We start from the raw sequence: 57,671 nt of genomic DNA, 5'->3' as shown, positions 1-57,671 counted from the left end.
AATCTGTATTATCAGCTCTGGAAATAAAGCCCATTACCGTTGGCTCACCACCGATAGAAAATTCAGCTACGTTACCGTGAGCATCATCATCTAATTCAACCGTTGGCATAGAACCACCACAACAGTCCCACATTGGCCAGCTTGGGTTTTCGTCATCAGTAAAGACCACTAATTCAGGCGCTCCAGCAACGTCACCTTCAATTGTAATATTAGTAATTAAATATTCAGCGCCTTCGCCTGTTTGCCAAGCTGGAAATATCATCACCACATCAATGGCACTAAGATCTAGACCTGCGTCTTGTAAGACTGATAATGGAAATGTATAAGTTTGCCATTGACCCACAACAGGATCTGCACCTTCATTACTGGTGTTAAGCGCAACATCGCCAGTATTAGGTCCGCCGTCACCGGCTTCCACTTTTAATAACCAAGTCGTCGCAGAAGATGGTGGGGTAACCACTTTCATTTCAAATGACAAAGTACCATTTAAATCAACCAATGGTGATGCATCAAATGGGCTAGACTCACCAGAAAAATCATCACCAAAATGTTCGCCTCGCGTTGAAAAACCTAATACGGTGCCATTGTTATCATTAATATTAAATTGAACAGCATCGCCTTTATCGGCATCAGCGATAATTGCAGGTGAAGTACCACCACAACAATCCCAAGCAATCCAGTTAGCATTTAACGTACCGTTAAAAATATCTAGGTTTTTAGCAACACCATCACTTGGCGGTAATGGAACTGGTGCTTTACCTTCAATAAGACCATCTTCTAAGCTATCGTAACCGGGTCTTACTGTTTCACAGCCTTTACCGGTATCAATATTTTGCTGACACTGGAAAACACGTACATAGTCAATTTCAAATTTGTTATCTGCACCAAAAACTGTGGCATCAACACCTAAGTCATTAACATTTTCAGGCCAACTGCCACCAACAGCAAAGTTAAGTATTAAATAAAATTCTTTGTCATAAGGAGCTTTGCTCCAATAGGTTTTTAATTCACCCGATAACTGGTCGTAGTATTCAGTAAACCAACCTCGATGTGATAGGCCTACCGCTTCATCTTTAGAGTTGTAGCGAATTTTGGATTGTCGCTGTGTTGCATATAAATGGTCATCCATGTACCAGCGAATTTCACCTTCTTGCCACTCAATGGCGTAAGTGTGAAAATCATCAGCGGGGTTAGCACCACTCGCTAGGCTATAAGCTTGTCCTGATTGAGAATTGTTAGGCCAACTTTTACCATAGTGAAGTGTTCCGTAAACATGGTTTTCTGCGCTACCGTCTTCTCTGGCTACACCTAAGTTAACTGATTCAAAGATATCAATTTCACCCGAACGTGGCCATTCGCCATACTCTTCATCAGTAGGCATCATCCAAAATGCTGGCCAGCTACCTTGTCCTGAAGGCGCTTTAGCGCGCATTTCCATGCGTCCATATTTAAAATCAGCTTTATAACGCGTCATCATGCGAGCCGATGTATAAGGTAACGCGGCGCCCTCAGCTGCGGGTAAGGCTACAATGTTTAACATACCATCTTGGATATATGAGTTTTCAGCGCTGTCGGTGTAACACTGTTTTTCTTGGTTACCACCCCCGTCACAGTTAACTTCATGCGTCCAGTTTTGAGTGTTTATTGTGCTTGTATCAAACTCATCATTCCACACCATTTTCCAATCAGAGACAGGCTGTTGTGGATCGATAACATCTGGTTTAGTTTCGGTGGCTGCACCACCACAGCCAGCAAGTCCTAACGTGACCGTTAGCCCTATTAACGCGGCCAAGCCTTGTGTTTTAAATTTAACACTGCTTTTAATTTTCATGTCTTCTCCCCTAGAGATATCCAAATCAAATATTTATAATCATTTTTATAATCATTTTTATAATATCTATACGCTTCTTTTATCTACAAAGCTCACGTGAATACAAATACAATCGTAAACAAAATACTGTTATTAACTGCATATCTTTTAGCACAACGATTTACTAATTAGCATTTAAATACGGTCAGATGGGATAGTGCAAAGTTGAAATGGACAAAATAGGGTCGAACGACTTTTTTTGATGAACTTTTTGGCTTTTGTAATTACCGCTTTACTTGGGTTTTGTATTAAGAATCGAATATAACTTTAAAGCAAGTTGAGTCATCATCTATATAATATGATGAAGACTAAGCTTAGTGCTCTCTTTACCTATTAGCTTTTTAATAGTTAACACCAACAAACACCCAGTTAATAAGTGTGAAACCTTAGTATCTTGACATCACACTAATAAATACTCTGCATTATCTTAAGGGGTAATTGCCCGATAAGATCGCCCGTCACCTGTAAAACACCGCTAACAATTAGCGGATAAAAGCTATTATTTATCTCCTTACACTAACAATCAGTACACTTTAAACCCAAAGTGTTCAATAAAGACCCAACTTTAGTGCAAATTTAATAAAAACCCACTTGACCATGATATTAGGGACGACTCACCGTTTCCTGATTGTTTGTATCACTTTTTACTGTAGTTTATTTTTGGCTTTTCTACGATTAATCTCAGTTAAATTTAACTAGAAATGCATCATAAAATAATAAAAGAAGAACAAGTTTGGCAATTTAATTAGCCAAGTGAGTACCTTCAACTAAGCAGCACGGCACTATATACAAACCAAAGTATAACGACACAAGCTTGGTTTTATATTGCCAATGCTGCAAATAATTAAATGACAATTGAACAGTTTATAGGGGATATAAATGACTAATATAAAAAATAAAAAAAGCTTCAACAAAAACATAATCGTCCTAAGCCTAGGTTTAGCTTTATCTGCATGTGGGGGAAGTTCAAGCGATACCAAAGTTGTTGACGTTATAGAAGTGAGCAACTCCGCACCGACTATTAGCAGCACAGCTGTTACAACCATTGAGTCAGGTTCAACTTATAGCTACTCATTAGTCGCTGGCGATGCCGATGGTGACACTTTAACAATGTCAGCCACAAATTTACCCGCTTGGCTAACTTTTGATAGTGCAACCGGAAGCTTAACGGGTACGCCAGCAGATAGTGATGCCGGAGATACGGCAATTACCTTAACCGTAAGTGATGGTACTGATGAAATTACTCAATCATTTACTGTTTCTGTAACTGTTCCAGTTCCAGCGAATAATGCAGCGGTAATAACCAGTGCAGGTATTACCGGTGCGACTGTTGGTCAGGCATACTCTTACACTTTAATGGCGACCGATGCAGACAACGATACACTTGCTATGTCAGCAACTATTCCTGGAGCACTTTCTTGGTTAACTTTCGATGATGCTACCGGTATATTATCAGGTACGCCAGCATCGGGCGATGTTGCCGCTACAGAAATTACGCTGACAGTTAATGACGGCAGTGTTGATACTATGCAAAAATTTACCATTACTGTTGTTGCCGAAGAAGTGGTCGTTACCCGCAATATGATTGCTTTTGAAGGTGCTGCAGAGACCTATGCTTTCAATAATTTTGATGGTGGTATGTCAACTGTGATGGCTAATCCACAAGCTACTGGCATTAATACCAGTAGCCAAGTAGTAGAAATGCAAAAATTGGCTGGACAACATTGGGGGGGAAGTACATTAACACTGCCTACCGCACTTACCTTGGCTGCAGAAGATAACACCTTCACGATGAAAGTTTGGTCGGCTCGAGCTGTACCGGTATTATTTAAACTTGAAGGCATCAATAAAGAAATATCGGTTGATCATGCAGGAACGGGTTGGGAAGATCTTAGCTACGACTTTGCTGATGATGTAACAGGCGCCGTAGACAGCGTTACTGTGATATTTGATTTAGGCACTATGGGCGACGCTGAAGGAAACGCCGCAGATTGGACCTTCTATTATGACGAAATAACAACACCTGCTGCGGCTGAAAAAGAAGTCGTTGGTGATGGCTCTACAAGTATTACTGATTTTGAAGCTGCTCCTGAAAACTATACGTTTAGTGACTTTGATGGTGGCGCAGCCGTTGTGCTTGCCAACCCAGATGCAACGGGTATTAATACCAGCGCTCAAGTGGGTCAAATGACAAAATCTGCGGGTCAAACTTGGGGTGGTTCAACAATGACATTGGCTACACCAGCTGCAATCCCGGCTAATAGTATGGTTATCATGAAAGTTTGGGCTTCGCGTGCTGTACCCGTTTTAGTTAAATTTGACGATATGGATGCAGAAAGAACAGCAAACCATACTGGTTCAGGATGGGAAGAGTTGAGCTTTGATTTTACTGGCGCTACTAGTACAAGTGAAACCAGACTTACACTAATTTTTGATAATGGCGTGATGGGCGATGCCGCGAGTGATGCCGCTAATTGGACTTTCTACTTTGATGATTTTACCACCCCTACTGCTGAAGAAGTCTCTGAAGGTAACTTTGTTGCCGTTGGAACGCCATATGACTTTGAAGCCACAGGTTTAGGCAGTGATTTTGTTTGGGCGGTCTTTGAAAATGATGATAACCCTGCCTTAGAGTTTGTTGGCAACCCAGCTTCATCAACAGTCAATGACTCAGCAACAGTTGCTATGTTTACCGCTAGAATGGCAGGTCAGCCATGGGCAGGTACGGAAACAACGGCGGCCAATACAACACCCTTTACGATGGACGCAACCAATAGCATTGTTAAAGTAATGGTTTATAAGTCCGTTATCAGTGATGTGGCATTAAAATTCTCTGTAGGCGCTGCGGCACAAGCAGAAATCAAGGTACCTAATACTAAAATCAATGAATGGGAAGAGCTTACTTTTGACTTTTCTAGCCGTATTGGTATGGCTGAAACCATTAATATTGACTCGGTGATAGTTTTCCCTGAATTTACTGACGGCAGAGCTGCCGATACCGTAAGCTACTTTGATAATATTACTTTTGGTCATAATGAATAATGCTGGTGACAAAAAATTTAGCTTGTATTTTTATTAGCTAAGTTTTACATTAATTACGAGTAAAATAAAAAGGGTTTACAGTATTTGTTGTTATGCCCTTTTATCTCGTTTAAATAGACTTATTTCAATAAGCGGAGAGGTTTTATGAAAATATCAAAAATGTTACTCAAAAGTGAACTGGTGTTGAATATAGGATTTGGCTTAACAGTATTGTTACTTGGCAAAGTAACCCTATATTTTATCGCCTAACAAAAGCACTAAAGGTCGTACATAATGGACAAAACCTTTAGTAACTTTTAAATATCCCTTTTAATCCCCACAAAAAAAAGAATCTAGCGATATAAAAATCTTTCAGCGATGATGACTCTTCCCAAAATAGACAGTAAACCCAATATTTTTACCGTCAGCTAAGATATAAAATTCATTACCTTATTAACAGATAACAGCTTAAATATTATTGACTGGTATTAATAGCCCAATGAATATTAAGTGAAATTATAGCATTTATCAGCAAGTAGTCAGTGTTAAGCATTTTAAAACTGATTTAATCAGTTTTAAATTATCTCATCATTTAGTTTAATTAAAAGTAAACCATCACCCGACACATCTCGTATTACTCAATAATACCGCCTCGACACTATTTATATTAATAAAATTAATTTTGACGAGATAATAAAGTTAATCGAATGAGTGGAGAAATTTTATGAAAACATTAAAAATATTACTCAACAGTGAACTGGTGTTGAATATAGGATTTGGCTTAACTGTATTGTTACTTGGTAAAGTAACCCTATATTTTATCGCCTAAGAAAAGCACTAAAGGTCGTACATAATGGACAAACCTTTAGTAACTTTAATTAAATAGCTTAAACAGACTATCTCTATTATTGTTTTATCTGATAACCACTTTTAAATATCCAAGTAACCGCTAATAAACAAAAGGCTAAAAAGCCACTCATCACACAAAAGCTTGTGAGTAAACTTACGTCAGCCACTTCATAAAAACTCCATCGAAAGCCACTAATCAAATAAAAGACCGGGTTAAATTGCGTTACTGTTTGCCAAAACGGCGGCAACATACTGACGGAATAAAAAGTGCCCCCTAAAAAAACGAGTGGGGTAATAACAATAAGTGGGATCACTTGTAGTTTCTCAAAATTATCTGCCCAGATGCCAATAATAAACCCAAATAAACTAAAGGTGATAGCGGTCATCACTAAGAAAAACAACATCCAAAATGGATGAGCTATTTCCAGCGGCACAAAGAAATGCGCTGTTGCGAGAATAATCAAGGCTAGCAAAATTGATTTTGTTGCTGCCGCACCGACATAACCAAGCAGCACCTCAAATGAAGATACTGGAGCAGAAAGTAGTTCATAAATAGTGCCGGTAAATTTAGGGAAATAAATACCAAATGAGGCGTTAGAAATGCTTTGTGTTAACAACGAAAGCATAATTAACCCAGGTACAATAAAAGCACCGTAGCTAACACCGTCTATTTCAGTAATTCGAGAGCCAATGGCAGAGCCGAAAACAACAAAATAAAGTGACGTCGAAATCACGGGAGAAATAATACTTTGAAAAATAGTACGTTTAGTCCTGGCCATTTCAAACTTGTAAATAGCCGCAACAGCATAACGATTCATGTTTTTTCCCTTACTAATGAAACAAATATATCTTCTAACGAACTTTGATCTGTTTTGATATCTTTAAAGGCAATAGCCGCTACTGACAATTGCTGAAGTAAAGCAGAGATCCCTGTGTGCTCATCGGTTGTGTCATAACTATAAATTAATTGCATCCCTTCATTTTGTAGCTGCAAATTAAAGTCAGTCAATTGCGCCGGTATTTCAATTAACGGTTCTTTTAAATCGAGGATCAATTGCTTTTTACCCAATTGATTCATTAACGCTATTTTATCTTCAACTAAAATGAGCTGGCCATTTTTAATGACACCAATACGGTCTGCTATTTCCTCAGCCTCTTCAATATAATGTGTTGTTAAAATAATAGTGACACCGTCGTTGCGTAACTCTCTGACCAGTTGCCACATATCTTTGCGCAGCTCTACATCAACACCTGCGGTTGGTTCATCTAAAAACAAAATAGCAGGTTCATGAGAAAGCGCTTTTGCTATCATCACTCGTCGTTTCATACCACCAGATAACTCAATCATCTTGTTATCTTTTTTATCCCAGAGTGATAATGATTTTAGCGTTTTTTCTATAAAAGCAGGATTCGGTTTTTTGCCAAATAACCCCCGACTAAATGAAACTGTTGTCCATACCGTTTCAAAGGCGTCAGTAGTTAACTCTTGTGGTACTAAGCCAATAAGACTTCGTGTATGTCGGTAACCGGTGACGATATCTTTACCGTCAACCGTGATTTGCCCAGAAGTTGCATCAACAATGCCGCAAATAGCACTGATCAGTGTGGTTTTACCCGCACCGTTTGGCCCCAACAAGGCAAAGATTTCAGCAGGTTTTATTGATAAGTTAATATTATTAAGTGCTTGAAAACCACCCGCATATACTTTGTTAACATCTGTGATTTGAATAATGGGTTGCAAGGTTATTTTCCATCAGTGTTTGAATACTACTACGGTATACGACATCCCCTATTGATGGCTAGGGAAATCAATAAATTAGTTACTGAGTTTTTGTATCAAGTGTATTTTATGCCTCGTTTGGTGTCGCTTATAGCAATTTATGTTTATCTACTTTGTCATTATTGAGAACGTATCAGTAATCTCTATTTTATGCACTATACTGGTATAGAACAAAAAACAAGCAACTGACTTAGTTTCTTGATCATCGTAACAAAAGGATTTCACCCATGATAAAGTTTCCGCTATTGATAACAACAATTTGCACAGCTCTATTACTCTTTGCCTGTTCTAAACCCGCAGAAGAAGTAGTTAAACAAGCCGTTATCGAAGAAAAAACACCTGTCTTTGAGACCTATAGCGCCGAAGAGTTCTTTAAAACAACCTCAGTCTCTGGCTCATCAATTAATGCCGATGCCAGTGCGGTTTTGATCAGTAATGATAAAACAGGTATTTTTAATGCCTATAAAATGCCACTTGATGGCTCAGCACCAATACAGTTAACTCAGTCAACCCTTGATTCTGTTTTTGGGGTCAGTTGGTTTCCTAAAGACGACAGAATTCTTTATACCGCAGACAAGGGCGGTGACGAATTAGATCATTTATATGTAAGAGAATTATCAGGCAGCATAACTGACCTTACCCCAGGTAAAGATTTAAAAGCTTATTTTCTTAGTTGGCATGAAGATAATAAACAGTTTTTTGTTGCCTCTAATGAAAGGGACCCTAAGTTTTTTGATGTATATCGTTATCAAAATGATGATTATTCAAGAGAACTTATTTATCGAAATGGCGCTAGCTATTCAGTCGAAAGTATTAGCCCTAATGGTCAATATATTGCTTTGAGTAAAACGAATAGCAATGCAGACTCCAACTTATACTTAGCCGACTTAACCAAAGCAGACGAATTAACGGTACTTATCACTGATCATCAGGGTGATGTTGAACACAGTGCCTACACTTTTACTGGTGATAGTAAGCAGTTGATATATTCAACAGACGAATTTGGCGAATATAAACAGGCTTGGGCTTATGATATAAAAGCAAAAACAAAAACACTAAATTACGCTGCAGATTGGGACGTTAGTTTCACTTACTTCTCTAAAGATGGCCGCTACCAAGTCACTGGTGTTAATGCCGATGCGCAAACTAAAATAGAAATTATTGACCTAAAGACAAAGCACCCCTTAGCACTTCCTAAATTGCCCAGTGGTGATTTACGTGGCGTAAACTTTTCAGCTGATGCCAGCCTAGTTATTTTTTATATCAATTCGGATACCTCGCCATCTAACCTCTATGTTCATCAACTAGGTTCAAATAGTATCAAGCGCTTAACTAACACGGGTAATCCTAATATTATTGAAGAGAACTTGGTTGTTGGCGAAATTGTCCGTTTTAAGAGTTTTGATGGCTTAGAAATCCCTGGCATTTTATATAAACCCAAACAAGCCGCCACACAAAAAGTCCCGGCTTTAGTATGGATACATGGAGGTCCAGGAGGTCAAAGTCGTAAAGGGTATTCCGCTACCATTCAGCATTTGGTTAATAACGGCTACGCTATTTTTAGAATAAATAACCGTGGTTCAAGTGGCTATGGTAAAACCTTCTTTCATTTAGATGATAAGAAGCACGGTGACCATGATTTAAAAGATGTTGTCTATAATAAATATTATTTACAGACATTAGATTGGGTCGACAAAGATAGAATAGGGGTTATTGGCGGAAGTTACGGCGGGTATTTAACCATGGCTGCCATGGCATTTACCGATGAGTTTACTGTCGGTGTTAATATTTTTGGTGTCACTAATTGGGTCAGGACGCTAGAAAGTATTCCGCCCTACTGGGAGGCATTTAGACAGTCTCTTTATGATGAGTTAGGAGATCCCAGTACAGATAGAGAACGTTTACGCAGTATTTCTCCAGTATTTTTTGGTGATAAAGTCAAAAGTCCGGTACTTGTTGTGCAAGGTAAAAATGACCCTAGAGTATTAAAGATTGAAAGTGATGAAATGGTTGAGTCTATTCGAAGCGGTGGAACTTTCGTTGACTATTTGGTCTTTGACGATGAAGGTCACGGCTTTAGTAAAAAAGCTAATCGCATTGAAGCATCTAATAAGTACTTAAGTTTTTTCAAAACCTACTTATAGTCTGTTAATCTAAAACTCGTATGTAAAGGTAAAGTGTGTTGTAGACTTTACCTTTTTTATGAGATGTTATTGCTAAAAAAAGCTAATACAACCTTAGCTGTATTAGCTATATCGTTTAAAAATCAAACTTATTTTAAATCAAAGCGGTCTAATTACATCACTTTAACCCAAGCTTTCAATGAGATATTATTACCAAAAAAAAGCTAATACACCTTGGCGTGTATTAGCGATAGAGTTCAAAAAAACAATCAAACTTACTTTAAATCAAAGCGGTCTAATTGCATCACTTTAACCCAGGCTTTAATAAAGTCATTAATAAACTTTTTGTCAGCATCATCTGAGGCATACACTTCAGCAATGGCTCTTAATTCAGAACTCGAGCCAAAGATAAGATCAACCGGTGTCGCTTGCCACTTTACCTTGCCTGAAGCGCGATCAACGCCGATATAAACGCCAGCTGTAGATTCATCTTTAGTCCACACGGTAGACATATCTAATAAATTTACAAAGAAATCATTTGTTAAGACACCAGGAGTATTTGTGAATACCCCAAAAGATGAGCCATCATAGTTTGCATCAAGCGCGCGCATACCGCCAACCAACACTGTCATTTCAGGGACATTTAAACCAAGAGAGTTGGCTTTATCAACTAACATCTCTGTTGGCGACAGGTAACTTTCATCCGTATAGAAGTTACGAAAGCCATCCGCTTTTGGTGCTAAATAATTAAATGATTTAACATCAGTTTGTGCTTGTGTCGCATCAGCACGGCCAGGCACAAAGGGCACAGCTACTGTGGTGCCTGCTAGTTTGGCTGCGTTTTCAATTGCGGTTGCACCACCTAATACGATTAAGTCAGCTAACGATACTTGCTTTTTAGCCGATTGCTTATTGTATTTAGTTTGAATAACTTCAAGTGTTGTTAACACTTTATTAAGCTCGGCTGGGTTATTAACTGCCCAACTATTTTGTGGCTCTAGTTTAATGCGAGCACCATTAGCACCGCCGCGCATATCTGTAACACGATGACTCGACGCTGAAGCCCAAGCGGTTCTCACTAACTCAGCCGTGGTTAAGCCAGACTGTGTTATTTGCTTTTTCAACTCACCAATATCTTGCTTGGTAACCATAGGGTAGTTGACCGCAGGAATAGGGTCTTGCCATGTTAGCACTTCACTGGGCACTTCACTGCCCACGTATCTTGCACGAGGTCCCATATCACGATGTGTTAATTTAAACCAAGCTCTAGCAAAAGCTTTTTCAAATTCTGCCGGCTCTGCTCTAAAACGTTCAACAATTTTACGAAATTCAGGGTCTTCTTTTAGAGCAATATCGGTGGTAAACATAATGGGTGCATTACGTTTATTAGGGATATGGGCATCTGGTACTAAGTTGGCCGCCGCTTTGTTTTCAGGTGTCCACTGTTTAGCGCCAGCCGGGCTTTTCGTTAGAACCCAGGTGAAGTTCATTAGATTGTCTAAGTAATTTGTTGACCATTGTGTTGGTGTTGTTGTCCAAGCACCTTCTAAGCCACTGGTTATAGTATCTGCGCCAACACCGCTGTCACATTTGTTTTTCCAGCCTAAACCCTGTGCTTCAATATCAGCTGCTGCGGGCTCTGCCCCAACACAATCACTGGGTTTTTTCGCTCCATGCGCCTTACCAAAAGTATGACCACCCGCGCTTAAAGCAACAATTTCTTCGTCGTTCATCGCCATACGACCAAAGGACATTCTAATATCCTGCGCCGCTAAAAGTGGATCAGGTTTACCATGAGGTCCTTCAGGATTAACATAAATCAAGCCCATTTCTACAGCAGCGAGAGGGCCTTTTAATTTACCCTTTTTATCGCGACGGTTATCAGTAAGCATAGTTGTTTCGGCTCCCCAATAAACTAAATCAGGCTCCCAATCATCCGTTCTACCGCCAGCAAAACCAAAGGTTTTAAAGCCCATAGACTCTAACGCTACGTTACCTGAAAGCACCATCAAATCTGCCCAAGAAATTTTACGACCATATTTTTGCTTAACCGGCCATAATAATCGACGCGCTTTATCTAAATTAGCATTATCTGGCCAACTGTTAAGGGGTTCAAAACGTTGTTGACCACCAGACGAACCGCCACGCCCGTCATGTACACGGTAGACACCAGCACTGTGCCAAGCCATGCGGATCATTAATGGTCCGTAATGTCCCCAATCTGCAGGCCACCAGGTTTTTGAGTCGGTCAGTGTGGTTTGAATATCTTTTTTGAGTTGAGTCAAATCAAGGCTGGCAAATTCATTGGCATAATTAAATTGCTCACCATAAGGGTTAGACTCAGCGCTATGCTGGCGTAATGGGCTAAGACTTAACTTTTCAGGCCACCAAAACTCATTGGTTTTTGCTTGATTAGCCGCTAATGCGGTTGCAGGTATTGCCATTGCATATAAAGCAACGGAGATTGCCGCAGCAATCGGGATTGTTCTCTTAAACATTGTATAATCCTTGTTTTATAAAAATTGGTAATAAAGGTCATATAAAGCATAAGAAAAATCAGACGATTTTAATAGTCGATTAAATTGAAGATAATGTTCTATTTTACGTAATGACTAATTTAACACGTTCAATTAACATCTATTTTATCTTCAATAATATTTATCATTGATAAGCTGATGTTGTTCAAAAATGAGCAGTTTTTGGTACATTTGGTACTAGGCTCGTGGTTCAAATGGCGGTAGACCCATTAAGCTAAAATAAAGCAGAGCTTAGGGCTATTCATCTAAGTAAATACAGACCACAGCGAACTATCGCTATTAGCCTGAATTATGTCCAAAGCAATGCAGAACCCTACTTAACGATATTTTTACCAAACAATTAACGAAAAAGTATCATTAAGGCTAAATGCTGTTTAGTTTCCTTAAATTAACAATAATTAGCTTCTGCTGATAACACCAATATCTTATACTAGGCAGTCATCATTATTGAGACTAAAATGACAAATAAACAACTTTTACCGCTACTGATTTTAATGGTGATTTTTAGCCCATTAGCCATAGATATATTTTTACCCGCTTTACCCGTTATGGCTGAAGAGCTTATTGTTTCTATGAAGCAAATTCAGTGGAGCATAATGATATTTATTTTAAGCATGGGCTTTGGTCAACTGATAAGTGGCCCACTCGCTGATAGGTATGGTCGTCGCCCAATAGCAATGGCCGGTATAGTAATTTATGGCTTAGCTTCTCTTCTTTGTGCTTATGCAGATAATTTAACGTTTTTTTTGCTCAGTCGTTTAATACAAGGCTTTGGTGCTTGCGCCATAGTTGTAGCTGCCTTTGCCAGTGTCCGTGATAAATACAACGCAATAGAAAGCGGTGTTATGTACTCTTATTTAAACAGCGCGATATGTTGTATTCCTGCGCTTGCACCTTTACTCGGTAATGTTTTAACCGAGTATTTTGGCTGGCGAAGTAACTTTCAATTTATGACAGGCTATGCTGTTTTTGCAGGTTTAATTTTATTTTTTACGCTTAAAGAAACCCGACCAGCGCAGACAATACAACCTAAAAATCTTATTAGTATGGCGCATTTTATGCCGGTGTTGAAACATCCTATCTTCATTTTTAATGCTTTGGTAGTGATGTTATCGATGGCCATTATTATTGCTTATGTAAGTAGCTCTCCCGCTTGGTTAATGGTGAAACTAGGTTTAGATCAGCAGAGCTTTGTTTATTGGTTTAGTCTTAATGCTGTCATTAATATTGTCGCTTGTTTTTTAGCTCCTCAGGTTTTAGTTAAATTTGGTGCTCGAGTAACAATAGGTTTTGGTATGGTTTTGCTGATTGTGGCGGGATTATTAATGTTAGCTTTATTAACTTGGCAAACGCCTGTCGCCTTTATGTTACCAATAATGATCAGTTCACTTGGTTTTTCATTACTGATGGGAGCTTGTGCAGGACAAGCTCTAGCACCTTTTGGTGAAAAAGCAGGTTCAGCTTCTGCGCTGTTAGGCTTTGTGCAAATGAGTGGTTCAGCAGTTATTGTTTATTTATTACAACTATTACCACTCAATGAAGCTGAGCAATTAGTGTTATTAATGTTGTCAATAATTCCAGTGTATATCATCTGGAAGTTGCCTCAAGTAAAAGCCCGAATCATGCTAGATGGTTAGCAAGCAGTGGCGATTATTTATTGATTACAACTTTATTAAAATAACTGCCACTGTATTTACATAATTACGAGACACGTGCCTTGAGTTCCTTACACAAGGAAGTGTACTCGCTCTCGGCTATTGTATTTAAGGTCAATTTTAACATTACAAAGGTTAGATTCGATAAAATATAAACTAACTTTTTGTGTCTTTGTCATCTACTTGCATAATGCTAGCTTTATACTCGGGTAACCAGCGTTTTAATGCCTCTTGTAACATGTTGGGGTTGACTGGCTTAGCAATAAAATCGTCCATTCCTGCCGCTAAACACTTTTCTCGGTCACCCTGCATTGAATTGGCGGTCATGGCAATTATCGGTATATTGCGATTAAGTACCTTAGATTGTGGAAGACGAATTTTTTTAGTCGCTTCATAGCCATCCATTACCGGCATTTGACAGTCCATGAAGACTAAATCAAAAGGTAAGTTATTTAACGAACTTAGGGCTTCTTCGCCATTAGCCGCTAGGTCGACTTGTACTCCAAACTTTCTCAACAGACCTTGTGCAACTTTTTGATTGATGGCGTTATCTTCGACAACAAGTACCCTTGCTTTGAACTGTGGAAGCTCACGCGCACTGAACGCCGTGATCAAAGGTTGCTCTTGGGCATTAACGCCAGCTATCGTCATTAGGGTATTGTAGAGAATAGACTGATCAATAGGTTTATTAAGATATCCGTTAAAACCGGCAGCCTTTAACCTTTCAGCATCGCCACGTTGTCCTTGTGAGGTCAACATTAATAAACGAGTCTCTGAAAAAATATGGCTATCCGCTTTAATCTTAGTTGCTAGTTGAAAGCCATCCATTTCAGGCATTTGCATATCCAAAATAGCGATATGGTAAGGAGTTCCTTTTAGCGCTGCTGCAGTGAGTTCTACTAATGCTTTATCTCCACTATCTACCAAACTGTGTTCAACTTGCCACTTTGTCAGCAATAGACCTAACAAAGTCCGATTAGTTAAATTATCATCGACCACCAGTATTTTTTGATCATGCAAATTATCATAGCGTTTCTTGGAAAGCACTTTATCGGCATTAGCAATATTTATGCTAAACCAAAATGTAGAGCCCATACCAGCGATACTTTTCACCCCTATTTCCCCGCCCATCAATTCGACTAATTGTTTACTTATCGATAGCCCCAATCCAGTGCCGCCATATTTACGGGTAGTTGAACCGTCGGCCTGGCTGAAACGTTCAAATAACTTGATTTTATCCTCTGACGTGAGACCAATTCCGGTATCAGATATCTCAAAAAGTAGTCGAGTGTGCTGCTTAGTCTGCTCTTGCACTTTACAAGATACTGAAACCTCGCCTTGTTCGGTAAACTTTATCGCATTACCGATAAGATTATTGAGTATCTGTCGGATACGCCCAGGGTCAGCAATAAATGACTGTACTGGCAGAATGTTAGCCGGACAAATGAGCTCTAACCCCTTCTTGTGCGCTTGAAAAGCGAGGCTACTGCCTAGGTCATGTAATAATACTTCTAAATCAAATTCAAGCGGTTCAAGCGCTAACATACCCGCTTCAACCTTTGAGTAATCTAAGATGTCGTTAATAACACCCAATAACGATTCTGCACTATTTTTTACTGTTTTTGCAAAATTGTGTTGTTCTTGGTTTAATGCCGTATCAAGTAAAAGGTTAGTCATGCCTATCACACCATTCATCGGGGTACGAATTTCATGACTCATATTCGCTAAAAAAGCGGTTTTAGATTCATTAGCAACCTCTGCTTGTTTCTTGGCTTCAGCTAAGCGAGTGATCGTCTCTTTCTGATGAGTAATATCGGTACTAATATAAGTATAACCACTCAGTAATGTATTATTATCGTAAAGTGGCACAATCGTAGTATCTACCCAATAGAATTGTTCACCCTTAGCCTTAATACGCACTTCATCATGGCAAAACTCACCTTTAGAGAGCTTCAAAAAGATGTTGTGCCAATAGTCTTTTGGCTTATTATTTGAATTTAGAATGCTATGATTTGCACCGATGAGTTCTTTGCGGGTATAACCGGTGATGGCACAAAACTTATCATTGGCGTAGCTAATAATACCTTTAATGTCTGTTACAAAGACTAATGAATGTTCGTCCATTGCTTTTTTTTGTGCCGCCAAATCTTGTTGGGCGGCAATGCGTTTTTCTTCATTAATAACTCGTGCATCAATTTCTATTTTGAGTTTTTTATTCATCCGAAAAAACACTAAAATGATCAATATGAGCAATGAGGCTATGGGGAGTGCCCAGACAAGAATGGTGGATAATTCAGTACCCGATTGTACGTGTACCGATAACCAATTATTTGCAATAGCAGAGCGTTGTTTCTCACTCATCGCAGCAAAGGTTTTATTTAAAATGGGAATAAGGGGTTCAAGCCCTTTTCTCACCGCCATCGATATTTCAAGTGTATAAGGGGTAAATGAAGTGATAATCAGGTCATTGATTTTATTTTTGTTTATTTCATAATTAATCGCGGAAATAGAATCAACAAAGGCATCAATTTTCCCCGACTGTAATTTTTTAAGCCCGTCTTCAACCGAAAAAACATCCACTAACGTTATACTGGGGTGATCTCGACTAATCAATTCATTATAAACATAGCCTTTAATTAGACCTAACTTCCGCCCTTGTAGTGATGATAAACTTTCTGCATAAAAAGCGTTTTTCTTACTAACAATGACTAAAGAAATTTCAAAATAGGGTTCAGTAAAATTTATATATTCTGCTCTTTCTTCTGTATAAAATATTGAAGACATAACATCAATATTGCCAAGTTTAAATTCCGCTAGCGCTTCTCCCCAACTGGTACCTAAAGTTGGGGTTAAATTTATTTGTAGTTGTTGTTTTGCATACAGCATGTAATCAGCCGATATTCCACTATGTTCACCTTGTTTATCGTTAAATTCAAAAGGAGGGAATGCAGAGTCAGTACCCAAACTAAAGGAATTATTTTGTGATAACCAGTTTTTTTCCGTTTCCGTTAAACTAGCAACAGTTGATGATTTATTAAAAAAGGGTTTTAAGGTTGGTAGCCACTTTTTTTCTAATTCAATAATATTATTAACGGGAATATTTTCAATACCGGCATTAATCTTAGCTAATAATTCAGGTTGACCTTTTGCTATAAGCCCAAAGACATTATTTGAAACAATGATCTCCTCAGAAATAGTGAATACTCCACTTAAGCCCTTTTTAGCAATTTCTGCAAAGGCCCTAGGTAGTTCGGCAACAACAGCCTGAACCTCATTGTCTAATAACTGATCGAGTGCATCATCAAATTTCTTATAAGTTGATTGTTCGAAGCTAGTAAAGTTTTCTTTTAAATAGGACTCTTGAAAACTAAAATATTGACTGGTTATCTTGATATCACTGAGCTCTCTTAGCTTAGACTTTTTGTCAATTGAGCGGTTATAAATGATACCCGTTTGCACATTATGGATAGGTAAGGAAAAGTCTGCCCATTGTTCACGTTGCTCATTCTTAAAGAGCCCAACATGTAAGGTGTTTTTTTGCTTTATTAACTCTATGCTCTCCTCAAAGGGCAACATAACAAAGCGAATAGGAATATTGTTTGTTTTGGACCAGAGTTCCCAGAACTCAATATAGAGACCACTGGGAGTACCATCAGGTAGCTTAAAACTAAAAGGCAAGTCACTTTCAGTCGCGACAAGAGTAATAACTTCAGACGGCTCATCACTCATTTCTGCTGAAAACGATGGGGAACTGAGAATATATGCAAAAGCTAATAGCAGATAAAAGGTAATTCTTAATTTCATATTATTAATTTTTATTCTTCATAGTAGTTAGTATAAGTTAAGTGCTTATTTTTCTTAATCTCTTGCTGAAACATTAATCTCATTCAATCGGTATTATTTACCGAGCATGCATCCAAAACATAGCAGTGTATTGATAAAAGATTCAACTAAGTATTGTCGGAAAGGTAATTATTAGAAAAGCCAACAGTATCAACAAAACTTAGCATTAAGTCACCTTGAAATCAAACAGCCGACGTGTTCCTTTTAGCTAAAAGCGACACTTTATTCAGCAATCTCAGTACAAGTATTTAAAACTGATTTCACCAGTCTCAAGGGTATCGGTTTATTAGCGACGTTTAACATTAACCGTAGTAAAGTTTAGTCAAGTTCAACACTGAACAAGAATAGATAAAGATGAAAGCCTCAAAGACGATGATAACTACAACTTAACACCTCATAAGCTTGGCGAATTTCGATAAAATCTGCCGCGCAGCCACCTTTATCGGGATGAGTAATAGCAATTTTCTTTTGATAAGCCTGACGTATCCCAAACCAATCAATATTTTTATCTACCCCTAAAGTCGTCAGAGCCGCATCAACCTTATCTACTGCTTGGTATCTTTGCCAAAAACTAGAAAAGAGTGATGCCACCTCTGCAACGGTAATGTTATTTACATTAGCCCAGTTTAAATAATATTGGGCTAGCTCAGTATCTCGTATAGCCAAAGTACCTTTAGCCGCAGCGAAATTTGGCACTAAACAGATTTCTAGTGGAAAAATAGTCAGTAAAAACCCTTCATTTTGAATATCACGTTGAATTTGATAAAGCGCATTCATAATGAAAAAATTCTTTTGAAATATCACTACCTGAAGGTCAACATCCTTTTTGAGCAATAGCAGAAAATCAGCTTCACAAAGATTAACTAGATCAATCAATGAACAAGCACTGTTTTGCTTTTTTAAATATCCCAGTATGGTAATAATCAAAGGATTAGTCATAGGTATATACTCCTTGTTGATTTAATACTGACAAAATGAGGCGATCAGACACAGTATAAACTAACGTTAAACTCGCTGTCTTCTAATGACTAAAGCTGCTTGTACTAAAGAGTTTCCATTGGCATATTATCTTAAGCGACAATATTGCCATATATTACATTCACTGCTTTACAATTAAAGCTGCTCTACACTGGTCAGCTTTAGCCTTTAACCCCGCCTGTGGTTAAAGGCTAAAGCTATTTTTTATCCCTTTTCAATTAGACTGCTGGTATTTGATAACTAAACAAATATTTTCTATCACCGCGATTAAGGTTTTTTCATCGCTAATAAGGTCTGCTTCATACCTAACAGACTATTAAATCGATTTGGATTAATCGCTAAACTCAATTTATATTCTGTTAATGCACTCGCATAATCTCCATTCAAAAAGAGCATGTCTGCCAGTAACTCTCTCGCAGGAATTACTGCGCCAGGCGTTACTGGGCTTTTGTCCATTGAATCTTCTATGTCAGCAGCTTGTCTAAGTTGAACTAAAGCTTGATCTATTTTTCCTTTTCCAAAACTAATCCACGAATTTACTGAATGTCGCTGAGCATCAACCAGTGGCGCCCAATAACTAGCACTGATTATTTTTGTTTTTTCATATAAAACATCGAGCATTGCTACATTTTCTTGTGCTGATTTAAAATCACCACTTCTAGCTGCTCCTAACCCACGAGCAAAGTAAGTAATAGCCTCTACTTGTGGGAATTGTTGCCAATCAATATAGCTAGGTTGTTGATTTTTTAACTGACTTGCTTGAGACCATTTTTTTTGCTCTAACGCCAACCTAGCCGGTATTACTGCTAGCGCATAAGCTGATGGAAAAGTAGCTTGTATTGGGTGGTACCCTGCGACTTGCTCAAATAGAGCTTCAGCCTTAGCACTATCACCAAGTTGTAAATAACCGTAGATCTGATAATCAATAGCATGAGCATAGTGCATGGAAGTTGCACCATTAGTTGGATAATTTAAAGCAGCTTTTGCTGAGCGAAGATTCCAACTGACTACGTCATCCCACATCCCTAATCTAACAAAAATATGGCTTGGCATATGCAGAGCGTGTGGAACATCCGGTGCAACCTTGTCATAAGCTCTTGCCGCATCTATAGCAAATTTCGCTAATGGTGCATTGTCATAAGCATGAATAGTGTAATGAATTGCACCAGGATGATTAGGTGATATATTGCGAATTTTTTGTAAAATGTCACCCGCTGCTTGGTTTTGTTTGAACAATAGATCTTGTTTAGAAGCCGTAACAATTAGTGATAGTGCATAAAAGGCTGCTGCATCTATATCATCAGGGTTTTTTTGATAGACAACTTCTTGAGCGTTAGCCCACTGTACTATTCGTAATTTATCATCAACGGCTTCCCAACCTCTATAGTATTGCGCTGCTGCATTTATGTAATCTCTTTCTCGTTTGGTAAAATTTAGCGTTGTCGCTTTAGCCAGTGCAGCTTGTCCGCGCTGTAAAGCTTCATTTTTAATCGTATCAGGCCATAAAGGATGGAAGAGACTCATTGAATATCCCCAATAGATCATCGCGCAATCAGGCTCTTTCTCTATCCAATGACCAAATAATTCTTCTGCTTGTGCGTACATCATATGATGAAGTAATCCAACACCGGTACTCATAGCTTTTTGTGCATTTTTATTACAAGATATCGAAAAACTAACGTCTCCCAAGTCCCCTAAGTCGTTAATGATCATATCTTTATCTTCGTGGCCATCGTGTGCGTAACCAGCCATACTGATAAAAAACATGCTTGCTATTACTGTAAAGTAAAGTAATTTTGATATCGTTTTCATGATACTCTCCTTGTTAAATAACTCACAATTTTGATGCCTGAGTCAAGAAGTCCTTTTTTGTCCTGCTTTTAATAATGTCATTTTATTGTCAAAGCCCATTTTCAGAAGCTAAATACAAGGTGTTATAACAGTATCGTTCAAAAACATTTTGTCTAGACATCATAATAATACTAGTCTAATTTAGTGATTTTCAGTAGGTAACATAACGTAAAATGCCTAAGTTTAACGTCAGGCATTTTTATTTACCCCACTTATCAGAGGTATTTACTTGTTGGCATTATCTATCTCAAATTTTTTCGAATACGGTCACTCTTAACTTGCGATCAACATTGTCATCGGGAAAATCACACTCACTGGTAAACCGTTCCGTCATTTTCAAAGTATGGCCAGATGATTCAATAATCTCGGCATCTGACTCATCCCATGTTGCATCATAACGATGAAATAAACAAATCAACCAACCGCCCTGACTTAAAAGCTTTGAACACATACTAACCAATTTAGAAAAATCTTGTCCTTTAGGCTGATGCTCTGCATAAGGTGATTTATAAACGGTTGGCGGTGGATCTAAAATAATACCTTCGAACTGCTGGCCACTTTTTATTGCTTTAGGTAAATGCTTATAGATATCCCCCTTTACAAAGCTGCGAGAGCCAAAATCTAGGCCATTTTTTTCGTAGCTCTTTTCAATACGTGGTAACAACGCTTTCGATCTGTCCAAGTGAATGGCTGCCTTCGCATTCCCTTTTAAAGCCGCTATACCTAGACTTCCGGTGAATGAAAATAAATTCAGTACACGACGGCCTTCACTATGATTAGCTAACCACTTACGAACGGGACGTGCGTCCAGATACAAACCACAATTATGCATCGTATCGGCAAGCAAACTATAATAGACCCCGTATTCTTTGGTAAATTCTGGCGCATCAGCAAGATCGCCATGAAGCGAGAACATTCTATTCTTTAAGCGTAACCCGAGCGTTTGATCACCTTTTGCCATAATGAGCGTAAAGGGAAAACACTGTAATAGTGCATCTTTGATTACATCAAGGTCCTCACGAATATCGTCTTTAAATTCAACCAAGGCCATAGTGCCAAATTTTTCAATAACAACACCCGGTGCTCCTTCGGTGTAACCATGGAAAACACGCCAAGAATCAAATTCATCTGATTCATTTAAGACTTTTCTATCATTCCATGCTTTTTCGATGAGATCTTGCCACTTTATAGTCAAATCTATGTCCTGCCCTTAGGTATATTTCTAGTGTGGATTGTCTATATTCGTTAGATAATAAGTTAACAAAGAACACACTATCGCTTAAAACTTGTCAGCACGAGTTACTTTGAAAGCAGAACATCAAATAAATAAAATAATATAATGCTGCATCAGCAACTTATTCAATCAATATTATAACTAACCACTGCCGGTGTTAATACTGATATCCTAATAAATCAACCTTGTTATTAAAAGTTCTCCTAATTGAACATATTTTGTTTAAGATACTTCTGCCTAAATACTATCAACATCAGCAGTAGTAAATAACTGAATAAACCACCACTACTTTTCCCCCTCTCATCATCATCGCCAGCGTCAAGCGGCATATTGTTAACGCTAAATTTAATAGTGTTGCTTACTGAAAGTCTTGGGTTACCGTTGTCAGTTACGGTCAAGTCTACTTGATATGAATTCCCGCCGGCCATAGAAGAGGGATCAAAACTAACAAGACCACCGTCGATAATAGGTGATGGAATAGTACCGGATATAAGCCAAACATAAGAAAGGATATCATCAGCATTTTCATCGGTGGCGTTAGCAGATATTGTGACTAAACCTCCGCTAATATCAACTGATGACACCGCCACATTATTCTGTGTTATCGACAAAGAAACTTCAGGAGATATATTAACCATCTCTTAGAAACAGCCCTTTTCATCAACACTTTCTCCTGATGGAGTATTTGGACACTGATCAAGGTTGTTCTCTATGCCGTCGTTATCATCATCAGCATAAACAGCGGGCGTATTTTCATTACAGCGCTGGGCATTATTTTGATTGGTAGCAGTACAATGCGCCAAATAATCCACTTCCATGGTGACTTTACGCAGACTTGGGTCTATCGCCCCACCTAGATTTCCCCCCATAGCAACGTTGAGTAAAACAAACATCGGTTCTTTATATTGTGGACAATTCGATACATTATGCGAAGTGACTAAGGTATCATCCATATAAAATGATATGTTGTTTTCATCCCATTCTATCGCGTAATCATGCCAATCGAGTACATCATTAGCGCCATTTGGATAAGCGAATCTCACTTCATTACCGCAAGAGCCGCCGCCGGTATTAAAAAAGTTAGTTATATAAGTACTCGGGCTATTGGCAAACCATTCCCAGACATCAATCTCGCCAGCACCTGGGTTGGGCCAGTTAACAAAGTCATCATCATTTTTACGTGGGCTTTCAGCGATACGATTCTCTAACATCCAAAACGCCGGCCAAGACCCCCCTTCAAGGTTATGAAAACGAATTCTTGACTCTATTCTGCCATAGAGAAACTCACGTTTATCTTTACCGTTAATTCGCCCGGAGGTCCAATCTCTAGATTGATTATTCAAGCCTACACAATTAGTTTGCTGCTTTCTGGCGATTATTTTTAAGGTGCCATCAGAGACATCAAAGTTCTTATCAATGGAACTATCATCATCGGTATAACATTGAACTTCGTTATTAAAATTAGCATCGACTTGGGCCGTCCAATTTTGCCAATTAACACTGTCTCCTGAAAAAGTATCTATATAGTTAACTTCCCAACCTGCCATAGTAGGTGTCGTTATTAACAAACTCAGCAAACTCATTAAAAACAGTCGACTTTTAAAGCTGATATTCTTTAGCATTGAATTAACATTGCACTGATAAACTGAATATTGGTTCATTATTATTCTCTTTTTTCTTAAAAGAACTTATTAAATCAATCGATAATCAATTTAATAAGCTGCTGATTTTATAGTGATTTTAAAAAGGCTATTAATGCAGCTTCGTCAGCATCAGAAAGTGCTTCATACTTAACTTTAGAAGCTTCTGATTCCCCACCGTGCCAGAGAATTGCTTCATCAATCGTTCTCGCCCGTCCGTCATGTAAATAACTATGCTCGGGCGTACAAACTTCATTACCTTGGCCGCCAACGGGGTTTTCTACACCTCCAGTAACGCAAGCCGACAAACCTATGCCCCATAGCGGTGTTGTTCGCCATTCAGCCCCTGTAGCGTTACCCTCTCCTAAGTTGTCAGCAAGACCTTCACCCATATCATGTAACAGTAAGTCGGTATAAGGATGAATAGTTTGATCTCTTAGTTCTGTAAACGGATGATAAATACTGGTTTGCAGTGTTGCGGTATGACAATCCACACAACCAATACTTGAGAATAACGCTTGTCCTTGTTGTACCTGAGGATCATCAAGGCCACGTTGCGCTCGTACACCCAACAATGCGATGTATTTCACTAAATTGTTCAAGTGCTGGTCGCTTATTTCAGATTGGTCATGACCACATTCATTTCTTTCTTGTTGAGCAGAACCACAATCTGGTGATGGTAGTACAGAGGTCATCACCCCCATATCAGTATTAAACGCTGCCGCAACTTGATGCTTTATGCTTGATGTAGCGGCTTTCCAACCAAAACGTCCAAGGCGAATATCTTGGGTTTCGGGATCGATAGCACTTTGCGCTTTACCTGAAATACCAAAGGGAGCAAATTCATCATTAACATCAGCCATCGCTAAAATAGTTTCTTCAGGAATTGCTTCTAATAATCCTAGGCCAACGAGTTGAGGTGCAATGCGTGCTGAGAATTTTTCTGGCGTACCCGTTGAAAACTTATAATTAGGTGAACGTAAACCATTCACCTCAGTCCATGATTCAATAGCTACCGTTCCTTCACTTTGTACGCTTCCCGTATTCGATGGCTGTAAAACATCGCCACGCTGGGCATCGGGTTCACCATCAGCATCAGCAATTTTAAAGACCCATTTGTCTAATGCCTCGCCAATTGGTGCCGGAGCTGCCCTACCATTACGTTCATGACAACTTGCGCAACTATGATTAACAAAATGTGTACCTGACTTACCTACCATTTCTGAAAAAACACCATTGGCTGGGTCTTCATCATGTTTACCATCAACAAAAGAGGTATGATGAATACGTCTTCCTAAAACGAACGCTTGCCCATTTAAACTTGATAAATTAGTTGCCATTTGCATGAAGTGGTCATTAGGTTCATTTGTATATTGATAAGATAATGTGGTATTTCCACCTAACCAACCTTGTTTAGCAATAGGATGTGAGTTTTCACGCTCTGATGATTTATCATCAAAATCTCCGACTGCTTTCCAAGGAGCCATGCCACCTTTACCTACTTGGTAAAGATAAGTTGTGCCGTAATAATTTGACCGCCCCTCAGGAACGCCTAGTAAAAACTGACTGACTTCAATTTCCATGTGTTGGCCAATACTGAGGGTTTCTATGCTGCCATTAAGTCCGCGAAACTCATTAATGGTTACTGAATATTTATATTGATCGCCGCTAGTACTTGTTTGCACAAGGTCGTCATCGTAACTACCGTGACCGACCGTCACAACGTTAGGCTCATAATTACCATGGTATTCAGCAACCGTATTCATTCCTGAATACCATGCCCTAAATTCTAATGCCTCAAGCTGCCATTGTGTTACCCATTCAATTAAAATAGATGAGCCGCCTTTAGCCACATAATCGGTGAATTTATAGCGCGCTGTTCTATGGGTCCAATAATGAGAAAGGTAATGATCGTATTGCTGAAATTGATCTTCTTTAGCATGACGATCACGTCCTCTGTCAGCGAACTTGGTAACCACAGCATCATTAGTTTCATAAATTAAAGCATGTTCTTGTGCCGTGCTAGAGGTATAAAGTGGCACGATATCACCAAAAAGTCCGTATTCTTGAAGGTTCCAACCCGCTATAGCCGCACCTTCAGTGGTTCCTTTTTCGGTGTCACCTTTATAAAAGTATAACGGTTTACCCTGATAGGCAGCTTGTGTTGTGCCATCATTTCGATTAATGATTGATAAATTTGGCACACCAGAAGCGACACCATCAGCCACTAAAAGTGGAGGCCAATTAACCGCACAACCGTCGTTGCAATTACTGCCGTCAGATCCAATGTCATTATCAAAGGTATATAAACTAAAACCTGGCTTTTGGCTGTCTTCACCACCAACAAGAATATCGTTGTTAAACGCCACTTCAATTAACTGTTCTACGGCTTCACAGCCGACAAAATCCACAAAGGTCCCGATAGGTGTATCTGGACAATTATCCAGATTATTAAACACGCCATCACCATCTGAGTCAGCGCACCCGACCTCATTAATTTCTGCATTTTCAAGCGTATCAGGACACAAATCTAGGTCGTTACCAATACCATCTAAATCATCATCAATAACCGCTGTTATTTGCAGCCAATTAATATTGAATGAACCTGCGTTTATCGCTAACCGTAAGGTAAAAGTACCGCTCGTCGTTAAAAACGAATTAACCACATGGGTTTCAAAGGTTTGCCATCCCCCCGTGCTAGCAACATTGTCACTACCAATTGTATTGCCATTTATCGACAGCGTATAATTACCACCGCCTGAATCTGAAGCCACACGGCTGCTAATGGTATAAGTCCCAGCACTTAAGGTTACCGGGTATTCTAGCCATTCTGTTGCTTGGGTATAACCAATATTGTAACCGCCGCCCACATCAGTGGTAACTTCGATATCTACAGCGTCATTACGGTAACTTGCTCCGCCTTCATTTCTCGCTGTGGTATCAAAATAGCTGATGTAATCTTCTGCTTGAACAAGCACATCAACAACCTCTTCAATGACCGCACAGCCAGAGCTGTCTACCCTTGTATTGTCTGGAGTTTCAGGACAAGTATCAGCTGCATCTTTAACACCATCATTATCACTGTCCGTATCGACACTAACAATAATGATGTCGCAACCACTCGCATCTACAGTGGTATTGGCTAATGTATTAGGACACGAATCGACTTGGTCGAATACTCCGTCGTTATCAGTATCTGCATTGATAGTCTCTTTTTCTGTTGGAGTTGACCCACCTCCACAACTTATTAGCGTACTGAGTAATAACAATGAAAGCATTTTTTTTGAAAAAACACTTAAAGCTCCTGTTAGTGCACTAAGATTTAATGTTGATTTTCTCATTATTTTATTATTCTTCTATTAAAATATTCAATTAAGTCAATGATTAACCGGCTTAATGAATAATTTGGTTTATAACTATCCCAAAAGATAAACAGTACTGCTGCACTTATATCAATAAGCGCTAACTCTGCATTTTTGAATTATCTTACTGTCGAGCATCCTATAAATAGCCATGTTCGGACTTGAATATTTTTAGCACAATTATTGGTCAAACAGCATCGAAATACGGTCAAAGGGGGGGTAGGAAAAGTTGAAATGGATAAGGGATATAAACAAGTACTCATGATAAGCTTTTGTTATCACCCATACAAAAAAATCATTTTAATTTATTTAAAACAATAACTTAAAAAAATTGACTTTGTTTTATTTCGTATTTATTTTAACTAAAAAAATATAGCGGGTTGTATATCTACATGGTTAACTATGTAGATATACAATTTATAAGTGCCTTAGGCAGGCGTAACACCGTCAGTATTTTCATCTAAGGCATTCACTTCAGCCGCCATTTTTCCTCGACGTGCCTCAAGTTTACTACGGGTATCATGAGCCATTTTCTCAGTAATCGGGTAAGTAGCGACCATCCAAATAGCAACCACTGAACAAAATACAGGCACAAGTACATCAGCTAAGCGCATATAAAACAGCGTATCAGCAGATTGAGCTCCAGCTAACGCAACATCAAAACCTGTTGCATGAAGTAAGAAACCACCAGCTGCCATCGCCGCAGCCAAGCCTAATTTAACAACCCACCAATAAATTGAGCCAAACATACCTTCACGTCGTTCACCGGTTTCTAATTCATCAAGATCACAGACATCAGCAACCATAGATCCCATTAAGGTGAACAAGCCGCCTAAACCAAAAGAGAAAAATATTGGTGGAATAATCACTAGCATAGGATTATCCGGTGTAAAACAAATCCATTTAAGTGCATAACCAAAGATAGAAATGGCAATGGTAATGAAAAAAGCATTTCGCTTCCCTAACCAGCTTGATAATTTAGTGACAATAAAAATAGCACAAGACGTTGAAATAAATGACACCGTACCCGCCCAACCGACATATTCAGCACCTAATGCTTGATCGCCGCCAAAGACATAATAAATAATCACGTAACTTTGGAAAGCTGAAACCATCATAAAGCCGTTGAACACTAAAAAGGTTGCACCACATAAACTAAGGAAAGGCTTAAATTTAAGTGTAATTAAAAAGCCCTTAAAGAAATCAGCAACGGCATAACTCAAGCTTCTTGGTTTTACTGGTGGTGCATTCGGGTCAATAATCGTTTTTGAAGTTGCTATGGGTGTAAAGCGTTCAGTAAGAAATATTGCCGGTAAAATACCAACAATAATAGTAAATAGCCCAATAATGACGGCTAACCAACTGGCACCTTCAATCATATCGCTAAACAGCGATTCATTTTGCATAAACAGTAAGAACCAAGGTGCAAATAACCACGCAAATTGGCCCATAAAATTCTGCACAGCCATGATACTGGTACGTTCATGATAATCTGGCGTTAATTCATAACCTAATGCGACCCATGGTGTTGCAAAAATAGTGTAGGCTAGATAAAAAATGATAGAACCAATTAAAAAGAACCAAAAGTAAAATTCTTCACTCTGGCCTCTCGGTAATTGCCATAACAAGGCAAAAGTAATACCTGCGACAATAGCCCCCCAGAATATATAGGGTCTGCGTCGACCCCATTTTGATCTTGTGTGATCGGAAATATAGCCCATTAACGGATCAGTAAAGGCATCGACCAAACGAGGCAATGCGCCTAACAAACCGACTAAAGCTGGATTCATACCTAAACCCAAGTTAAGCACTATGGTCATAGTACCAATTGCCGCACCTAATAAGTTATTTACGAAAGCGCCAAAGCCATAAATAATTTTTCTTAGCGTGGAAATTTTATCTTCAGTCGCGGTTTGATAATTTTCTTGCGTACTCATAAAGCGCTATTCCGTTGAAAATGATTATTGAATGAAACTTTAGCCTAATTAAAATTTAGTGAAAGGTTTCAATTATAAAGGTCCTTCTGACATTATATAAATGTAGATCTTAAACAATATAAAAACGATGAGTCGGTCATTATGGGGCGATGAAATGGTCACAATACACTTTTTTAATTTAGATGAGTTTTTTTACTGGCTCTATAGTGGAATAAAAAGTCATTGATAAAAGTTATAAAATCCCGATAACCTCAAAATAAGTCCACCCTACCGTATTTTAGTTGTATCCACTTACATTCGTAATAGTCTGTAAGAATAGGTTAATTTTAAAAAATATAGCGATGGTCAATTAGCTGTTCCAATTTAAATTTTTGATTTCATTTGAGAGATGTAATGCCAGTAAATATTTGTCAGCAGTTAAACAACGCCAAGGATTTAGATAAAGCATCTTACGTGTCTGCTCTGCTTGCCCACATGACATTAAAAGAAAAAATTGGCCAAATGAGCCAATTCAACAATGAAGATGAAAACCTAAGGTCGCTAATAAAAAACGGCGCTGTTGGCTCGGTCCTCAATGAAGTCGATGTAGAAACCATTAACGAATTTCAACGCCTTGCCAGCGAAGAAAGCCGTTTAGGTATCCCATTACTCATCGGTCGTGATGTTATTCATGGCTTTAATACCATATTTCCCATTCCACTGGGACAAGCGGCATCTTGGTCAGCTGAATTGGTAGAAGACTGCGCAAGAATAGCCGCAGTAGAGTCAGCAAATAATGGTGTTAATTGGACGTTCGCACCTATGATAGACATTAGCAGAGATCCTCGGTGGGGACGAATTGCAGAAAGCCTAGGTGAAGATCCCTTGCTCTGCTCTACACTGGGCATAGCTATGGTAAAAGGTTTTCAAGGAGATAATCTTGCTGATAGTAGCTCAATTGCCGCCTGTGCAAAACATTTTGCTGGCTACGGCGCCAGTGAAAGCGGACGTGATTACAACACCACTAACATACCAGAAAATGAATTAAGAAATGTCTACCTACCTCCTTTTAAAGCCCTTGCAGACTTTGGCGTTGCCACCTTTATGGCGTCATTTAGCGACCTTAATGGTGTACCTGTAACCGGAAATTCATGGCTACTTAATGACATCTTACGTAACGAATGGCAGTTCCCTGGCGCTTTAGTCAGTGACTGGGAGTCTATTCCACAATTAGTCACCCATGGCTTTGCTGTCGATGAAGGCTCTGCCGCATTCGAAGCTTGTCGTGCCGGTGTTGATATGGAAATGGCCAGTGACACTTACGCAAAATATTTGCCTGCGCTCATTGAAGATAGCCAACTTGAGCTTAAACAAATTGATACTAAGGTGACTCGCCTGTTGAATTTAAAATTTGATTTAGGACTTTTTCAAACCCCCTTTACTCAATCAACGCCCTTAACCGAGCCGTTAAACCGCGCGCATTTAGCAGTGGCTAAAAAAGCCGCCTCTCAAAGCTGCGTTTTACTGAAAAACAAGCAAAAAACATTACCCTTGTTACCAGAAAAAATAGCCTCTCTGGCTGTTATTGGTCCACTTGCCAACGATGGTTATGAGCAACTAGGGACTTGGGTATTTGATGCTAAAGTCGACAGTAGCATTACTTGCCTAGAGGCGATCAAGGACTATGTTGGAGATACCGTCGAGATAAAGTTTGCTCAGGGCTTAGCAACCTCTCGTAGTAATAATCAAGAAGACTTTAACCAAGCGATTGAAATAGCGCTTACAGCTGATGTCGCGGTAATGATACTTGGTGAAGAAGCGATTTTATCGGGTGAAGCGCATTGCCGTTCTACTATCGACTTACCCGGTTGCCAAGAACAATTAATTAATGCAATTTATCAGACAGGTACGCCGATAGTGCTGGTCATTATGGCGGGTAGACCGATTACTTTGGAAAAGATCCTTCCTAAAGTAGCTGCGCTGCTTTTTGCATGGCACCCCGGCACTATGGGAGGTCCCGCCATTACTGACTTGTTATTTGGGAGCGCGTGCCCTTCGGGAAAACTACCGGTGACTTTCCCAAGAACAGTTGGCCAAATTCCCCTTTACTATGGCCAAAAGAATACCGGCAGGCCTGCTTCTGATGACACTTTTGTCGATATTGACGCTATACAAGTAAGAGCGCCACAAACTTCATTGGGGATGACAAGTACCCACTTAGATACTCACTTTACACCTTTATTTCCGTTTGGTTTTGGCCTTTCTTATACACAATTTGATTATAAGGATATTCATGTCAGCATACCTGCAGTGATCATAGGAGAAATTTTTCAAATATCAGCCACTCTCACTAATAGTGGCAATCTAGCTGCGGAAGAAATTGTGCAGTTATATATTAGAGATTTAGTCGGCAGTGTCACTCGTCCAGTAAAAGAGTTAAAAGGCTTTCAACGCCTTTACTTATCTGCCGGCGAGAGTAAAACGGTGATATTCAATGTTCATAGCGATGAATTAGCTTTTTACAACCGAAAAATGCAGCTGGAAACAGAGCCTGGTTTCTTTCACGCTTGGATCGGCGGTGACTCAACAACCGAACTAAAAACAAGCTTTGAGCTTATGGCGAAATAAGCTCAAAGCTTGTTCTTTTGACAAAATGTGAGAAAGTAAATACTGGCTAGAATTAGCTTAAAAATTAAATAATGTCGGGATAACTCAATACTATGCAGCCACTACTTAGCCAGACGTCAATAAAGCAACAAGTTGATGAGCTGATGTCAAAAATGACATTAGCCCAGAAAATTGGACAAATGACCCAAGCTGAACGATTAGGCTGTACCCCCGATGATGTCAGAAAATATCATTTAGGTTCGGTATTGAGTGGCGCAGGCTCTCTGCCCGAAAATAATAATATTGAAAGTTGGCTGAAAATAACCGATAGCTATTGGCAAGCATCAATGGTTAACGACGCAAATCATTTAGCGATCCCCTTACTTTATGGTGTCGACGCCATACATGGCCACAATAACCTAAAAGGGGCAACAATATTTCCACATAATATCGGCTTAGGTGCCGCCAACGATACCGATTTAGTAGCGCGTATCGCCGAAGTAACACGAAAAGAAGTCTTAGCGAGTGGCGTCGATTGGGTCTTTGCACCTAACCTCGCTGTTGCACAAAATAATCAATGGGGCCGCTGCTATGAAAGCTTTGCTCAAACCCCTCAATTGATCAATCAATACGCAAGTGAAATTATCAACGGCCTTCATGGCAAACTTGCTGGTGAAGGCGTAATCGCTTGTGTTAAGCATTGGGTCGGCGATGGAGCTACAGCTCATGGCATTGACCAAGGTGATGCTAATATTACTTGGCTAGAACTCAACAACACCCATATTAGCCCCTACATAAGCGCTTTAAAAGCGGGGGCGATGACCGTTATGGCGTCATTTAATAGTTGGAATGGCAACAAATGCCATGGCCATAAATATCTGCTTACTGATGTACTGAAACAACAATTGAATTTTTCTGGCTTCATTGTTTCTGATATGAACGGTATTGATTACCTCTGTGATGACTTTTATCTCTCGGTTGCTCAAGGCGTAAATGCCGGCATCGATATGTTTATGCTCCCAGAAAACTGGCTGCAATTTATTCAACATCTGCATAACCATGTTGAATTAGGAACTGTGCCTATGTCGAGAATTAATGACGCTGTTCGTCGAATATTGTTGGTAAAATTTGCCAGTGGTCTATTTGATACCCCTTGCCCCAGTGAAAGAGTTTGGGCAAACCATGCAAGTTTTGGGGCCATAGAGCACAGAAGTGTGGCACGAGAAGCGGTCAGAAAATCACTGGTGCTGCTAAAAAATAAAAAAAACATTCTGCCTTTAAAAAAGCAGGCACGCATATTAGTTACGGGTAAGAATGCTGATAATATTGGCCATCAGTGCGGTGGTTTTACCATTAACTGGCAAGGCGTATCAGCAAACGATGCATTTGAAGGCGCCACTTCTATTTGGCAAGGCATTGCAGCGGTTGCGCCCAATGCGGTATTAAGGCGTCATGATGATGTTTTAGCAATATCCGCAAAAGAACATGACATCGCGGTGGTAGTTATCGGTGAGTATCCTTATGCAGAAGGCCATGGTGATATCAGAGATTGTGAAAACCTTATTATTGAAGCCGGATCACAAATAAACGGTCAAGTTAATATTTCAGCACCCTATGGCAACTCGCTAGCATTAAAAAAATTACATCCAGAAGACTATCTATTGATCAAAGATATTAGTGATAAAGGCATACCCCTTATCGTTATCTTGATTTCGGGGAGAACGTTAATAATTAATGACGAATTAGATAAGTCAGCGGCATTTATTGCTGCTTGGCTACCCGGTTCAGAAGGTCAAGGCCTTAGTGATATGCTCTTTGGCGAGTTTAACTTTCAAGGTAAACTGTCTTTTTCTTGGCCTAAAACATCCTCAACCGAAAAAAAGAAAGCTGCCGCTAAACCGCTATTCCCAATGGGTTATGGTTTACGTTACAAAATAAAGTAATTGATCATTAATCTTTGGTTACTGTGGCGAGGTTTAAATGAGCGGTTCTTTGTCAACTTTAGCTTGCCAGAAAACCTTATCTTTGGGCCTAAAACATCCTCAACCGAAAAAAAGAAAGCTGCCGCTAAACCGCTATTCCCAATGGGTTATGGTTTACGTTACAAAATAAAGTAATTGATCATTAATCTTTGGTTACTGTGGCGAGGTTTAAATGAGCGGCTCTTTGTCAACTTTAGCTTGCCAGAAAACCTTATCTTGGGGCCCAAAATATCCTCAACCGAAAAAAAGAAACCTGCCGCTAAACCGCTCTTCCCCATCGGTCATGGTTAACGTTACAAAATATAATAGTGGTTTTCACAGGAAATAAAGCCAACGAGATCACTGTGCCCAATACTCGTTAAGCAAGTACCTACTCGTACTTAGTACAAGTGGCGATAGGATGAACTAATGCCTTAGTAATTTTTCCCTGTTGGTGTTTAACCAGCGGCTGATTAATATAGCCAGTAAATTTAGCTAACTGACTTTCAGAGATTAAGGTAGAACCTGAGCATAAATTGGCAATAAACCCCGTAGACTTTTGCAGTTTAGCTTTCTTTTTATTAGCATTTTTATTGACGTTATCACTTGGTAAATCAACAGATAAACAGCCCGCAGCGAAGCTCTGTTCAAGACTCGCTGCAAGAATACAAATTCTATTTTCAGCGGCACGCGATAACAAGCAATATTCAACCTCACCCGGCTCTTGAATTTCAAAAGGCACCAGTAATAAGTGAACATGATTCAACGCAGCTACGTTAACTATTTCAGGTATGCTAGCGTCATCAGCTGTTAGCATAGCAAGTTTAATATTGCCTTGCTCTAACGGTAATTCTACAAGAGTTAACGCATCACCTAATGGTGTCCAGTGGTATCGTTGGCAAAAATGTAATTGCTGCTGTGTTGCAAATAAACCCTGCTCGCTTATTAGCACCGCCTGATGCGCACCATCAATAACTAAACTGGTACAGACGTATTGAAAAGGCCTCAACACTGAGCTGATTTGTATAATAAGCTGTTTACTCAAAGCGGCAATATCGGCAAGTTGCTCAGTATTATTAGTGATGGTCTTATCTGCGATAAAGAATAACTCTGGCAACTGAATAATATCGCTGAGGTTGTTTTCAATATAAAAACAAACATCTTCAATGGCTTGCTCGTTAGACTTGTAGGTTGCAAATATTGCGACATTGGCTGTTTCGGGGACATTGTCATCGTTAATGTATTGAGCGTGAGCCTCCTTTTTTATCGGTAATGTTAGCGCTTGATAAAGTTCAGGACGGCGTTGTTTAAAAAGATCAGTACCATCAGGTCGGCGTTTATTCTGCGGCGCTATCGCAGTATTAGCTAAATCAATATCAGCAAAAACAAAACCTTCTTCATTATGGTTTATTTTGGCCAGCACTTTACCCTCAGGGGAAATTATTTGGCTTTGGCCTACGCCAGCAAGAGAGTTAGTTGATGACAATGCGCCGATTTTATTTGCCGTAGCCAGAAACACTTTGTTTTCGCACGCTCGAGCTGGGTCATGAAAGTGACTTTGATCTCTGGCGAATGTGCTAATTGAATTACACAATAATTGCCCACCCTGCAAAGCCAATTCACGTGAGGGTTTAAAAGTCATCGTATCGTTACCGACTAACAGGCCAAATTTTCCGAATGTCGTTGAAGCTAACTCAGACACTCTACTTGTGTTAATAAAAAAATCATTTTCATGGCCAAGCAATCGTTGTTTATCGACATGGAGAACAAGTTCTCCGAGCGGCGAAAATAAACAAGAGGTAATACTAATATTTTCGTTAATCACATCATTATGTTGCTCTGGCGAAAAGTCACCTAAAGAGTCACGCCTTAAAGTAACGTTTATAACAATATAACAATGATGCTTGTGAGCTTGCTCTGCAATAGCGAGTAGAAAAGGACCATCAATGGCTAAAGCTTGATGCCATGCCTGATTACGGTCATTGTACCCACCCTGGGTATGACAAAAAAGTGTATTACAAAATTCAGGCAGCACAATAACTCCGGGCTGACACATCGCCACCTTATTTATCATACGTAGACAGGTTGCTAGATTTTCTTCAACATCCAAAGTGGTGGCAAACTGAGAAACGGCGACTCGCATGATATATATTTTCCGGGTAATTAGCTGGTGCAATGATGCAATCTTAAAATATGACCTTTAAGTGAGGGGATATTATACTTTTAAAACCTTGCAGCCCAAACTTTTGGCGAAATTAAATTTGGACCAACAATTAACGGTGTGTTTTCACTAGGCTATTAAACAGCTTATGACGTTACCTTACATTATTTATAAAAATTTCATTTGCATACCCAAACTAATGCGCTGTTGATGGCGGTCATAGTCGATAAGTGAATCACCATAACCATTAAAATACTGTATTAAAAAATCGTAACCTTCGGTCAATGAATAAGAGAGGTTTAGTTCGACACTACCTTTATTATCATTAAGTTTAAGGTTATTACGCAGCGCAGAGAAAAGGTTAAATTTACCTAACTGTGTACCAATACCAAATTCCATATGCCCTAAATAATCAGTAATATCTGGATTGTCATCGCCAATCACAGCAAGTGGCGTTTCTTTTTTATCTTCTGCGAGTCGATGCCAAGCTTTTATATAATAGAAAGCGTTTTCATCACTAAACACTAAGGAAGCAAAGACCCGGTTCCAGCTGCGCGATGAAAGGCCACTACGGCCATTAGATTGGTGGTTTATCCCGAATTGGATTTGATTGAATTCAAAGCCCAATATGCGGTTTTTCTGTTGCCAACTGTAAAATAATTCGGGTTCATAATTCGTTTCTCGAAAAGGTTTAGATGCCTCACTGTTGTATAATTGCCAATAAGATACCGCGGTAAAGCCAAAATAAAGACCTGATGCATCAGTCTTTGGCAAATAAATCGGAAATTTAATGCTGATTTGATATTTAGCTTCAACATTATCGACATTATCATTATTTAACTCTTCCACCGAACGGGTACCTGGCTTACTAATATAGGAGACGGGCAGTAGGTAGTTTAATCTATGTTGCGAGATAGAAAAGGGGTTAGCGGTTGTTTTTAAAAGCGCTTGTTCTCTTTTTTCTAAAATAGATTTTTCTTGTTTTACAACGATAATGGCTTCTTCAGCCATTAATAGTTGAGGTAAAAAAAGTATCATTAAGCACAATATTTTAGTAATAATTGTCGGTATCTGGAAGTTGTTCAAGTGTTATTTCTCATAAAAATTTAGTAGCGGATCGACTTTTCAACCAATGCCTGCAGACATTGCGATAATCGCTCGGTTTATTTTTCGTAATTCACTGTTTTGTTATTAAGTACTTAAACGGGGTGATTAAGTACATCGTTAACTAAAATTAATAATAGCCATAATAACAGGTAAATCCAATCGGGTCTGTCAAACTTCTTCGTAAAATAGTTTACCTGAGCAGCAAGGTGCTGCTTATTGGCCTTCTGCTCATCATTTAAATCGGGATAATTAAATCAAAATATAAGTCGCTGTCCCCAAAAAGATTAAGAATCCGACTGCATCAGTTATGGTTGTCAAAATAACCCCGCCAGCAATGGCTGGGTCTACACCCAATTTTTTCAATACAATCGGAATAAGGGCTCCTGAAAGTGTCCCCGTAAGGCTAACAACAAAAAGTGCCAGTGCAAAAACGCCCCCTAACTGCCAATCGTCATACCATAAAATAGTAATTAAAAAGACCACCGCAGCCCATAATATGCCATTAATAAAAGAGACTTTTAATTCGTGAAGCGTGAGCGAAACGATATTGGCACTACTGACTAAATCGCGCGCAATACCTCGAGTAACCACGGTTAGCGTTTGGCTACCGGTAACGCCCCCCATACTCGCCACGACCGGCATAAGTACCGCGAGTGCGACGAGTTGCTCTATTGATGCTTCAAAAAAGCCAATGACCCAAGCAGCGACAAAAGCGGTGATTAAATTGGTGCCTAGCCAAATAGCTCTATTTAAAGAAATATGAGAAACAGGGGCAAACATATCGAGCTCTTCATTAAGACCAGCAGAGGCCAATAAACGCTGCTCTGAGTTGTGCTTTAATACATCGATAACATCATCAACTGTTATTCGCCCCAACAAAAAATTATTTTCGTCAACAACCGGCGCTGATATTAAATCGTGATCTTCAAAGATTTGTGCAACCTGACTTGCCGATTGTAACGAGTCGATTAACGGCACGTCGTTTTTCATTACGTCGCCAACCGACAAGCTATTGTCCATTGAAACCAAATCACTAAGATATAAGGTACCTTGTACCTTGTTATTCCTGTCAACAACAACCAGTTGATCAAGTTGTTCGGGCAACATACCCTCTTTTTTTCTTAACTTACATAGATACCGATAAACCGCTTTAAGGCTAACGTCTTTTCTAACGGCTGTAGCGTCAACATCCATCATTCCGCCGGCGGTGTTATCAGGAAAAGAGGCTACTGTGCGGTAGCGCTCTTTTCGCTGACTGTCCATAGCCTCAACCATAGCGCTTACCACAGGTAGCGGTAAGTCTGCATCGATATCGGCTAATTCATCCATTTGCAGCGTCGACAAACATTTAAGTAAATCAGCTTCGCTAGTTTTTTTAATCAGAAATTGGCGCAGCTCGCGGTGTACCGACAGCAATACCTCACCCTTGCAATTAACGGGGATCAAGCTCCAAAAGTCATCACGATATTTATTGGGTAGCGACTCAAGTAATCGCCCCAACTTGGCAGGATGATATTTCTCTATTGAAATTAACAGTTCGTGATCGTTTTCTTGCTCTAATGAATGGGTTAATTGGCTAACAAGTTTGGTAAAAGTATTACTCATAGGATCTACTTATAATGGTCCATCGACTATTTATCGGAAAAGTTACAGGATAACGAGTGCTAGCAAGTCGCTTGGGCAGTAACTTAGTCGGAATCATCTTTTACATCAAGCCTTATTATCAAAGTAAACTCTGCCTTAAAAGCAGCAACGAGCTTGTAATAGGTCAAACGTTAATATTAGTAGCTTTAAGATAAGTCATGATAACTAGGCAAGTCTACGATTATTATGGTAATAAGGTTAATTTAGCTGGCTAAAATTATTGTTTAAAAAATATCATACAACACAAGAATTAGCGTATACACTGAGGCAAATATTTGCGCTAAACAAGGATCACAATGAAGCAACATATGCAGACATTCTGCTATTTATTATCAAAAAATGACGACAATGCCTTGCGCCAACATTATTTAGCCTCGGGAGAGTCTGAGAATATCGTTCAATTAGCTTATCTATTTCAACAAGGAATAAACGAGTCGGTTACCTTTGAATTTCATCAAAAACTGGCGACGACTTTAATAGCGAGCAAATGTTTCCCCAGTGCACTCATCGCACAGATTAAAACCAACGATACCTTAAGCTTCTTTACTCCGGGCTTACAGTTACAAGATAACTTTAAACAAACAGACCATCAACAGCGCAATGCTCTACATTATTTACTCGCTGGCAATAAAGTAGTTGCCAGTAAACCACCCTTTATTTATTTACGTTCAATGATGTTATTTGGCAGCAATGACACCTTACGTGATGCACTTTGCCAGCGTGACCACGCAAATTTAACCCCAATCGAAGTTTATTTATCCGCTAATCAAAATTTAAATTCACTACCAGCCCACGAACTCACCGCATTATTGGCCTTAATAGAAATTGAAAGTAAACAACAAACCTTAGCCACAATGAACTATTCACAGGTAATTAAAGCCGTTACTGAAATATGTCATCGTCAAAATAAGGGGATCAACAGTGAATTACAACGACTTATCTTGATCGCTATCTACTACAAAAAAGCCATTAACGATATCGTTAATGGCATCAGTTAAATTTTGGTAGCTATTATCACAGCGGTAATTGAAGTTTATTAGCCTGCAAAAATTTTTTGACGACTAATACCGTTGCCTGAGGATCTTCTTCGTGAGGTACGTGCCCTAATTCATCAAAGATAACTAATTGACTGTTGATAATATCTTTTTTAAATTTCATCGCAAGCTTGATAGGGATTAACTTATCTTTTCTTCCCCAAAGGATAAGCGTTGGCACATTTATTGTTGATATCTTTTTAGCTAAGTCTCCTGGTACCGTTTGCTTAAAGCGTTCTTTTAGCGCGTTACGATTTCCTTCACGAAGCGTCAAATCATAGTACCTGTCAACTAATTCACTGGTGACTAAGTCAGGATCTCCATAAACATTCTTAACGCTTCGTTCGACCAATGACTTAGGTAAAACGTTTTTTAATAACCGACTGGTTATTGGATTTTTAGACAGTTTAAAGGCTAATGGTAAAGATTCAGACTTAAAAGGATAGCCACTCGCGTCGACTAAAATCAATTGAGATACTCGTTCTGGATATAATACCGCGGTGGCCCAAGCTATATATCCGCCTAAAGAGTTGCCCGCTAATACACTTTTTTTGACCTTTAATTTATCTAAAACAGCGACAACAACGTCAGCATAATGCTCAATAGTATAATTATTTTGCGGATCCGGTCCTGTTAAACCAAAGGCTGGCAAATCAAAACGAATGACTCTGCGTTGCGCTTTTAATTCGTCAACCCAGCCATCCCAAGTATGAAGTGATGCACTAGTACCATGAATTAATACAATAGGCTCTTTATCAGATTTAGGGCCTTCGTCTCTTAAATGTATATTCATACCGGCAATTTGAATAAATTGTGACGGCTCACCTGCCCAGCGTGGGCTGAGTTCAGCAACAGACTTGTCAGGTGCTTGATTAACATAAAGGTAGCTAGCGAGTAAAACCATAGCTGTGAGCAATATATAGATACTAATTTTTAAAATTTTCAAGATGTTACGGACCTTTTTTGTCTATATTTTGCTATTCATTATATCTGAATATTTTTCTTTAAGTAAACAGCTACTATTAATAATCACCCAAGATAGTTACCTAAACTTTAGCCAACACGTGGAGATCAGTCGTCATTAAGCATAATCGTAAGTACCACCCGACTCTAGTGCTTTTTGATAGGCTGTTCGAGCTTGACAACGTTTTACAAAAGCAATGATCTCAGGGTAGTTTTTGTTAGCTTTGTTTCTTACAACCCATGCTTCTAATGGAAAACTCATTTGAAAATCAGCGCCTGATAGGCGCTCACCAGCAAACCACTGATTATTTTTTAAATGATTTTCAATAAAATCTAAGTTATTGGTAATATTTGGCCCAACATAGCCAGACATTATTTTTTTCATGATGCCTTTAGCAATAGGTTTAATAATAAATGGCATTGAGCCCTTCACTATTTTTTCAAAAATAAGTTTAAGTAATAACTGTGGCATCAAGGTGCCTTCAGCAAAATGCAACCAATAGAGGTACTGACGATACGCTTCACTTTTAGTTTCAGGTATAAAGCTGCTTTCGCCATAATTTTCTGCAAGGTACTCAATAATCGCTCCAGACTCTGCAACGGTAATGTCACCATCGGTGATAACCGGAGATTTCCCCAATGGATGTACTTTCTTTAGGCTGTCAGGCGCTAAATTTGTTTTTAGGTCACGCTCATAACGTTTAACTTCATAAGGAACGCCCAGCTCTTCTAAAGTCCAAAGCACCCGCTGCGACCGTGAATTATTAAGATGGTGTACAACAATCATAGTTTTCTCCATTAAGGTAAAAGGCTAAAGCCAACTATTGCTCTACAAGGGTTATCGTAATTTATTAGTGATGACCACATCAAATAGTGCAATAGTGCTAAGTAGATATTATTTTAGTAGCTTTCTTAACTAGCGTCGCATACGATTGAACCACATAATTATACTATCGGACTATTTTAATGCTTTGGACCTCCAGTGTTGTATTACGTCAAGATATCGACCAACACCAGCATAACCTCCATGAGTTTGTGGTTTGTTTAAAAGGGGCTGTAAGCATTACTATTAATGACGAAATACATCAGCTTTCAAGCGGACATTCTGTTTTTATTCCTGCTCAATATCAACATTCAATCACCACAGATAAAAAAATCGACACGAAATTACTGTTTGCATGTATTGCTCCCCCATCCTTTGATAGCTTATCAACTCCCGCTAACAGTCTCTATTTAAAGACCTTATCTAAAGGAGGATTTTTAACTAACAATATCAATTTAAACAGCCCGCATGGCACACAAGAAATGCAAAAAATTGCCAATGAACTCGAAAGACAGCCCAATTCCAGCTCGCCACTTAATACTTGTTTAAAAGAAAATTTATACTTGAGACTATTACTGATCCATATCAGTAGTACAGGCTACGAGCAGCAAACAAATGCTCAATCATCTTTGCGAATGACCAAGGCTCAAAATTGGATCAATAACAATTATACTATCGATATCACCCTGGATAAGGTGGCGAAGCAAGTTAACCTATCAAGAAGTCATTTTGCTCGGCAATTTCGTCAGCATACCGGTTTCAGTTTTATTGAATATCTTCTAAAACTGCGCTGTGATGCTGTTGCTAAAGACCTTGCAAGTTCCAATACAGATATAACCGAAATTGCTTTTGCCTCTGGTTTTAGCAACCTAAGTCATTTTTATCGCCATTTTAAACGCCGCTACGGGATAACTCCGGGTGCTTTTAGGTTGATGATTAGACATCAAGGCATCACACTTAGACCTTAGCCGACAGGCAAATATCCTCTTTATTGGCTCGGTTAAACGAAGCTAAAAAAGTATATTTCATTAAACCATGAGTCCTCTAAGCAAAATGGTAACTTGAAGATAATCAGCAAATAACATTTTTTATGTTTACACGTTTTTTCATCCAAGAAATGGTGTTCGTTATTTTTCGATGTATTTGGCGGTAATCGGCTTGATCACTAGCATGCAATTTTTGACCGAATATTTCAAAATACAAAATTTAATATTAAGGGAATTAGAACAGTGCGAAGATAGAACCTGGTTTTGCAACTAAAAATTTGTAGTAATGCAGCCATAACCAACTCGATGTTCTCATTGCTGATATAGTAAAATTCCGGTTAAGAAAAGCCAGGAACTGATCAAAATTTGCATGAGGAGCGGTTATCGATGAAAGGGAAAAGAACAAGTTTTGCTCAAAAGATATGGCGTAACCTTATACATCTTAGCCAATATTAAAACCAGTAACACGTCTCGACTTTATCGCGTCAAATATAGACAGATCACTGTTTTTATTACTGTGTGAGTAAGATGACTATCACTTAAATGGTGCTTTAGTCATAAGTATTAAATTTATTAAATTTAATAATAGCGGTTAATTCATCACCATATTCAGCACCCTTTTCAGAATATCGATCTAACTTTTTAACTAAAGAATAGGGATTATCGGTTTTTAGTCGTAACTGTCTAAACTTTTTAAAGGCGTCACTGCGACCAAGTGTTCGATAGTAACCTCTGACCGAGGCTTTAACACTAGGGTACCTTTTTAACCAAATGGTTTTATCACCCCGTTTTTTAAGTGCCGCGATTCTTGGTTCATCTTCATCAAATGACCAAACGCCAAAAATATTATTAGCCTGGTTAAAAAAACGCGATGTCGCCCAAGCACTTTCCATAGCCGCTTGTGCAATAGCTATACTTTTAGGATGGGGTTTAAGTGCCATTAACAGCTCGTTATCAGTTTTGGCCTTATATTCTATTTTGAGTTTTTCTATGATGTCGTTATCAGTACCCGACTTAAGTGATTCTGAAACATCGAGATATTGAAGCATAAGTTCATCATAAACTTCGTCTATTGCAGGGATAATTAAGTTTTTAAAGCGAGTCTTTTTCTCTTGCACAGTCATTTTTGGCAGAGTAGCCTCTTTCGCGCCATAGAAATAAATCGCTGTCGATAATAATATTAAAGGAATAAGTATAAATAATATTTTTGACTGAAACGCAGTTAATTTCATATAGAGCCTTGTAGTTAAGTATAAGTTGTTAAAGATAAAAAAAGCGGTTAACTTGCAGGAAGTATAGCATAGAAGACGCTAAATTTTAAAAGTTAACTTAGCTAGTTCAGTAGGTTTTCCTCACTAAACATTTACTTGTTTGATCCCCCCCTTTAAGTTCTTTTATTCGTCTATACTTATTTTACTCATTTATTTAATTACCCCATGAAAATATGCAGCTAAAACTTCTTTTATTAATGACCAGTTTGTTATTGTTTTTTCCCTCCTTCGCCCATCAAAAGATCACTATTGCCTTCGGCGATGCTCTTGCACCTTGGGTAATGCCAGAAACTAACGACGGCATAATCATCACCTTAATAAGAGAAGCCTTAGAGCCTGTTGGCTATGAAGTTGAAGCAATTTATTACCCATACGCTCGCCGGATAACATCGTTTAGAGTTAGGGATGTTGATGCGGCCTGCGATATGAACTTAAAAACAATGACCAAAGAAAACCTTACCGGTTTCTTATCTGATGAAGCTTATGCTTACGAAAATTTTGCCTTTGCCTTAAACAAGCATAATTATAAGTTTACTCACCTAAACGAGTTAGTTTCATATTCTTTAATGTCTTGGCAAGGCGCCAAAGTTCACTTGGGCGGAGAGTATGCGGCAATGGCTAACAAAAACCCGCTTTATCTAGAAAATCATGATCAAGAATTACAGGTTAAAATGTTATTTTTAGAGCGTTTTGATGTTATTCAGTTAGACCTACAAATATTTAAACATTACCGAGCTAAAATTGAAAAAGAAGGAAAAATAAATACCACTTTGTTCGTTGATAAGTTCCCACTATTTGGAGCAAGCCCTAATAATATTCTTTTCCATGATGAAAAAGTCAGAGATGCCTTTTACAAAGGTCTCAAAGAATTAAAAACAAATGGGCGTTATGAAAAAATTATCGCATCATATTCTTTAGAGCACTAGCTGGTGTTTCTAGAGGTCATAGCTTAGTCTTTTATGCTGTCGAACACTAAGAAAAAAGTGCGCTACTTTAATTAGTTACCCAGTCTTATCACAACCATCGAAATTTAACCGCGCATGAAGTATTTACTCGATTAAATATCGGCTTATTTCAAATTATAAAAGCCAGAAGATTAGTTACACAGCTACTTATGCTAGCTATTTAAGAAAAAATGACTGTGAATATAATTTGATCTTGACCAGAATATTAAGCTTAATGTAAAGTTAGAATAAATGAGTAGTTATCCCATCTTAACCATTACTCTTCTCAACTATTTTAAGGGCAACGCTATAGCGCAACCGTATTTTTGCGCGTAATAGCCACTAAAGTCTGGACTCAATGACTAAAATTAACAACATACAAGATGTCTCTTTTGGCAACCCTATCGGTACTTCTATCGGTAATGTAACAGCATATTCTAGCGACTATAATACCGCTGACCCAATAATCTATAAATCACGTAGTCACTTTAGAAGTTATGTCGATGACATTTACATGGGACATAAATGGCAATGTGTTGAATTTGCTCGTCGATGGCTTTACACCAACAAAGGTTATATTTTTAACGATGTCGCAATGGCTTACGAAATATTTAATTTACGCTCCGTTAGAGATGTAGTGAATAACGGCGAACTCGCATTAAATGCCTTTGAAAATGGTGCCAAAAGATTACCTGAAGTAGGCAGTTTACTGATTTGGGATGAAGGTGGAGAGTTTGACGAAACCGGTCACGTAGCCATTATTACCGCCGTATTTAACGATAAAGTCCATATCGCCGAACAAAACATGGCCTTTGCACCTTGGCCAAATGGGCAAAACTATTCGCGTGCAATAAAAGCAAAATTAGGTAGTAACGGCGACTACTGGCTGCACTGCCCTTCTAATGGTTCAACAATTTTGGGTTGGTTAATACAAACAGATGATGAAACTGATGCGCTAATTTCTCCTCTGCCAGACCCTATAGTATTTAATATTGAAGCTTGTACGGCGCCGGCGCAAAAAAAAGAAAATGCCCCTTGGTTAAATCTTGCTAATGACGATGAATATGCATTTTTTCAAATGATGGCTGGCCATAGATTGTCCTGTGATGATGCAAGCGCTTTACGCTATTACCGTATTTCTTCCCAAGCACATTTAGCACTCGAAACTGCCACCGATGAACTACATCAAATGTTTATGCATGCTACCGATTACGTACTTGAACACCCCGAGCTGTTGGAAAAATTTGGCTTACCAGAGAACCTAAATGAAAAAATTAAGCGCTCATGGTCTAACCGCGCTAATCAACTGGTAACAAGTCGTTTTGATTTTTCAATGTCTGAACATGGTTTGAAGGTCTATGAATATAATTGTGATTCTGCATCATGCTATATGGAAGTTGGCAAAGTACAAGGTAAATGGTTAAAGCATTTCCAAGTGAAAGGCGGCACTGATGCAGGCACAGCCTTATTTAGCCATTTAGTTAACGCTTGGCAAGCTCGTACTATCGACTCCGTCATCCATATATTACAAGATGATGATCCCGAAGAAACCTATCATGCCCTCTTTATGAAAAGCGCCATAGAAGCGGCGGGTCATCAATGTAAAATATTGGTGGGGATTGATTCATTAACTTGTAATGAAAATAATGAAATTGAAGATTCAGCGGGCATAAAAATCCAATGGATATGGAAAACATGGGCATGGGAAACGGCACTTGATGAAATCAGAAAAAACCCAGGTGATGTGTTCAATAAAGAGAAGCATGAAAGGCTGATAAAACCGAGCTTATCTGACGTACTGCTCAACGACAACATTATGGTTTTTGAGCCACTTTGGACACTTATTCCTAGCAACAAAGCGATTTTACCTGTGTTATGTATGCTATTTCCAAATCATCCTTATTTGTTAGATACCCGTTTTGAATTAACCGAGGAACTCATCCAAACAGGCTACGTAAGTAAGCCAATCGTCGGCCGCTGTGGCGCAAATATAAAAATAATAGATAAACACCAGCAAGTGCTTGCCGAAAAACAGGGTGATTTTGAGACAAGAGACCAAATATACCAAACATTGTTTCCGTTACCTTATGTCGATGGTAAATATGTGCAAGTTTGTACGTTTACCGCCAATGGTAATTATGCAGGGAGTGGCGTCAGAGTAGACTCATCAATGATTATAGATAAAGATAGTGATTGTTTGGCGCTACAATGCAAACATGATACATAAAATTGCTCATCTTGCGCTGACATGCAGTATGTTTACGCTTATTTCAACGCTATATAGGATTTAATTTTGCAACTATTAAACATATTAAAAAAAATAAAAAGCTTTTTGTTAACGGCATTTATTGGCGGAATAGTTATATTACTACCAGTAGTCATTGTATTTAAAGTCGCGTTTTGGCTATTAAATTCATTATCTATGGCCTTTGAACCGATATCTACTTTTTTGTCTACGCAACTTGTTAGCCATATTCCGTTAGCAGAAATACTCGCTTTTGCTGCCGTCTTTTTTAGCTGCTTTTTTATCGGCTTGTTGGTTCAAACAGCATGGGGACGCTATGTTCATGGTCAATTAGAACAACGCTTACTTGTCCCTATTCCAGGATACACCTTAGTCAGAGACCTAGTCAGTCAATTTAAAAATAAAGAAGGAGGTTCTTTTACTCGTCCAGTAATGTTGAAAGCATTCCAATCAGAGCAATTTGTTTTGGGATACATCACCGACGAATTAGAGGATCATTTTGCGGTATTTGTACCTACCAGCCCAAGCCCATTTAACGGTTTTGTTATTTTTGCTCCTAAAGCAGATGTTAAGCACATCGAAGGCAGTGCTAAGAGCGTGATGAATCTAATCGTCGGCTGCGGCGTCGGCTCAGCTAAAACGTTAACAAAAGATCATTTTAAAACACCTTAACTTTACTATGTGTAACCCGCCAAATTTACTAAGTAAAAAATCGACAATAATGATGTTTTACTGTGGCGCTAATACACATTTTGCGAGTTAATTGTGCAACTAACTCGTCATTACCATGGAATTTAATGACCAATGAATAAATTAGCAGTAGAAAAAGAACGGATTTGTAAAATCAGTTCTATCCTATATAGCGCCAGCCAACCGATTAGAATACTCACCCATTTAGAATGGAACAGAGATATTAAACGCCAATTCTTTGCAGATAAAGCTAAAGAGTTGCCTAAGGTTAGCTACCCTGCTTTTGATCCCGGTAAAACGTTAAGTTTAGTAACTGAAGCTCGAAGCTTGATGGGAAATTCAGACATAGATGAATGGTTAAAGCGTATTTCAACCAAACTTGAATATGGTGCTTTGATGATGGCATCGGTAGGCACTAAAAAGTTTTATCAATTTTCTGAAGCGCTTTACGGCAAACCTACTAACCCATTTACTGACGGTAAATCGACGCCTCTTGAATTAGCCAACATCTTTGATAAACAAATTAGTAGTTATGCCAGTTACAATTTTGGTTCTCCACCACCTATGTGTTATCTAGCCTCTGATATTGCTGAGCAAATGCAAGCAGCCGTGACTAAAATGTTCGGTGCAGACGCGCCTAAAGTTGAGGTGGTCGACGAATTATCCGCGAATGCGTTAGCAAACCCTAAGCTGATCCGCATCAGGAAAACAGCCTGTTTTACCGATCTTGACGCGCAACAATTAATTAATCATGAAGCCCATATCCATGTAGCCACCTCGATTAATGGCCTAAATCAGCCACACCTTAAAATATTAGCCGCTGGTCATCCTGGCACCACTAAAACACAAGAGGGTTTGGCAGTATTTTCTGAATATATTACTAATTCTATCGACTTGGATCGATTGCGCAGATTGGCCGATCGTATTATCGCTATACAAATGTCGATTGAAGGAGCCGATTTTTTAGACGTCTATAATTACTTTTTAGGTCGTATAGGGAATGAGTCACAAGCCTATGAAAATACTCGAAGAGTTTTCAGGGGTGGCGTTTTAACAGGTGGCGCGCCCTTTACTAAAGATGGCGTGTACTTAGAAGGACTTATTCGTGTGCATAATTTCTTAAAAGCTATCGCAGCTAATGGTAGAGCGGATTGTCTTAAATTATTATTTTGTGGAAAATTAGATATCGAAGACATTCCTGTTTTATACAAATTAGAGGAGATGGGGCTCTGTCAACCCGGTAAGTACTTACCACCATGGGTTGAAGATGCACGTTATTTATTAGCTTACTTAACTTGCTCCGAGTTTCTCAATAAAATGGATATGCCTAAAATCTATAGCCATTACGATGAGTTATTGCACAGCATTCCAAAAACCTTCAATTAGCGGCTATTATTCACTAATACCAACTAACTGCCATCAGCTTTAAATGCGATGGCAGCAAATACTTTTATTACAACAGCTCTATTTAAACCAACATTAACGGTCATCCTTATATTTTTCATAGACCTTTTCAAAGTTCTCTGGGTGCGCGGAAAAAGCGGCAAGCACTCTTGGATCAAAATGCTCTGGCATGGTTCTGCCATCACCTTCGATAATTATCTTTACTGACTTTTCGTGACTAAAAGCCGGCTTGTAAGAACGCTTTGAACGCAACGCATCATAGACATCACATAGTGCCATTATACGAGCAGATAATGGAATATCTTCACCAGAAAGGCCATTAGGATAGCCGGTTCCATCCCATCTTTCGTGGTGATTTAACGCGATTTCAGCGCCCATCTTGATAAAGGGAGAATCTCCCTTTTGCAGAATTTTTGCGCCAATGGCACTGTGCGTGTTCATGGTTTCACGCTCTTGCGGCGTAAAAGGCGTTTTTTTGAAAAGAATAGCATCCGATATACCAATCTTACCAATGTCGTGCATTGGGCTTGCATAAAACAACGCTTTATTCATTTTTTTACTCAGCCCAAGCAATCGTCCTAGCAGGTATGAATAGTGCGCAATTCGACGAACGTGTGCCCCAGTTTCCTCATCCTTGAATTCAGCCGCACTGACCATAGTCATGATAGTTTCCTTGTAAGCATTTTCAAGCTTAACCGTACGTTCCTTAACTTGGACTTCAAGTTTATTGTTGTAGCCTGAAAGGAGGTCGTTGTAATCTTTCAAGCGCAACATATTCCTGACCCGTAATATAATTTCAGCTCGATCGACTGGCTTTGTTAGAAAATCATCAGCGCCTACTTTTAGTGCCGTCAATTTAGCCGAATGATCATCTATCGAAGTCACCATAATAATAGGAATAAACATCGTTTCGGGATTATGTTTTAACCTACCTGCAACTCTATTGCCATTAAGCCCTGGCATCATAATATCGAGTAGTATTAAATCAGGTGGGTCTTGCTCAACACTTTTTAAAGCCTCTTCACCGCTGTTAACTGTCTTTATTAGATAGCCCTCGTATTCGAGCATCACCTTAAGGAGTTCTCGATTTAGATGTTCATCGTCAACAATAAGAATTTTTCTAGGACGATTATTCATGTCGGTTATCCTGTTAAGAGATTGAGGTTGTATTACATGTTTTTCAACTGCTGCCCACAATACTTTATAGCGTAATGGTTTAGAAATATAATCATCGCACCCCGCAGCTAAACAAAGTTCCTCATCTCCGCTCATTGCTAGGGCAGTTAAAGCAATGATGGGTATCGACTTTGTCTCAGGAGATGCCTTTAGCAATACGGCAGCTTCTAGACCCGACATTCCCGGGAGTTGCACATCCATTAGGATCAAGTCTGGCAATTCTGTTCGGCTTTTATGCAAGCCACTTTGCGCATCTTTAGCCTGAATAACACTATGACCCGCTTTCTCAACCAACAGAGTGGCGAGTTCCATGTTCATCGGGTTGTCTTCAACAATTAATATGCGAGCCATTTCATTTCTCCATGCTGCGTTATGTAAAGCTCACTAAACTCTAGTGCTAACTATCTATTATCATTTAACCATGCTGCTGAAAGTTTAAGATAGATTGATGATCACTTAAATGCTGAGTATATCAAAGGTATTTTGCTTAATTATCCTTCTTTAGCACTAAATTTATTAGTGCTAAAGCGTTTTTTCCACTGTGATAGCACCTGACAAGTCATGCTCCTCGACCAAGGTACTTGCCATGCATTGATCATTTATTATAGCTAATGGCTTAGCTGAAACAGAAACGTCCTTAGTACTAATATCACGCCATGGCAGCCAAACTTTAAAGCAAGAACCTTTATCTTCTGCGCTTGATACCGCCATAAAACCACCATGTAAACCAGCAAGTGCTTTCACCATAACTAAGCCCAACCCAGTACCACCATATTTACGAGATAGACTACTATCTATTTGAGTAAAAGGTTGAAAGAGCTTATTCAAGTCAGTATCAGAAATACCTATACCGGTATCATTTACCGTGATTTCTAAAAATTCATCAAAAGTGCCTTGAATACTATCAGCATCAGTAATTAATCGGGTTTTCCATGAGTTATTTTCGGTGTTCATGATGGCATCAGCGCGAACGACACGGCAACCAGAGAGCTTGATTTTCCCACCCTGTGGCGTAAACTTAACCGCATTAGAGAGCAAGTTGTAGATGATTTGCTTAAGTTTGCGCCCATCGCATTGCATAAAGCCTAAGTCTTCTTGTACATCTACTATCAATTCAATTTCTCGTGACAGCGCTTTCTCTTTTACCATCGAGGTACAGTCATGCAGTAAGCTGGCCAACTGAAATGTTTCTATATCGAGAATCATTTTGCCGGCTTCTACTTTCGACAGATCAAGTACATCGTTGATCAGCGAAAGCAAATGCTGACCGCTCTCAAAGATATTACCAATATATTTACTTTGCTGTTCACTAAGATCACCTACTAAGCCATCCCTAAGTACTTCTGAAAAACCTATAATAGCATTAAGTGGCGTACGTAATTCATGTGACATACTAGCAAGAAATTCACTTTTCATTTGACTGGCGTGACGTAAGGCTTCACTTTCAGCACGAAGTTGTTCCGTTTGTCGCTGCTCACTAATGTCGCGCATGACCTGGGCGAAGCCAATCACTTTATTATTTGTGGCATGTATTGCTGTGATAACCGTATTTGCCCAAAAGCGTGTGCCATTTTTACGAATTTGCCAGCCATTTATCTCGAAACGACCCAATTCTCTAGCCACATTGAGTTCTTTTTGTGGCTGACCCGCAGTTATTTCGTCATGCGGATATAAACAAGAGAAAAATTGTCCAAAGACATCAACAAATGCATAACCGGTGATATATTCAGCCCCCTTGTTCCATGAGCTAATACGGCCATCGGGCTCAAGCATTATAATGGCATAATCACGTACGCTAGTAACCAGGAGTCTCAACGACTCTTCACTCTTTTTTAATTCTTTATCAGCTTTTAACCGGGCGAGTTCTACGGCAGAAGTTCGTCGAACGTACAACCAAGTGGCTAGGGACACTACTGAGAATAATATCCCACCCATCCAAAGTAGCTGTCGAGCACGTCTGTAAATTGGCGCGTAGACTTCGTCTTCATCAACTTTTGCTACCATGCCCCAGTCCATTCTAGGGATCTGCGCCAAATAAGAGATTACCGGTACATTTTGATAATCTACGCCATAAAAGAAGCCTGTTTTACCATTTACAGCATTTGTACCTGGGATATCTTCTTGGTTGAGCGGGATGCTCATGCTGAGTGACAAATCCTTCTTACGGAGCACTTCATTAAGGTATAAGGCCTCACCACCATCTCTGCGCACTAGCAAAGTTTCTGCGCTCAACCGACCAACCGGCCAAGCATCAAGCATAGGAAAGAGAAATTGCTCTGGATGAATACGAAAGTAAAGTACACCAATAATCTGACGCCCTTCTTGGCTTTCAAAAAACAAAGGAACAAGCATAGCCATTTTTAACTTCTTTTTCTGTCCTAGGTTAATCTCGCCCAGTATCATTTGTTTACTTTGAATAACGTCCATGACCTGCTGTTGTATAGACTCATCGGGTTGATTAATTATATTAGGGTTAGTCGATAATATTACCAGCCCATTTAGATCAAGCAGCGTTAAGGCAGCATATTTGTTACTGTCCTGAATGGCTTTTAAACGATGTAATATATTATGACGATTAATATCATATGGAGCACCGCCGCGCTGCCAACTTTCCAGCATATAGGTCAGATAATAATCTTCGCTCATAATTAGTGCATCACGTTCAAGTCCGTCAAGCCAATAGTCAATTCTCTCAACCTTCAGGTTAGCGATGCTAGCAAGGTTGTCTTCGCTACGTTCAAGAATGATATTTTTCTGGTATTGAAATATTAACAGTCCGCACATGGTAACGGACAAAGCAAAGACAATAAGCAAGGAAAATGGTTTAACTGCAGGGTGTGATAATAGCGGGGAAAATTTCATAAGGTTATTCCGTCTTTTTGACAGAATATTGAGTACTAACAGGTTTACAAATAAAAGCTCTTATGACGTTTATTCCTGATATGAATGGTAATATTTAACTGTTAAGTCCATGTACCTAACATCAATTTAGTATGGCTTTTTATGTGTTAATAGCAAGGTTTTTTGTACACTAAATATCGGTGTAAGCATTTATTTTCAAACAGAATAATATGAAAAAATATAATGTGGCAGAAAGTAGGTCCAAAGCCCTTCCATCAGCAAAGTATTATGTTGAGTGGCTGTGGCAATCATGCGGTTAACTTCATCTGCATTCATGGCAAAAGGTTTTTCACATAAGACCTCGATGCCCTGCTCTAAACACAACAGCGTATTTTCTTTATGCTGTGAGTGTGGTGTTGCAATGTAAACCGCATCAACATTTGCATTATTTGCTAACGCTTCATAGCTACAGTAGGCTTTTGTCGCTTGATATTTTTCTGCAAAATCATCGGCTTTTTGTTGTGTTCTTGAAGCAACGGCATAAAGTTCAGCATCATTAACCGCGAACAAATCTGTCGCAAATTTATTTGCTATATTGCCTAAACCAATAATTCCCCAACGTATATGTCTTTTTTTAGTGATTTCATTGACGGTTAACCAAGGTAAAAGAGAGAAGATGTCTATTTTTTTTGATATGTCATCTCCTAAGATACTATTTTTTCTTGAAATATTTTTACTGTATCTCTGACTTTGTCCTTATTAATAGGCTTAACCAAATAATCATCCATACCGGCAGATAAACATTTTTCTTCATCTCCAAGCATCGCATTAGCGGTCATGGCAACAATAGGAATGGCTTGATAACGAGAACCCGCAACACCTTGCCTAATTAAGGTTGTTGCTTGGTAACCATCCATTTCAGGCATTTGACAATCCATAAAAATAAAAGTAAACGGGTGGTTATCTTCGCTTGCTTTAAGCTTTTCAATGGCATCTTTACCATTTATGGCAATAACACATTGCGCTATCCCTATTTTTTTTAATACCGCCATAGCTACCATTTGATTAATACGATTATCTTCTACCAGTAGTAACTTAACACCTTGCGTCCAACCTGAATCAGCATCAGATAATGTTATCATCTCAGATGGATTCACATCGCTGGTGATCTGTGTGTCAGGCGCATCTAATATAGCATTTAATGCTCGGTGCAAATCAGAGGTAATAACAGGTTTAGGGAAAAATCCATTAATACCACTTTGAGTACTATCAGCTAAATCATGCTGAATACTCATGAGCGTCATAAACATTATTTTTATATTTTTATACGCTGGATTTAAACGTACAGTTTTTACAAATGCTATAGCGCCTACCTCAGAGAACTGCTGATTGATAATCAATAAATCATAGTGCGGGCTTTGCGTTTGTTTATTAAGTAAAGACAGCGCAGGTTGAAGACTTGTTATTATATCTGCCTCAAGTTTCCAGAAAACTAATTGTCGTTTTATGACCTCAGCACAGGAGTGATTTTGTTCTATTATTAGCACGCGTTTACCTTGCAACGCTTTTACCGGTAAAGACAACAACGAATCAGATGACTTTTCTAGTAATAAATCACAGCTAAAGATACTACCTTCACCTTCATTACTTTCTACCTTAACGCTGCCTTGCATACATAAACAAAGCTTTTTGACAATAGCGAGACCAAGCCCCGTGCCACCATATTGCCGTGTAGTTGAAGCATCAACTTGGCTGAATACTTCAAATAAGCCTTGCTGCTTCTGTTTTGATATACCTATGCCAGTATCAGATATTGCAGCAATAATGCACCAATGAGTAGTAGAGTAGTCTTGTTGGCTAATACGAATAACCACCTCACCTTGTTGAGTGAATTTAATCGCATTGGCTAATAAATTTGTTAATATTTGACGAATACGATTAGAGTCGCCCACCACAAGTGACTCTTCAACATCAACAAGGTCAACGATCAATTCTAAGCCTTTTTGCTGTGCTTGTTGGGCAAAAGACTCAGCTAAGTTACCAATCATGTCACGTAAATTAAAACTGACATTTTCAAGTTCTAATTTATTTGCATCTATTTTTGAAAAGTCTAAAATATCGTTAATTAAAGACAATAGCGACTGGGCACTTTGCTGGGCAATACCTATTCGATGATTTTGTTCTTGGTTTAATGGTGAATCTTTGACTAAATCAAGCATGCCAATCACACCATTCATTGGTGTTCTTATTTCGTGGCTCATACTGGCAAAAAATTCATTTTTAGCCGTTACTGCTATTTCTGCTTGCTCTTTAGCGATGATAAGTGCTGTTTCATTCTCAACTCGTGCGGTAACGTCATAGTTAACACCTATCATTGAAATAGGCTTTTTATCACTATCATAGCTAACAATCGCCGCTGCTTTAATATACTTAACTTGACCATTAGTCCATATAATTCGAAATTGAATATCGAATTTTACTTTCCCTTCAATTGCTTGACGAAGATGAGTATTTGTTCGCTCTATATCATCAGGGTGTAAGCGTTTCTCCCAAGTTTCAGAGCCCCCTAAAAACTGATCAGCGGGGACACCGTACAACTTGAACATCCAGTCGTCCCACTTTAATTCATCGGTAACAAGATCGAGTTCCCAAATACCTATACCAGCAGAATCTGCCGCTAATGTCATACGTTGGTTGTGTTTAGCAATTTTCTGTTGGGCCATCATTTTATTAGTTATATCTTGAAACGAGCCATACAAGCGCACACATTGTCCATTGACAAACTCAGAGCGACCTCGAGCAGACACCCAAACTTCATTACCTTTGGCGGTGGTCAACTGCAGATCTCGCTCGTAAGGGCTACCATCTTCAATGCTTTTTTTCACTAACACTTGAATTGTTTCTCTACTTTCACCTTCTTTGTAAAAATTTATCGCCTTTGATAATTCTGGTTGATAATCATTAGGTACTTCATGAATTTTTTTAGTCATGTTTGACCAATAAAGACTATTGTTTACTAAATCAACCTCCCAAACACCAATACGAGCTTGTTGCGCCATTTGCTCCATTAATGATTTTTGCCCTGATAAGGTATCTTTATGCTTAACACGCGTGAGTTCTGCACTTATCCAATGGGAGAATAATTGAATTAATTCTAATTCCCGATTGGTGAATGGCTTAGCTGACGGCTTTGCGCCAGAAAAGTTTAACGTGCCAAACTGTTTACCATCAACAACAAGTGGCACACCAATATAGCTTTCAACACCACAAGCTTGATAACACGGGTGATCTTTTAATTGACTATCACCCGCTTGATGAAAAGCAATGGGCTTATCTACTTTCAAGGTATGCAAACAATAAGTGTTCCCTAATTCAAATATATCACCGGGATTAATTTCGTTGTTAGGGGTATGACAATACAAAACCCGGTATTCTTGCTGATGTATTTCACTGATCAACGCGAGCGGTAAATTGAATATTTTTTTACCGAGTTCTAGTATATTTTGAATTTTATTTTTTAAGGTTTTATCTATATCAGACGTTATTTTATGCAGCTGATTGAGTGTTAATTCAGTTTGCTTAATGTCACTTATATCATTCTGAATAACAATGAAAGATTCTAATTTATTCTCATTGCTTATGAGTGGCACTATAGTGGTACTTAGCCACAGCTCTCGCCCACCTTTAATCTTATTAATTGATTCGCCATGCCAGTAATCGTTAACAATAGAGTGTTTAAATATATCTTTAAAGTTTTGTTGAGTATAACTAGTTCCACAAATTTCAAAAACACTATGCCCTATAATGTCTTCTTCTTGGTAACAATAGAAGTCAAGAAAACGTTGATTAACTTCCGTTAGAGTACCTTTGTCATTCTTACTAACCCGATAGACAATAGCATGCTTATTTATGGCAAGCGTTAGCTCAGCACTCTTCTGCTTTGAAAGTGAAAGTTCATGGTGATAATTACTAATGAGACGCTGTAAAGGTCGAAAAACAAACAAACTAATCGCAATCAATAATGCCATGCTGGCTAACCATAAAACCACTTCGAGTATTTCAATATTAACGATACGCTGCTTGGAATGTTCTTCCATTTTTGTCACGACTAAGTCAAGAGAAACAAGTACACTTTCGATTAAATCTTGATTGAATTTTTGTGTAACAATCGTTTTAGCACTATTTTTATCTTGGCTCTGACTAAGCTCAATAGCACTTTCAGCGTAGCGATTAACTTGCCTATTAAGCTCGATGGGTGCGTTAAAATATAACGCATATATTTCCCTTGGCATGCTGTTAGATTTATTAATCGCTAGGTTTGTTAAAAGCGTATGGTTAGTCGAAAATAATTTGATCGTATCGAGTAAGTTCTCGATCAGTTTTTCGTCTACTTCAGCAAGGGTTACATTGTGATAGTGCTGGAAACCAAGGTAAGCGATTTTTTGTGACAGCATTCTCTGGTTGCCCGCCAGATTAATTGTTTCAGCATCTTTATCTTGTTGATTAAATAATAAGACTAAACTTAAAAATGAGAGGCTAATTAAAATAGCAATTAAAGATATCGCCAATAAATTACGACGTTTAATTTTCTGTTGTAGCTTTTGCATATTAGCCATATTATTTTGTTTACCACCCTTTAGGGGATCCTGATGCTATTTCAACGATAAAAAGACTAACTCGAAGGTAACGAAATAGTCTAAGCCATTAATTAATTGTGAAATATTATAAAGATTTCTCAGTATATACACTAAATTAGCACGATTAAAAGATTAAATAAAATAATCGATAACTGATTAAAAAAGTTACCCAACTTACTATGATTAATATACTGATAATAGAAAAAGAAAAAATAATAATTAATCTGGAGCCGCTAGCAAAACATTGACGTTAGCTAAGAGCCTGTAACAGATTTTGTGTAACTGCCCGTTTTAAATAAAGTCCTTTAAGCGGTCTTCGAATTCAATCATAAATCGATTCAAGGCCGTTTTCCAGTTTCTTATCGGCATCGTCCATTTCTTGGATGCCGCCTCTATCGCTAGATAAACCACTTTTCTCGCTGAATCATCAGACGGAAATAGCTTACGTTTCTTAATCGCCTTTCGAATCACACTGTTCAGTGACTCTATCGCATTCGTTGTATAGATGGCCTTGCGAA

General features: G+C 38.8%; 35 protein-coding genes (1 of these 35 running past the window's edge). 12 read left to right on the top strand and 23 right to left on the bottom strand.

Annotated elements, in window-relative coordinates; all coding sequences use genetic code 11:
- On the bottom strand, positions 1-1,831 hold the 5' portion of the coding sequence (locus ESZ26_RS11765) for a glycoside hydrolase family 16 protein (protein WP_146799709.1). 839 nt of this gene lie to the left of the window's left edge; only the first 1,831 of its 2,670 coding nucleotides appear in the window; the start codon lies at positions 1,829-1,831; its stop codon lies beyond the left edge, outside the window.
- Positions 1,832-2,749: 918 nt separating this feature from the next.
- Between ESZ26_RS11765 and ESZ26_RS11760 the strand changes: the two genes are divergently transcribed.
- On the top strand, positions 2,750-4,912 hold the full coding sequence (locus ESZ26_RS11760; protein ID WP_146799708.1) for a putative Ig domain-containing protein: 2,163 nt from the start codon (positions 2,750-2,752) through the stop codon (positions 4,910-4,912).
- An 884-nt stretch (positions 4,913-5,796) separates the two neighbouring features.
- On the opposite strand, the gene ESZ26_RS11755 is transcribed toward ESZ26_RS11760, so the two are convergent.
- Both ESZ26_RS11755 and ESZ26_RS11750 read right to left on the bottom strand, forming a co-directional pair.
- Positions 5,797-6,558 (bottom strand): ABC transporter permease, encoded by a 762-nt coding sequence (locus ESZ26_RS11755; protein WP_146799707.1) that lies wholly within the window; start codon positions 6,556-6,558, stop codon positions 5,797-5,799.
- Positions 6,555-7,481 carry an ABC transporter ATP-binding protein gene (locus ESZ26_RS11750; RefSeq protein WP_146799706.1) on the bottom strand — a complete coding sequence of 309 codons (927 nt, stop codon included), beginning with the start codon at positions 7,479-7,481 and terminating at the stop codon, positions 6,555-6,557. Before ESZ26_RS11750 ends, ESZ26_RS11755 begins: the two co-directional genes overlap by 4 nt.
- A gap of 266 nt (positions 7,482-7,747) precedes the next feature.
- On the opposite strand from ESZ26_RS11750, the gene ESZ26_RS11745 reads away from it, so the two are divergent.
- Positions 7,748-9,664: a S9 family peptidase gene (locus ESZ26_RS11745; RefSeq protein ID WP_146799705.1), complete on the top strand. Its 1,917-nt coding sequence runs from the start codon at positions 7,748-7,750 to the stop codon at positions 9,662-9,664.
- 254 nt (positions 9,665-9,918) lie between these two features.
- Here ESZ26_RS11745 and katG read toward each other — a convergent pair whose 3' ends face one another.
- A complete protein-coding gene (gene katG, locus ESZ26_RS11740; protein WP_146799704.1) occupies positions 9,919-12,141 on the bottom strand; it encodes a catalase/peroxidase HPI in 2,223 nt (740 codons plus the stop codon).
- A 497-nt stretch (positions 12,142-12,638) separates the two neighbouring features.
- On the opposite strand from katG, the gene ESZ26_RS11735 reads away from it, so the two are divergent.
- Positions 12,639-13,817 carry a multidrug effflux MFS transporter gene (locus ESZ26_RS11735; RefSeq protein WP_146799703.1) on the top strand — a complete coding sequence of 393 codons (1,179 nt, stop codon included), beginning with the start codon at positions 12,639-12,641 and terminating at the stop codon, positions 13,815-13,817.
- 174 nt (positions 13,818-13,991) lie between these two features.
- On the opposite strand, the gene ESZ26_RS11730 is transcribed toward ESZ26_RS11735, so the two are convergent.
- The 8 genes from ESZ26_RS11730 to ESZ26_RS11695 form a co-directional block, all read right to left on the bottom strand.
- Positions 13,992-17,639 carry a response regulator gene (locus ESZ26_RS11730; RefSeq protein ID WP_146799702.1) on the bottom strand — a complete coding sequence of 1,216 codons (3,648 nt, stop codon included), beginning with the start codon at positions 17,637-17,639 and terminating at the stop codon, positions 13,992-13,994.
- Positions 17,640-18,041: 402 nt separating this feature from the next.
- The gene (locus ESZ26_RS11725; protein ID WP_146799701.1) at positions 18,042-18,617 is read right to left on the bottom strand and encodes a DNA-J related domain-containing protein; all 576 of its coding nucleotides are present in this window, start codon (positions 18,615-18,617) and stop codon (positions 18,042-18,044) included.
- 306 nt (positions 18,618-18,923) lie between these two features.
- Complete coding sequence (locus tag ESZ26_RS11720; RefSeq protein ID WP_146799700.1) at positions 18,924-20,468, bottom strand: tetratricopeptide repeat protein; 1,545 nt, start codon at positions 20,466-20,468, stop codon at positions 18,924-18,926.
- A gap of 286 nt (positions 20,469-20,754) precedes the next feature.
- Positions 20,755-21,702, bottom strand: coding sequence for a class I SAM-dependent methyltransferase (locus tag ESZ26_RS11715; RefSeq protein ID WP_146799699.1), 948 nt, complete (start codon positions 21,700-21,702; stop codon positions 20,755-20,757).
- A gap of 242 nt (positions 21,703-21,944) precedes the next feature.
- The gene (locus tag ESZ26_RS11710) at positions 21,945-22,379 is read right to left on the bottom strand and encodes a hypothetical protein (RefSeq protein WP_146799698.1); all 435 of its coding nucleotides are present in this window, start codon (positions 22,377-22,379) and stop codon (positions 21,945-21,947) included.
- A gap of 3 nt (positions 22,380-22,382) precedes the next feature.
- On the bottom strand, positions 22,383-23,402 hold the full coding sequence (locus ESZ26_RS11705; RefSeq protein WP_223271632.1) for a glycoside hydrolase family 16 protein: 1,020 nt from the start codon (positions 23,400-23,402) through the stop codon (positions 22,383-22,385).
- 68 nt (positions 23,403-23,470) lie between these two features.
- Positions 23,471-26,722 carry a di-heme oxidoredictase family protein gene (locus ESZ26_RS11700; RefSeq protein WP_146799697.1) on the bottom strand — a complete coding sequence of 1,084 codons (3,252 nt, stop codon included), beginning with the start codon at positions 26,720-26,722 and terminating at the stop codon, positions 23,471-23,473.
- A 449-nt stretch (positions 26,723-27,171) separates the two neighbouring features.
- Positions 27,172-28,680 (bottom strand): MFS transporter, encoded by a 1,509-nt coding sequence (locus tag ESZ26_RS11695; protein ID WP_146799696.1) that lies wholly within the window; start codon positions 28,678-28,680, stop codon positions 27,172-27,174.
- Positions 28,681-29,073: 393 nt separating this feature from the next.
- Between ESZ26_RS11695 and bglX the strand changes: the two genes are divergently transcribed.
- From bglX to ESZ26_RS19240, 3 genes are all read left to right on the top strand, one after another.
- Complete coding sequence (gene bglX, locus ESZ26_RS11690; RefSeq protein ID WP_223271631.1) at positions 29,074-31,287, top strand: beta-glucosidase BglX; 2,214 nt, start codon at positions 29,074-29,076, stop codon at positions 31,285-31,287.
- 92 nt (positions 31,288-31,379) lie between these two features.
- Positions 31,380-33,209, top strand: coding sequence for a glycoside hydrolase family 3 protein (locus ESZ26_RS11685; protein WP_146799695.1), 1,830 nt, complete (start codon positions 31,380-31,382; stop codon positions 33,207-33,209).
- Positions 33,210-33,383, top strand: a complete 174-nt coding sequence (locus ESZ26_RS19240; RefSeq protein ID WP_170246369.1) for a hypothetical protein — start codon at positions 33,210-33,212, stop codon at positions 33,381-33,383. It begins immediately after the preceding gene.
- A 235-nt stretch (positions 33,384-33,618) separates the two neighbouring features.
- Here the strand turns inward: ESZ26_RS19240 and ESZ26_RS11680 are convergent, their stop codons facing one another.
- From ESZ26_RS11680 to mgtE, 3 genes are all read right to left on the bottom strand, one after another.
- Entirely contained in the window at positions 33,619-35,370 is a 1,752-nt protein-coding gene (locus ESZ26_RS11680) for a nitrilase-related carbon-nitrogen hydrolase (RefSeq protein ID WP_146799694.1), read from the bottom strand.
- A gap of 186 nt (positions 35,371-35,556) precedes the next feature.
- A complete protein-coding gene (locus tag ESZ26_RS11675) occupies positions 35,557-36,426 on the bottom strand; it encodes a phospholipase A (RefSeq protein WP_146799693.1) in 870 nt (289 codons plus the stop codon).
- Between the two features lie 318 nt (positions 36,427-36,744).
- Positions 36,745-38,100, bottom strand: a complete 1,356-nt coding sequence (gene mgtE, locus ESZ26_RS11670) for a magnesium transporter (protein ID WP_146799692.1) — start codon at positions 38,098-38,100, stop codon at positions 36,745-36,747.
- A gap of 335 nt (positions 38,101-38,435) precedes the next feature.
- Between mgtE and ESZ26_RS11665 the strand changes: the two genes are divergently transcribed.
- A complete protein-coding gene (locus ESZ26_RS11665; RefSeq protein WP_146799691.1) occupies positions 38,436-39,137 on the top strand; it encodes a hypothetical protein in 702 nt (233 codons plus the stop codon).
- Between the two features lie 16 nt (positions 39,138-39,153).
- Here the strand turns inward: ESZ26_RS11665 and ESZ26_RS11660 are convergent, their stop codons facing one another.
- Both ESZ26_RS11660 and ESZ26_RS11655 read right to left on the bottom strand, forming a co-directional pair.
- Positions 39,154-40,119 (bottom strand): alpha/beta fold hydrolase, encoded by a 966-nt coding sequence (locus ESZ26_RS11660; RefSeq protein ID WP_223271727.1) that lies wholly within the window; start codon positions 40,117-40,119, stop codon positions 39,154-39,156.
- A gap of 135 nt (positions 40,120-40,254) precedes the next feature.
- Complete coding sequence (locus ESZ26_RS11655) at positions 40,255-40,923, bottom strand: glutathione S-transferase family protein (RefSeq protein WP_146799690.1); 669 nt, start codon at positions 40,921-40,923, stop codon at positions 40,255-40,257.
- Between the two features lie 179 nt (positions 40,924-41,102).
- On the opposite strand from ESZ26_RS11655, the gene ESZ26_RS11650 reads away from it, so the two are divergent.
- Positions 41,103-41,927, top strand: a complete 825-nt coding sequence (locus tag ESZ26_RS11650) for an AraC family transcriptional regulator (RefSeq protein ID WP_146799689.1) — start codon at positions 41,103-41,105, stop codon at positions 41,925-41,927.
- 569 nt (positions 41,928-42,496) lie between these two features.
- On the opposite strand, the gene ESZ26_RS11645 is transcribed toward ESZ26_RS11650, so the two are convergent.
- Positions 42,497-43,177, bottom strand: coding sequence for a glucosaminidase domain-containing protein (locus ESZ26_RS11645; protein ID WP_146799688.1), 681 nt, complete (start codon positions 43,175-43,177; stop codon positions 42,497-42,499).
- Positions 43,178-43,389: 212 nt separating this feature from the next.
- On the opposite strand from ESZ26_RS11645, the gene ESZ26_RS11640 reads away from it, so the two are divergent.
- The 4 genes from ESZ26_RS11640 to ESZ26_RS11625 all read left to right on the top strand — a co-directional run bounded on the left by ESZ26_RS11640 (position 43,390) and on the right by ESZ26_RS11625 (position 48,481).
- A complete protein-coding gene (locus tag ESZ26_RS11640) occupies positions 43,390-44,142 on the top strand; it encodes a substrate-binding periplasmic protein (RefSeq protein ID WP_146799687.1) in 753 nt (250 codons plus the stop codon).
- Positions 44,143-44,518: 376 nt separating this feature from the next.
- Complete coding sequence (locus ESZ26_RS11635; protein WP_146799686.1) at positions 44,519-46,387, top strand: glutathionylspermidine synthase family protein; 1,869 nt, start codon at positions 44,519-44,521, stop codon at positions 46,385-46,387.
- Positions 46,388-46,453: 66 nt separating this feature from the next.
- Positions 46,454-47,077 (top strand): DUF502 domain-containing protein, encoded by a 624-nt coding sequence (locus ESZ26_RS11630; protein ID WP_146799685.1) that lies wholly within the window; start codon positions 46,454-46,456, stop codon positions 47,075-47,077.
- A 132-nt stretch (positions 47,078-47,209) separates the two neighbouring features.
- The gene (locus ESZ26_RS11625) at positions 47,210-48,481 is read left to right on the top strand and encodes a peptidase MATCAP family protein (protein ID WP_146799684.1); all 1,272 of its coding nucleotides are present in this window, start codon (positions 47,210-47,212) and stop codon (positions 48,479-48,481) included.
- A gap of 93 nt (positions 48,482-48,574) precedes the next feature.
- Here the strand turns inward: ESZ26_RS11625 and ESZ26_RS11620 are convergent, their stop codons facing one another.
- The 5 genes from ESZ26_RS11620 to ESZ26_RS11600 form a co-directional block, all read right to left on the bottom strand.
- Complete coding sequence (locus ESZ26_RS11620; RefSeq protein WP_146799683.1) at positions 48,575-50,026, bottom strand: response regulator; 1,452 nt, start codon at positions 50,024-50,026, stop codon at positions 48,575-48,577.
- Between the two features lie 171 nt (positions 50,027-50,197).
- Complete coding sequence (locus tag ESZ26_RS11615; protein WP_146799682.1) at positions 50,198-52,537, bottom strand: ATP-binding protein; 2,340 nt, start codon at positions 52,535-52,537, stop codon at positions 50,198-50,200.
- 195 nt (positions 52,538-52,732) lie between these two features.
- Entirely contained in the window at positions 52,733-53,128 is a 396-nt protein-coding gene (locus ESZ26_RS11610) for a Gfo/Idh/MocA family protein (protein ID WP_262984204.1), read from the bottom strand.
- 92 nt (positions 53,129-53,220) lie between these two features.
- Positions 53,221-57,132: a response regulator gene (locus tag ESZ26_RS11605; RefSeq protein ID WP_146799680.1), complete on the bottom strand. Its 3,912-nt coding sequence runs from the start codon at positions 57,130-57,132 to the stop codon at positions 53,221-53,223.
- A gap of 312 nt (positions 57,133-57,444) precedes the next feature.
- A partial coding sequence (locus ESZ26_RS11600; RefSeq protein ID WP_146799679.1) for a transposase occupies positions 57,445-57,671 on the bottom strand: 227 nt, incomplete at its 5' end.

Origin of the sequence: Colwellia hornerae, from assembly GCF_007954355.1 — a bacterium.
Taxonomy (GTDB): Bacteria; Pseudomonadota; Gammaproteobacteria; order Enterobacterales; family Alteromonadaceae; genus Colwellia_A; species Colwellia_A hornerae.
Note: the sequence above shows the minus strand (reverse complement) of the source record. Positions and strands in the feature narration are given on the sequence as shown.

What these genes read in the sequence shown, in the direction of transcription:
- ESZ26_RS11760 (WP_146799708.1), top strand. Translation starts at nt 2,750, where the DNA reads ATGACTAATATAAAAAATAAAAAAAGCTTCAACAAAAACATAATCGTC.
- ESZ26_RS11755 (WP_146799707.1), bottom strand. Translation starts at nt 6,558, where the DNA reads ATGAATCGTTATGCTGTTGCGGCTATTTACAAGTTTGAAATGGCCAGG.
- ESZ26_RS11745 (WP_146799705.1), top strand. Translation starts at nt 7,748, where the DNA reads ATGATAAAGTTTCCGCTATTGATAACAACAATTTGCACAGCTCTATTA.
- katG (WP_146799704.1), bottom strand. Translation starts at nt 12,141, where the DNA reads ATGTTTAAGAGAACAATCCCGATTGCTGCGGCAATCTCCGTTGCTTTA.
- ESZ26_RS11735 (WP_146799703.1), top strand. Translation starts at nt 12,639, where the DNA reads ATGACAAATAAACAACTTTTACCGCTACTGATTTTAATGGTGATTTTT.
- ESZ26_RS11730 (WP_146799702.1), bottom strand. Translation starts at nt 17,639, where the DNA reads ATGAAATTAAGAATTACCTTTTATCTGCTATTAGCTTTTGCATATATT.
- ESZ26_RS11725 (WP_146799701.1), bottom strand. Translation starts at nt 18,617, where the DNA reads ATGACTAATCCTTTGATTATTACCATACTGGGATATTTAAAAAAGCAA.
- ESZ26_RS11720 (WP_146799700.1), bottom strand. Translation starts at nt 20,468, where the DNA reads ATGAAAACGATATCAAAATTACTTTACTTTACAGTAATAGCAAGCATG.
- ESZ26_RS11710 (WP_146799698.1), bottom strand. Translation starts at nt 22,379, where the DNA reads ATGGTTAATATATCTCCTGAAGTTTCTTTGTCGATAACACAGAATAAT.
- ESZ26_RS11705 (WP_223271632.1), bottom strand. Translation starts at nt 23,402, where the DNA reads ATGAACCAATATTCAGTTTATCAGTGCAATGTTAATTCAATGCTAAAG.
- ESZ26_RS11700 (WP_146799697.1), bottom strand. Translation starts at nt 26,722, where the DNA reads ATGAGAAAATCAACATTAAATCTTAGTGCACTAACAGGAGCTTTAAGT.
- ESZ26_RS11695 (WP_146799696.1), bottom strand. Translation starts at nt 28,680, where the DNA reads ATGAGTACGCAAGAAAATTATCAAACCGCGACTGAAGATAAAATTTCC.
- bglX (WP_223271631.1), top strand. Translation starts at nt 29,074, where the DNA reads ATGCCAGTAAATATTTGTCAGCAGTTAAACAACGCCAAGGATTTAGAT.
- ESZ26_RS11685 (WP_146799695.1), top strand. Translation starts at nt 31,380, where the DNA reads ATGCAGCCACTACTTAGCCAGACGTCAATAAAGCAACAAGTTGATGAG.
- ESZ26_RS11680 (WP_146799694.1), bottom strand. Translation starts at nt 35,370, where the DNA reads ATGCGAGTCGCCGTTTCTCAGTTTGCCACCACTTTGGATGTTGAAGAA.
- ESZ26_RS11675 (WP_146799693.1), bottom strand. Translation starts at nt 36,426, where the DNA reads ATGATACTTTTTTTACCTCAACTATTAATGGCTGAAGAAGCCATTATC.
- mgtE (WP_146799692.1), bottom strand. Translation starts at nt 38,100, where the DNA reads ATGAGTAATACTTTTACCAAACTTGTTAGCCAATTAACCCATTCATTA.
- ESZ26_RS11665 (WP_146799691.1), top strand. Translation starts at nt 38,436, where the DNA reads ATGAAGCAACATATGCAGACATTCTGCTATTTATTATCAAAAAATGAC.
- ESZ26_RS11655 (WP_146799690.1), bottom strand. Translation starts at nt 40,923, where the DNA reads ATGATTGTTGTACACCATCTTAATAATTCACGGTCGCAGCGGGTGCTT.
- ESZ26_RS11650 (WP_146799689.1), top strand. Translation starts at nt 41,103, where the DNA reads ATGCTTTGGACCTCCAGTGTTGTATTACGTCAAGATATCGACCAACAC.
- ESZ26_RS11645 (WP_146799688.1), bottom strand. Translation starts at nt 43,177, where the DNA reads ATGAAATTAACTGCGTTTCAGTCAAAAATATTATTTATACTTATTCCT.
- ESZ26_RS11640 (WP_146799687.1), top strand. Translation starts at nt 43,390, where the DNA reads ATGCAGCTAAAACTTCTTTTATTAATGACCAGTTTGTTATTGTTTTTT.
- ESZ26_RS11635 (WP_146799686.1), top strand. Translation starts at nt 44,519, where the DNA reads ATGACTAAAATTAACAACATACAAGATGTCTCTTTTGGCAACCCTATC.
- ESZ26_RS11625 (WP_146799684.1), top strand. Translation starts at nt 47,210, where the DNA reads ATGAATAAATTAGCAGTAGAAAAAGAACGGATTTGTAAAATCAGTTCT.
- ESZ26_RS11620 (WP_146799683.1), bottom strand. Translation starts at nt 50,026, where the DNA reads ATGGCTCGCATATTAATTGTTGAAGACAACCCGATGAACATGGAACTC.
- ESZ26_RS11615 (WP_146799682.1), bottom strand. Translation starts at nt 52,537, where the DNA reads ATGAAATTTTCCCCGCTATTATCACACCCTGCAGTTAAACCATTTTCC.
- ESZ26_RS11605 (WP_146799680.1), bottom strand. Translation starts at nt 57,132, where the DNA reads ATGGCTAATATGCAAAAGCTACAACAGAAAATTAAACGTCGTAATTTA.